This window comes from Streptomyces sp. MJM8645 (assembly GCF_001625365.1).
Classification (GTDB): domain Bacteria; phylum Actinomycetota; class Actinomycetes; order Streptomycetales; family Streptomycetaceae; genus Kitasatospora.
Genome location: NZ_LJJF01000002.1, coordinates 459,352 through 517,022, shown reverse-complemented (window position 1 = coordinate 517,022; position 57,671 = coordinate 459,352). Strand labels below are relative to the sequence as shown.

The window sequence follows — 57,671 nt, the reverse complement described above, 5'->3', positions numbered from 1 at the left end:
TGCATGACCGTTCCTGCCCCGCCCGACAGCCCGCAGTCCGCCGAGGAGCCGGCCGACACCAACGCATGGGCGGCACCGAGCCCGGGTGAGGGTCAGGGCGAGGCCACGGCGCCCGCCGCCACCGCTGCCGCGCCCCCTGTCGTGGTTCCGAACGTCCCGTACTGGCCGCCGTACGCGTACCCGATGCCGGCGCCGCAGCCCCGCAACGGCCTGGGCACCGCGGCCATGGTGCTCGGGATCGTCGGTGGCGTCCTCAGCCTGGCCGTCATCTTCTTCTGGCTGTCCTGGCTGCCGGCCCTGCTCGCCGTGGTCTTCGGCGCCATCGGGCTGGGCTACGTCCGCAAGGGCCTGGCGACCAACCGGGCGATGGCGCTCGCGGGCGTGATCCTGGGCATCACCGGCCTGCTGGTCTCGGTCGGCGCCGGGGTGTTCGTCGTGACGCGGGTGCAGGCGGCCAACGAGGAGCGGCGGGCGGATGAGAACGCCGCGCGCGCCCGTGCCGATGCCGCGACCCGGGCCGCCAACGAGCGGGTGGCGAAGGAGCGGGAGCGGATCGAGGCCGAGCGGAAGAGGGTCGAGGCCGAGCAGGAGACGGTGGCCGCGGACGAGCGGGCCCGGCGTCTGTCGTTCGGCCAGTCCTACACGTACGGGGACGGGCTGAAGGTCACGATGGCCGCGCCGACGCCGTACGTTCCGAGCGACAGCGTGTCGGACACCCCCAAGAACGCCAAGATCATCCAGGTGCGGATCACCGTCGTCAACACCGGGTCGGAGGAGGCCTCGCTCGACGGGTCGGGGCTGCCCACCATCAGGGACGCCAAGGGCAACCTCGTCTTCACGCTGATCGACGGAAGCGGACGGATGAAGATCCTCAAGGGCTCGCTGGCCCCGGGCGAGGAGGCCACCGGTCTGACGGCGTACGCCCTGCCGGGCAGCGCGGCCGACCGGTTCTCCGCCCAGTTCGACTACGGTCTCGGGCGGCTGCGCAAGGACGTCATCTGGTCCGGTTCTCCGAGCTGACGCGGGGCCGCTCCCACCGGAGACCAGGGTGGGGCGAGGCCTCTGGCCCGGATCGTCCGAGGCCGGGACGCGGCAGGTGCCGCGCCCCGGCCGGGTGTCGAGGGAGCCTCAGAGGTTGAAGCGCATGACCATTCGACTTTCCGGGAGGCTGCTGATGGTCCCGCTGTCGCAGTCCGTGATGTCGGCCCCGGGGTAGAGGGTGCCGGTGACGGTGGCGCCGGGCAGGACGGTGCTGCCGAGGGTCACCGTGCCATTCAGGCTGTTGGCGATCTGGTTCTTCGAGGGGTCGCCCTCGACGCGTTGCATGCCCGAGGTGTTGATGGTGGAGGTGCCGGCCGGGTTGCCGTTCGCGTCGACCCAGTCGACGACGATGGTGCCGGTGAGCTGGCCGACCTGCTTGCAGGAGAGGGTCGCCGACCCGGTGACGGAGACCGATCCGGCGGACAGGGCGGGGCCGCCGTTCTTCGTCAGGCACTTGTCGATGGCGCCGTTGTTCATGGACAGGTCGACCGCAGCGGGGGTGTCCGTGATCGGCTGGGTGCTGTTGACCGTACCCTCCGCGGAGCACATGAGCCGGAGCAGGGGGTTGGCCCGGGTTTCGGCGACCCCGTTGGCCCCGTCGGTCACGACCGGCGTGTCGGCGGCCGAGGCGGGGGCGGGATGCTGGAGGAGCACGGCCGAGGTGGCGGCCACCGCGGCCAGGGCGAGCGGGACGGCGGCCAGGCGCCACCGGTGGGGCCTGGACGACGCTGCTTCCCGCGTCGGCACGGGGTCGGAGTCCCAGGAGTGCGAAGGCATGGTGTTCCTGTTCTGTGAAGTCGGGCGGCTGAGGGGGTCAGAGGAGGCTGGAGAACTGGGCGTCGTGCTTCGCGGTGAGGCTGCTCAGGCCGTTGGAGCAGTGGCTGATGTCGCTGGTGGGCTCGAAGGTGGCGAGGACGCCGGCGAGCGGTAGGACCTTGCTGCCGAGGGACACCGTGCCGTCGCTCGAGTTGAGGATGTCCCCGCGCGCGGGGTCGCCTTCGACGTCCTGTGCGCCGTTGGTGGTCACGGTGGAGGTTCCGACGACGCTGCCGGTCTGGTTCAGTCCGCTGTACCAGGTGATGGTCTCGGTGCCGCTGAACGTACTGGGGGAGGAACACGAGAGCGTGCCGGTGCCGGCGAAGGTCAACGTCGCCGACAGGACGTCCGTGGGCCCGCCGTTCTCGGCGAAGCACTCGTCGAACGTGCCGACCCAGGAGAGGGACACGGTTGCGGGGGTGTTCGTGATCGGCGCGCTGCTGCTGCCGACGGCCTGCCCGGAGCAGGTGAGCTTGGTCAGGAGCGTGTCGCGGTGGCCGGCGGACTCGCTGGCGGCGGCCGGGGTGGGGGCGGCCTGCTGGAAGAGTAGGCCGGCACCGGCGGCCGTGGCGACCAGGGCGAGTGGGACGGTGGCGAGCCGCCAGCGCCGGACCGAGGGGCGCCTGGTGCGCGGTCCGGACGGTGCGCCCTGGGCAGTGGGCTGATCGCCCATAATGTCCTCCTTTGTTTAGGTGCGAACTACTGCTGTCAGAATCACCACCAGTGGGGCTCCGTGCGATCCGAGCAGGGCTGGATTCGCCTTTACGGTGCGATATTGATCCGACTGTCGCAGTGCAGCGATCGAACTCCTCTGAGCGTTGTCTTTTTGCTACTGAAGATCGTGAACAATCTTTACTATCGGGCAGTCGGGGGATACCGGCGCGTGCTTGCCGGGTCTTCCCCCGGCGTCGGGTTACGTTCTGCGGCAGACCTTTTCAGCGCTGGCCCGTCGGGCCGCCCGACGGACAAGGGGAGAACCCCATGCTGCCCAGTCGACCCCTCCTGCCCGGCTTTCCGGGTAGGGAGTACTGGCGGCGAGAGGAGGAATCCGGATTGCACTACGTCGACCACGGATCCGGCGACGTCGTGCTCATGCTGCACGGCAATCCGACGTGGGGATATCTGTGGCGGCGTCTGATCACCGCGCTGGCCGGGGATTTCCGCTGTGTCGTGCCGGACCAGCTGGGCATGGGGTTCTCCCAGCGCAGGACCGGTACCGGTCCGATTCCGCTCGCGGAGCGGCTGGAGCACCTCGACGCGCTGGCGGCCCACCTGATCGAGCAGCGCCGGGCGCCGTCGGCGGGCTGGACCCTGGCGGTGCACGACTGGGGAGGGCCGATCGGTCTGGCCTGGGCGAGGCGGCACCCCGGGTTGGTCACGAAGCTGGTCGTGCTGAACAGCGTGGGTTTCCGCTGGCCCGAGGGCTACCGGCTGCCGCGATCGCTGGCCCTGCTGCGCGACGTCCGGCCGCTCGGTGAGGCGGCGCACCTGCTGAACGTCTTCCCCCGGGCGGCGCTGCGGGCCGGGGTGGTCCGGCCGCTGCCCGCCGAAGTCCGCTCCGCCTACCTGCGGCCGTACCGCAGCGCGTGGCAGCGCAGGGCGGTGCGGGACTTCCTGCGGCAGATCCCGCGCAGCGGCGCGGACCCCGCCTGGTCCCTGGTCGATCCCGGCGGCGACAGCGCCGACCTCGCCGGGCTGCCGGCGTTCATCGGCTGGGGCCTGCGCGACCCGGTGTTCACACCGCTCGTCCTGCGGGAGTGGCGGCGCAGGCTCCCGCACGCCGAGGTGCACGCCTTCGCCGACGCGGGCCACTTCGTCCTGGAGGACGCCGGCGAGTCCCTGACCGGGCCGCTCCGGCGCTTCCTGTCCACGCGATGACGAACCATCACGGAGAGGTACCCATGCCCTCGCCCCACAGCAGGATCAGCCTCGTGCGGGTCCATGTCCCCGAGGCCCGTCAGAGTTCCCGCGAGATCGAGGAGGAGCTGCGCCGGCAGAGCCCCGGGGCCGCGCTGCCGGCGGGACTGCTGGAGCACATGTTCGGGCTGCGCGAGCGGTGCGTGGCCGCGCCGGGGGAACTGCCCTCGGACCTGGCGGCCCGGGCGGCTGCCGCCGTCCTGCGCGACGCCGGCCTCCCGCCCGAAGCGATCGACCTGCTGGTCTACACCGGGATCAACAAAGACCTCGACGAGCCGGCGACCGCGAACGTGGTGGCCGCCAAACTCGGTGTCACGGCACCGGTCTTCGACCTGATGAATGCCTGCAACGGCGTGCTCAGCGCGTTGGAGAGCGTGGACGCGCTGGTCAGGCTCGGCTCCTACCGGCGGGTGCTGGTGGTCACCGGGGAGACACCCAGCCGGATCACCCGCTGGCGCGTTCCGGACCGCGGCCGGCTCGCATCGGCACTGGCCAGTCTCACGCTGGGCGACATGGGGGCGGCCGTGCTGGTGGAGGCGAGCGAACGGCCCGGCATCCTCGGCAGCCGCTTCTTCGCCAACTCGGCCGCGTGGCCGAGTGCGGTACTGCGCAGCCCGTACGCCACCGGCCGGATGCACGAGCTGGAGGTCGACGACTCCGCGTTGACGGCCTCCTTCGCGGAGCTGCGGGAACAGGCCTTCAAGGCCGCGGGCGAACTGATCGATTCCGTGGCCGACTGCGCGCTGTTCTGCGTCCACCAGCCCTCGGTGGCCATGGCCCGCGACCTCTGCTCCGCTGCGGGCATCCCCGCCGAGGCGGTGATCTCCACCTTTCCCGACTACGGCAACGTCGCCACCGCCACCATCCCGCTGCAGCTGGCACTCGCGCAGGAGCAGGGCCGGCTGCACGAGGGCGACCTGGTGGGGATCCTCGGCCTGGCTAGCGGTACCAGCCTCGGCGTCATGGCCCTGCGGTGGTGAGCGCGGTCCCCGGGGCGACCGAGGAGCGGGACGCCTGGCCGGAGACGCTCGCCGCCCACCTGGTCGGTTGGGCCGGCCTGCAGCCGGACCGCACCGCGCTCGTCTGGCCCGCTCCGCGCGGCCGTTGGCACACCGTCGACTTCGCGACGCTGGAGGCCGCCTGCCGGGCGCGCATCCGTGAACTGCGCGAGGCGGGCGTCGGCGCCGGGCAGAAGGCCGTGGTGATGGCCCGCGACCCGTACGACCTGGTGACCACCGTGTACGGGCTGCTCGCCCTCGGTGCGGTGCCGGTGCTGATCGACCCGGCGCTGCCCCGTCCGGCGCTGCGGGCCTGTCTGGACGAGACGCGGCCCGAGGTGTTCATCGGCGACCCGCTCGCCCAGCTGGCCCGGCTGCTGCTCGGCTGGGCCCGCCCGTACGTCACCGTCTCGCTGCTCACGGGCCGTCGACCGCGCGCGCCCAGGCCGGAGCCCGACCAGCCGGAGCCGCCGTGGCCGAGCCCGCCGCCCGCGGCCTCGCTCGCGCTGATCGCCTTCACCTCCGGCTCCACCGGAGCGCCCAAGGGCGTGGAGTACGAGCACCGGCAGCTGGCCGCCCAGGTCCGCTCGATCGCCGGGCTGCTGGGTCTGGGCCCGGGGGAGGTACTGCTCGCCGGGTTCCTGCCCTTCGCCCTGTTCGGGCCCGCCACGGGCGCCACCACCGTCGTCCCGGCCGTGAACCACCTCAGACCGGCCCGCACCCGGGGCGCCGATCTGGCGCGCGCCGTCACCGAACACTTCACCTCGGTGGTGTGCGCCTCCCCGGCGGTGCTGCGGGCCCTGGCCGGGGAGTGCGAGCACGGCCGACTGTCGCTCGCCCCGGTGCGGCTGGCCTGTTCCTTCGGCGCCCCGCCGTCCGAGCGGCTGGTGCGTGCGCTGCGCCGGGCGCTGCCGGAGGAGGCGACGCTGCTCAGCGCGTACGGCGCCACCGAGTGCCTGCCGGTCAGCGTGATCGACAGCACCGAACTGGCCGCCGCGCACGCGGAACCGGGGCACGCCCACCGCGGGGTCTGCCTGGGCCGCCCGGTCCCCGGCATCGCGGCCCACATCCTGGTGCCGGTCGGCCCCGTGTCATACAACCGGCCGGTTCCACAAGGGAGTTACGGAGAGATCACGGTCGGCGGCCCGCAGGTCAGTCGGGCCTACCACGCTCGCCCGGGAGCGAACGCGGCCGCCAAGGTCGGCGCCGGCGAGGACCTGCTGCACCGCACCGGCGATCTCGGCTGGCTCGACGAGAGCGGCCGGCTGTGGTTCCTCGGGCGCTCCGCGCACCGGGTGCACGGAGCCGGGTTCGCACTCGACACCGCCGTGGTCGAGCGGATCGCCGACGCGGTGCCCGGCATCGGCCGGACCGCGCTGATCGGCCTCGGGCCCGCCGGCCGTCAACGGCCGGTGCTCTGCGTGGAGTTGGCGCCATCGGCGGCCAACTCGGCGACGGCCGTCCTCCAGGGGCTTCGGCACGCCCTGTCGGCGGTGCCGGGCGGCCACCGGATCGCCGCCGTCCTGCTCCACCGCCGGCTGCCCACCGACCCGAGGCACAACTCGCGCGTCGACCGCGACCGCCTCGCCCGCTGGGCCCGCCGCCGGCTGAGCCGACGACGCCCGGGCGGCGTGCTGGGAGGCGGGCGATGAGGGTCCTGGTCACCGGGGGCAGCGGCTTCCTCGGCCTGGAGCTGTGCCGCCGCCTCACCGGGCGCGGCGACGAGGTGGTCTCGCTGAACCGCCGCCGGAGCCCGGAGCTGGAGCGGCTCGGGGTCCGCCAGCACCTGGGCGACATCGCCGACCCGCGTACCGTCCGGCGGGCCCTCGCCGGGTGCGAGGCGGTGATCCACAACGCGGCCCTGGCCGGCGTCCGGGGCCCCGAGCGGCCGTACCGCGCGGTCAACGTGGACGGCACCCGGTACGTGCTGACCGCCTGCCGCGCCCTCGGCATCCGCCAACTGGTCTATACCTCCACCGCGAGCGTGGCCTTCACCCCCGAGGGCGTCACGGGAGCGGACGAGTCCCTGCCCGGGCCCCGGCACCACTCGGCCGCCTACCCCCGCACCAAGGCCGAGGCCGAGGCGGCCGTCCTCGCCGCCAACGGCCCGGACCTGGCCACCACGGTGCTGCGGCCCCACCTGATCTGGGGGCCCGGCGACCCGCACTTCCTGCCCGCCCTGCTGCGGGCGACCGGAACCGGGCGACTGCTGATGCCGGGCCGCGGCACCAACCTCGTCGACACCTGCCACCTCTCCACGGCGGCCCACGCCCACCTGCTCGCGCTGGACCGGCTGCGACCGGGCCACCCGGCGGCCGGGCGGGCCTACTTCATCGCCCAGGGTGAACCGCGACCCCTGCGCGAGGTGGTGGCCAGGCTCCTCACCGCAGCCGGACGCCGCGCGAGCTGGCGCCCGGTGCCCTACCCCGTCGCCCTGGCCGCCGCCGTACTGGCCGACGCCACCACGACGGTGCTCCGCCACCACACCCACCACGGCCTCAGCCGGTTCCTGCTCCACCAGCTCACCCGGCCGCACTGGTTCGACCTCACGGCGGCCCGGCGCGACCTCGGCTTCGAGCCGCCCACCACGTTCGACCACGCCATGGCCGAGCTGACCCGCCACCACCGCACCACCGGCGGCTGAGCCCGCCCCCTCACACTCCGGAAAGGAACGACCATGGACACGACGCTCTCCGTGGACGACGTCTGCGACACCGCCCAGACCCTGCTCGTCGAGCGGTTCGGCGTATCCGCCGACGCCATCAGCCCCGACGCCACGTTCGAGGAGATGGACGTCGACTCGCTCGCGCTGGCCGAGTTCGCCTTCGTGCTCCAGGACGAGTTCGGCATCCTGATCAGCCAGGAGGACGCCGACCGACAGAGCACGCTCATCGACGTCGCCCGGATCGTCCAGGCCCGACTCGGCGACGCGACCGAACCCGTCGCGTGAACCGCCCCGAGATCGCCGTCACCGGCCTGGGGCTCGTCACCCCGGCCGGGGTCGGCACCGAGGAGACCTGGCAGCGGGTCTGCGCCGGCACACCCACCGCGTCACCGGACCCGGACCTCGACGCCGCCCCGGTGACGTTCTCCTGCCGCGTCCCCGCCATGGACCTGGACACGGCGGTCGGACGCAAGAAGGCCTGGCGGATCGGACGGTTCAGCAAGCTCGCGCTGCTCGCGGCCCGGGAGGCCGTCCAGAACGCGGGGCTGGACACCGGCGGGTGGGACGGCGCCAGGGTCGCCGTCGTGCTCGGGGTGGGCTTCGGCGGCGCGCCGCACTGGGAGGACCAGCTGCGCCGGCTCCACCAGCGCGGGCCGGCCCACGTCTCGCCGACGGTGATCCCGATGGTCATCGGCAACATGGCCGTCGGCGAGGTGGCCCAGGAGTTCGGCGCGCGCGGCCCCACGCTCGCCTGCGCCACCGCCTGCGCCTCCGGTGCCACGGCGCTGGCCATCGCCCACGACCTGCTGGTCGCCGGGTCCTGCGACATCGTCCTGGCCGGTGGCGCCGAAGCCGCCCTCAGCCCGCTGGTGGCGACCGGGTTCCACCGGATGGGCACCCTGTCGGCGCGCGGGCACGACGTACCGGGCGCCTCCCGGCCGTTCGCCGCCGACCGGGACGGCTTCGTCCTGGCCGAGGGCGCCGCCGTGCTCGTCCTGGAGCGCGCCGCGGACGCGAAGGCGCGCGGCGCCCGGGCGCGCGCCGTGCTCGCCGGACACGGCGCCAGCAACGACGCCCACCACCCGACCGCGCCGCCCCAGGGCGCCGCCGGTGCGGAACAGGCGCTGCGGACGGCGCTGCGCAGCGCGGGCCTGGACGCCGGCGACATCGGCCACGTCAACGCCCACGGCACCTCCACCCCGCTCAACGACGCCGCCGAAGCCGGCCTGATCGCCCGAGCCCTGCCGCACCAGCCCAGCGTCACCGCCCCCAAGGGCGTGCTCGGCCACAGCCTCGGCGCGGCCGGCGCGATCGAGGCGGCGCTCACCGTGCTGACCATCGAGCGCGGGCTGGTACCGCCGGTCGCCAACCTCACCCCCGACATCGCCGAGTTCGACATCGACTGCGTCACCGGGACGGCGCGCCGGCAGCGCATCGACGCGGCGGTCAGCCACTCCTTCGGCTTTGGAGGCCACAATGTCGTCCTCGCCCTGCGCCGGGACTGACCCCCGGACGGGCGTGGTCCGAGCCGCCCCGGCGCCGCCCGACGGCACCGGGGCCCGGCTCGGCGCACTCGTCGCCCGCCACCGCTGGGCGGTGCTGTGGACCACGGCCCTGCTGCTGGCCGTCGCCGCGGTCGTCGGGGCCGGGCTGCCCGCGCGGCTGTCCCACGGCGGCTTCACCAACCCCGGGGCCGAGTCCGGCCGGGCGATCGAAGCCATCGAGCACCACTACACCGCGGGTGGCGCCGGCACGGTCGTGGTCTTCCGCAGCGAGACCCTCGCCGTGGACGACCTGGAGTTCGGCGAAGCCGTGCGCACCGCGCTCGCCGACGTGCCCAGATCCGTGCTGACGGGTGCCCAGCACTACTGGAACACCGGCAAGCGGGAACTCCTCTCCGACGACGGGCACGCGGCCTGCGTGGTCGTCGGACTGGCCGGCACCGGCGACCAGGCCAAGACCGCCTCCTACGAGCGGCTGCGCCGGCTGCTGCACGCCGACGGACTCACCGTCTCCTACGCCGGGCAGGTACCGCTCCAGGCCGACGTGGACCGCACCGTCGACGACGACCTCACCCGCGCCGAGCTCTACGTCTTCCCCCTGCTGTTCCTGCTGCTGCTGCTCTTCTTCGGAAGCCTCGCCGCAGCCCTGCTGCCGCTGGCCGTGGCCGGGGCGAGCCTCACGCTGTCCTTCGCGGTGTTGCGCATGCTCGCCCCACTCGTGCCGGTCAGCTACGTCACCCGCAACGTCGTCGTCATGATCGCTCTCGGGCTGTCCGTCGACTACGCCCTGTTCGTCGTCGTCCGCTTCCGGCGCGAGCTGCGCCACCGGGGCGACCCGCACCGGGCCGTGGCCGCCACCATGGCCACCGCCGGGCACACCGTGCTCTACTCCGCGACGGCCATCTCGCTCGCCGTCCTGGGCCTGACCCTGCTCCCCTTCCCCATCACCCGCTCCCTCGGCATCGGCGCCGCCGTCACCGTCGCACTGGCCGGCGCCGCCAGCCTCACCATGCTGCCCGCCGTGCTGGCCGTGCTCGGCCCGCGCGTCGAGGCCGGGTGCGTGCGGCTGCCGGGCTTCGGGCGGGCCGGTCTCGGACGCGCCTGGGCGGAGGGCGAGGAGACGGGATTCTGGTACCGGCTCGGCCGGAGCGCCGTCACGCACCCGTGGGCCTGGCTCACCGCCGCCGTCGCGGTGATCGCCGTGCTGAGCGTCCCGGTCGTCGGCCTGCACCTCGCCGCGAGCGACCAGCGGACCCTGCCCGCCGGGGCGGCCAGCCGCAGAGCACATGAGCTGCTGCACGAGGACTTCCCGGCGGCCGGGCTCGACCAACTCCAGGTCGTCGCCCTCCTGCGGGACGACATCGGCGGCGAGCCGGGCAAGGCCGCACTGGCTCACTGGCAGCAGCGGCTCGCCGCACTTCCGGGCGCCCAGGACGTCCGGCTGCGCGTCAGCACCGCGCACAGCGCGCTGCTGACCGTCGCCACCGACGAGGCTCCGGACGCCTCCGCCGCCGAGCAGCTGGTGCGCGCTGTGCGGGCGCTCGACCCGCCCGACGGCGGTCGCGTCCTGGTCGGCGGACCGGCCGCGGCCAACGCCGACGTCCTGGACACGCTGAAGGCCAGGCTCCCGGCGCTGGTCGGATACCTGCTGGTGGTCACGCTCGGCCTGCTCTTCCTGGCCTTCCGGTCGCTGCTGGTCCCGCTCAAGGCGGTCATCACCACGACGATGTCCCTTGGCATCGCCTTCGCGGCCGTCACCTGGACCGTCCAGGAAGGCCACGGCGCCCGGCTGCTGGGCCTTCAACCCACCGGGTACGTCGGCGCGTTGGAGGCCGCCATCATGCTGATGTTCGTCTTCGCGCTCTCCGTCGACTACGAACTCTTCCTGATCGCGCAGATCCGCGAGCTCCACCGCGGCGGCATGGACAACGCGAGCGCCGTGGTGACCGGCCTCGGGCGCACCGGCGGGCTGATCTCGGCCGCGGCGGCCCTGATCGTGCTGGTCGCCGCGGCCTTCGCGACCAGCCCCGTCGTCACCGTGAAGGAGATCGCCCTCGGTGTCCTGGTGGCCGTGGCCGTCGACGCCACCGTGGTGCGCATGCTGCTCGTCCCCGCCACCATGCGCCTGCTCGGCGAACTCAACTGGTGGACACCGCGCTTGCGGCGGCCGGCGGCGCAGCTCCTCGACGTCCGTCCGGCCGGCGGTGGCGGTGGGCTCTGAGCGCCGGTGTCCTGCGCCGGAGATCCGGCGCAGGACACCAGGAGCAGTGCCGGTGGTCCGACCGGGCTACACGGCGGTGTTGATGACGGAGACCATGCCGAAGTGGTGGTGGGCGATGGTGAGGTCGCCCTGGGTGTCGCTGCCGGTGGGGGTGATCATGGCGGAGGAGACGGTGTACTCCCTCGGGCCGCCGCTCTGCATCAGGTAGGGGATGCCGATGCTGGCCGGGGTCTGCGGCCCGAGGGAGCCGAGCCCCGGCGGGACGGAGAGCCGGTAGACGGAGGGGATGGCGGGGTCGTTGTTCTCGTACAGCGCGGTGAGGCCGGGCGGGCGGCCCGCGGTGGGGACCTGGGTGTAGAAGGGGGTGGAGAAGGTGAAGTTCGCGGGGCTCTGGGTGCCGTCGAACAGGGTGCCGGCGCCGTTGTAGAAGTGGAACGGGATCTCGGCCGACGGACCTCCGGCGATCAGGGGGAGCTGGGGGGAGGTGAAGTAGAGGTTGGCGTTGCCGGGGGGCGGGGCGGCCAGGCTGGAGCGGACGAAGCCGAACTCCCACACGTTGCGGGTCAGATCGCTGTCCATGTCGGTGGTGTTGCTCGCGTCGGTGGTGAAGATCGCCCGGCCGATCGGGGGGATGTTGGGGGCGCCGGACAGCAGGGTGAAGGTGACGGGCACGGTCACGGCCGTGTTCGCCGGGAAGCCGTTGAACGAGACCTGGATGACGGAGGGCACGTCGGGCGCGCTGTTCTGGTACAGCCAGCGGGAGGTGCCACCGCTGACGGACGGCAGCGCCGCGACGTTGGCGTAGAACGGGGTGATGACCTTCAGCGACACCGGTCCGGTGGCCGCGGTGCTGCTGAAGTTGCCGACCGTGACCTGCACGGTGGCCGTCCCGCCGCCCATGTAGGTGCCCGCGTCCGCAGAGCAGTACAGGTTCACGCTGTTCAGCGCGTCCGGCCGACGGGTGGCACCTGCGGGGGCCGCGGACCGGTCCGCGGCTGCGGCCGTTGCGGGCGCGGCTGCGCCGCCCAGGCCCACCACGGCGGCACCCAGTCCTGCGGCCCTGAGGAGGCTTCGGCGTGCCACCGGTGCTGCCCCCGGCCCGCCGGACTCGTCCTCTTCGCGGATTCCATCGACCATGTCTGCGCCTCCAACGGAACGTAGCGGTGAAGCGGGCTTCCAGCCCGACGGTTCGCACCCTGACATGTGGTCATGTCACAGTGCGGCCAACGCGCTTGACGGCATCCTTCCCTTCACCGTGCCGGAGTCAACGCGGCAACGGCGCACGCCTTCCGGGCAGTGGCCACAGGAATGGCGCGCCCTCGGGCGTCGGACGTTGCCCGGGGGCGCGGGAGCGAGTGCTGTGTGCTCAGAGCGAGGCGAGGCTGAAGTCCACCTCGTGGTTCCCGGTCAGGGCCGTCACCCCGGTGTCGCAGGAGCCGGTGATGCCGGACAGGTCGAAGCTGCCCTGGTAGCTGTTGAGGGGCAGGAGGGTGCTGGTCACGTCCGTGATGCCGGTCTCGTCGTTGGTCACCTCGTTGCTGCCCGAGTTGCCCTTCTCCCCGCCCTTGAAGGAGACGGTGGTGTGGCCGAGGGGCATGTTGTTGACGTCGAACCAGGTGAAGGTCGTCACTCCGGAGAAGGGATGGTAGGACACGCAGGAGAACGTCCCGGTGCCGACCGAGGAGATCGTGCCGTGGTCGACGTTCGAGTGGGTTCCGGCGGCGCTGTAACAGTCGTTGAGAGTGCCTTCGACCGTGTACGAGTTCGATGCCGCCGCGTCGGTCACCGGGTTCTTGAACGTCAGCGTCACCGGCCCTGTGCAGGTCAGGTTGTCCAGTACCTCCGTCGCGTGCGCGGACCCGGCCGCCCCCGGGATCGCCACGGCCAGCAACCCGCCCGCGGCCGCCGCCAGCATCAGACGCCTCATCGTGTGCCTTTCTTCCTGTTCATCGGTGTCGTGCCTTGGCGCCAAGAATCTCCGGTACTCGATCAACCGGTACGTGCGTGCTGCCGGCGCACTCCGTGTCTCACCTGGACAGGCGTACCCTGCCGGCCGAGAAGCCTTGCTGCCGTTCGGCTGTTCGTCTACGTGCGCGCGCTCGGGGCGCAGCGGGGCGGACGGACCCGGTGGCCGCGGCCGGCGCGTCGCTGCGGACGGGCCGGGTCACCCGATCTCCCCTCCGGCGTCGCGGGAGAACCGCGGCCACAGCACTGTTTGAGCATGAGCTACGACCATGGGGTGACGGCCGGAGCCCGTGTGAGGCCTGCCCGCCCCCGGAGGGTGCGCGCCGCCCTCGGTTCCGGATGCCTCGCGGGGGCGCTGGTGCTGCCCGTCGGCGCAACCGCGCCCGCCCGGGACGCGACCACCCGGGCCTTCACCACCGACGCCACGTTCACCGTCCCGGACGGTGTCACCGGCATCACCGTCACCCTCGTCGCGGCGGGTGCCGGGGGAGGCGGCGGGGGTGGCGGAGGTGGCACCGGCCTCTTCAAGAGCGGTGGCGGGGGCGGGGCGGGAGGCGGCGGCGGAGGAGGCGCCCGGGTCACCTGCACCCTGGCCGTCACCCCCGGCGACGTGCTGACCCTCACGGTCGGCAGCGGCGGAGCCGGCGGAGCGGGAGGCGCCAGCGGTGAGGAGGCCGACCCGGGCGTCGACGGCGCCGACGGGGGCGCCGGCGGCCGGTCCACCCTCACTGGCGGCGCAGTCGTCCTGGCAGCCGTGGACGGCGGGTCACGTCCCGGGGGTAGGGGCGGGGGCGCGGGCAGCGTGCTCGGCGGCGCCGGGGGCGAGGGAGGCCACGGCGGAGGCATCGTCCCCGCCTCCGCCTGCGAGGGCGGAGGGCCCAGCGGCACAGGCGGATCCGACGGTGACCTCGGCGCCGGTGGTGAGGAAGGCGTCGACGTGACACCGGCCACCGTCGGTCAGACCGTCCCCGGCAGCACGGGCGGCGTGGGCGGCGAAGGCGGTGCAGCGGGGGCCCATGTGCCGGCCGCCTGCCCTGTGGGCACCGGCGACGGCGGGGACGGCGGGGACGGTGGCGACGGCCAGGACTACGTCGGCAACTTCGACGACCCCCAGACCCCCGGCGAGGACGGCACCGCGGGCACCGCGGGCGGCAGCGGCTGCATCACGCTCGTCTACTAGACCAGCGGGCTGGGCCCCGGCGCCGGGTTGATCGGCGTCGGGGCCCAGTGCTTCGTCAGGCCGCCGTGTCCGGGAGGCTCGTCCTGCCCGGCCCGAGCCTGCCGGGCACCGCCCGCTCCGCAGCGAGGGGCGGGGCTTGCGGCAGTGTGGCGGTGGGGCGCCCGTTCGGGATCAGGCGTCCTGCGCGGGGACGAAGGGGACGGGCATGGGCCTGGCCGTGGGGGTGGCCGTAGGCGTGGGGGTGCCCGTAGGTGTGGCAGTGGGCGTGGGGGTGGGCGTGGCGGTGGCGGTCGGGCTGGAGGTGGAGGTGGAGGTCGGTGTCGGCGTGGGGGACTGCGTGCCGGTGGGCAGCGTGATGGTGACCGTCCCGTCCAGCGTCATCGACTTCAGACCGGTCGGGGTGCTGCAGGCCGTGAGGTCGATGTTGGACTTGACCGGGTCGAGGACCACCGTCCAGGTGGCGCCCTTGTAGCGGCCCGCGGTGATGCCGCCGCTGAGGGGGTTGCTCGACTTGAGCAGGTCCTGGATCGGCTGCATGTCCCAGGTGAAGTCGGTGGTGCCCGGGTCCTCCGTGGTGGGCTGGCCGTTCGCGGTCTCCCAGGTGACGCGCTGCAGGGTGCCGGGCGCGTTCTGGTAGCTGCCGGCCGCGCAGGTCACGCCGTTGCCGAGGCCGGTCCCCACGTAGTCGGCCTGGGTGATGGGGGCGTCACCGGTGCAGTTGAGCAGTTTGGGGTTGCCGAGGGTGGCTGTGATGTTGTCCTGGGGGACGAGGGTGAGGCCGGAGCTGAAGGTCATCGTGAAGTTGTCCTCACAGGTGATGACTTGGGGCACTCCGGCGGCGGAGGTGTCGTACACGAGCAGTCCGCCGACCAGGGTGCCGGCCGCGAGGGCGGCGGCCGCGATACCGATGGGGTGCTTCATGGGGTCGTGCCTTTCTTGGGGTGGGGGAACCCGGTGGTGCTGCGGGCCGGCTCACCCGGGGAGTCCGGGGGCCGGGGCTGTGGGACGGCTCGACGGGGTGGGGAACCCGGAGCCCGAGGGCCCGGCCGCTGCGGGGGAGCCGTCGTCCTCGCCGTGGCGCGCGAGGGTGAGGAGCGCCGTACCGCTGACCACCAGGACGGCGAGGACGTAGAGCGGGGTCACGGCCGGGGACTTGAACCAGTCGGTGGCCTCGGCGGTCAGGTAGGTGGCGAGGGTGCCGCCGAGGAGTCCGCCCAGTTGGTAGCCGACGGCGGTTCCGCTGAGGCGCACGCGGCTCGGGAAGAGCTCGGAGACCAGGGCCGCCTGGGGGGCGTACATCGCGGCGAAGCCCACCAGCGACAGCAGGTAGGCGAACACCAGGACCGGAGGAGAGCCGAAGCGCAGCAGGGGCGCGAACGCGGCGGCCCAGACCGCCATGGTGATCGTCCCGGCCAGACAGACCCGTCGTCTCCCGTAGCGGTCGGACAGCGCGCCGAAGAACGGGATCAGGGCGATCAGCGCGAGCGGGGCGAGGAGCGAGAGCGCGATCAGGGCGTTGAGCGACAGGCCGGCGACGCGCAGCAGGGTGAGGACGTAGTTGAACGAGAAGCCGAAGAGCACGACGTCGGCTCCGGCGGTGATCGCCGTGGTGATGAGCAGCTGCCTGCGGTGCCGGGCGATCAGTTCGACGACCGGCCGCCTGCTGCGGGCCCCGGTGAGGGCCAGCGCCCGGAAGGCGGGGGTCTCCTCGATCCGCGCCCGGGCCCACAGCCCCACCACCACCAGCACGGCGGAGAGCAGGAAGGGCAGTCGCCAGCCCCAGGTCATGAACTGGGCGGGGGTCAGCGCACCGGAGACCGCCGTCATGGCCCCGAACGCCAGCAGGTTGCCCGCCGGCGCGCCGATCTGGGCCCAGCTCGACACCAGCCCCCGGCGCCCCGGTTCGGCGCACTCGTGCGCGACGACGGTGGCGGCCCCCCATGCACCGCCCAGGCCGAGCCCCTGGAGCAGGCGCAGCGTGACCAGCAGGAGGGGGGAGGCGAAGCCGATCTGGCCGTAGCCGGGCAGCAGCCCGACCAGGCCGGTGGAGGCCCCGGTCAGCAGCAGCGCGCCGACCAGGGCGGGGCGCCTGCCGTGGCGGTCGCCGAGATGCCCGAAGAGCGCCCCGCCGACCGGCCGTGCCACCAGCGCTGCCCCGTAGAGGCCGATGCCGGTGAGCGTCGCCGCGAAGGGCGAGAGGTAGGGGAAGAACTGGTGCTTGAAGACCAGCACCGAAGCGTTGACGTAGAGGAAGAAGTCGTACCAGACGAGGGTGGTACCCATGAGGCTGACGATGACCGAGCGGCGGACATCGCGCGTCGCGAAGCGCACATCGAACTCCATTGCGTGTGACTGCCGTCACTTCTAGCAATATTCCAGCGCCGGTGGCATCGCGCCACGCAGGCCGTCGCGGGCTGGACTATTCGCGTGCGCACCGCACCTGTGCCCCGAACTCGGGAGGTCCGCCCGGGTGTCCGGCGCGGCCGGTCGGCGGTTGGTTCAACTCGGCGCCACCGCAAGGGGATTCGCGGTTCTTGTGGTCGACTCGACCTCTTGTCCGAATGTGGCGTTCAGGTTAATCCTGTCGCTGGTGAACCATTGTGGCGTGGAGTGGATTTCGACTGTCCGGCCGCCAGGACAATGCGACTTCCATTCGTATACGGCGAACCCGCGGGGTCGGATTCAGGGAGAATCCGACTTTCACATCCGGCCCGTCGACCGCTCCGGCCCCCGCCGCCCCCGCCGCCCCCGCCGAAGCGCTGCCGGCTGCGCCTGCCGGACACCCGTCGGCGACACCTCCGTTCACGGCTCCGTCCACAGCCCGCCGACGCGGCTTCACCGGGCACACTCGGAAGATCACCAACGGCATCCGCGATCTTCGATCTTCGATCCTCGCCGGAGCCGAACGACGTGGCCAGCCACCCTTGGGAGGAGCCGGCATGAACCGGTCCCGGTTGACGGAGCAGTCCGACGTGGCATCGGGCCCTGACGGTCCGATCACCGTCTTGTCCGGCTACGTCCATCCGACGCGCGGACCGGTGACCTGCCCGGCGGCCTCGCTCGTGGCCGGGTGGCTCCACGAGCGCGGGTTCGCCTCCCGGATCGGTGCCGGCGGGATCCTGCCGGCGGGCCGGGGCGGGCGGCTGTTCGCCACGACCTACATCGACCTGGACGGGGCCGTGGTGGGGATCGCCGTGATCGCTCCGGCCCGCCAGGAGGCGGTGGCGGCGGAGGCCGTCCGCGTCTGGTCGGCCACGGTGCGGACCAGGCGGCTGATCGTCTGCGCGTCGGAGCCCGCGTGCGGGCCGACCCCGGTCGTCCCGTCCCAGCCCCTGAACCGGCTCGCCTCGTCCGCAGGGGGCGCGGGGCAGGCCGAGTGTCCGCGGGCGGCCGCGACGTGGGCCGCCGTCCGGCAGTACGAGGCTCGCGGGGACACCGTCCTCGTGCTCGGCGGCGGCGGTTTCGCCCCGGCTGGTCCCGCCGTGCAGCAGGCGGGCGCGCAGCAGGCGGGGCGGGTCCGGGTGGCCGACGCGGCCGGGGCGCAGGCCCTGCGGTCCGTCGATCCCGAGCGGCTGTCCTTCGTCCAGCACCCGTGCTCACCGGTCGAGGAGGTCGCGGAGATCCTCGGGGTGCTGCGCGCACGGTTCCCGCTGCTTCGGGGCCAGCACCCCGATCAGTGGTGCTACCGCTCCTCCGACCGGCGGCGCGCCGTCCGTGCGGTGGCGGAGTCCAGCGACCTGGTGCTGGTCTCCGCCGGCAGTGCCGTGGCGGCGTCGATCCGCTCCGGCACGTTCGTGGCGTTCAACGGCCTGAACGCCCTGCGGCCCGAGGAGATCGCGGCGGCGGTGACCGTCGGCGTGATCGCCCCGCTGCGGGCCGCCGAGGGCGCCGGAGACGCGACGGACGCCGTGGTCGGGGCGATCGGCGGCCTGGGGCCGGTGAGCGTGGCCTACCACCGGACGGTCACGGAGGTCGCGACCGACGTCCTCGCGCGGACTCCGCGCCGGCCCTGACGGGGGGAAGGCTCGGCCGGTACCGCGGGCGCGAATCGTCAGGCGCGCCCCAGGGCGGTGGCCCGCTGGATGAGGTGGTCCGCGGCCGGTCGTCGGCGGTGGGGGAGCAGGAGTCCGGGCATCCGCGCCCTGGCCAGGTGGGCTCGGCGGGAGGCCAGCAGCGGGTAGACGTCGAGGAACTCGTGCCAGGTGGCACAGGCGGCTTCGATGTGCCCGGCCGCCAGCTGGCGCTCGGCCAGCCTGCTGAGGACGACGGCACGGGAGCGGGACTCGCCCCGCGGCCTGCGGGCGGCGGACACCTCCAGGAGCTTGATCGCCCCGGCAAGGTCGCCGAGTTCGACTCCGACGAGGGCCCGCTGGTGGTCCCACGAGGCGCGGTGGTAGTCGCCGATCGGCGGTGGCGGGCCCGTGGCGTTCGTGAGGAGGTCGCGGGCGTCGCCGATGTGGCGCAGCGCGGCCGTCCGATCGCCGACGGCGGCCTCGGACAGGGCGAGTTGCCCCAGGACGGAGGCGCGCAGCCGCGGCGCCGAGGAGCTGATGTGGCAGTCGGCGGCGGCTTGCGCCAGGCGCAGGCTCTGGCGCCGGTGGCCGAGTTCGTAGGCCTGGGTGGCCATGGCGCGCAGGGTCATCGCCTGGGCGGCCGTGTCGCCGGCGTGCCGGGCCAGGTCGAGGGCGAGGCGGTAGTACTGGCCGGCGAGGCCGTTGAGGTCGTCGTCGATGTGCATGAAGGCGCACAGGTAGCACAGCCGGGCGGTCGCCCCGAGGATGCCGAAGTGCCGGACGGGCGGGGCGGGTGCGGCGAGCATGGGCGCCGCCGTGGTCGAGAGGAACGCGGCGAGTGCGGTGCGGGCCTGGCCTCCGCCGTGGACGCGGTCGATCGCGGAGAAGACGGGCAGCAGCAGGGCGAGCGCGTCCGGCTGGGGCGGGGGCGCCTTTGCGCCCGCGGGTACCGGCGGGCCGGTCAGGGCTTCGGCCAGGCCTCCGGTCGCGGCTTCGGTCGGGCCTTCGGTCAGGCCGGTCGGGCTGCCGGACGGGGCGGGCGGCGGCTGGTAGGAGAGGAGGTTCCCGTGGCGATCGGGTGCGGCGGCCGCCGCCGCGAGCCGCGCGAGCACCGCCGGGGAATCCGGCGTCGAGGCGTCCGGCGACGGGGCGTCCGGCGGCGGGCCGCCGAATCCGGCGTCGGCCAGGGTGACGGGCCGTCGGAGCCGACGACCCAGCGCCGCGCAGACAAGGTGGGGGGCGGGCTTGCGGGGAACAGCTCCGGTGAGCCACTGGTGCACCGAGGCGCGCCCGTAGGCCCGGGCCCATCCGGATTCGGCGCCGATCTGATTGACGGCCCGGGCCAGTTGCTCTCCGGTCCATCGGGCTTCTTTGAGGAGTTCGCGAAGGCGGGCGTTCGGCACACGGCGGACGGCCATGTCTCTCCCGGCGGGTCGTCGACGCCGCGCTCACGGCGGCCCGGTCCGGCCTCCGCGGTACGCGGTCGCGCTGCGCACATCCCGCCATGCTATCCGCTCGCGGTGCCGCCGGGATACCCGAATGGGATTCCCAACTCGTTGTAATTCCTTGAAAGTTGACGCCCGGAAAAGCTTGACGGGCCGGCCGTCGAAAAGCGCCCGCGAGGGCGGCCGCAGACTCCACCATCGGTGATGTCGGGGCGTTTCCTTCGAACGTGCCCCAGGGTGGAGGCGGAATCCGTGATGTCCGGCCCGCAGCGTCCGCAGAGTCCCACGGCCACCGGAAAGTTCGTTCACATGTTCCCCGGGCAGGGGGATTTCAGTCTGACTCCGCTGTTGCGGACGCTTCCCCGCGTCGGGTCGCTGGCGCGCGCGGTCGCCGAGGTCTTCGAGGAGGCCGACGTGGTCGCCGCCGAGTTCGGGGTGGCGCCGATCGGCCCCCGCCTGGCAGGCGGCTCCCGTTCGGGTGTCGGCTCCCAATTGACAGGCGGCTCCTGTTCGGGTGACGGCTCCCGACTGACAGGTGGCTCCCCGCTCAGCGTCGGCGCGCTGGCCGCCGAGCCGCCCGGGACCGTACAACTCGCGCTGTTCGGTGTGTCCCTGGCGGTGCACCGCGCACTCGAAGCCGACGGTTGCCGGGCGCACCGCCTCCTGGCGGTCAGCTTCGGCGAGATCCCCGCGCTGACCGCGGCCGGATGCTGCTCGGTCGCCGACGGGGCCCGGCTGGCCTGCCGGCTCGGGCAGTTGCTGACCGGCCACGGCGGCGGCATGACACTGCTGGGCGCGGGCCCGGCCACAGCCCGCCGGCTGCTCGCGGCGGCCGGGCCGGGCACGGGCGTGGTGGTGGCCTGTGTCAACCACGGCGGGGAGACGGTGGTCTCCGGCCCGCTCGACGGGCTCGCCGTCGTCGAACGGTCGGCGACGGCGCACGGCGTGGGGGCGCAGCGGCTGCGGCTCCCGTTCATGAGCCACCACCCGGCTCTCGTCCACGAGGCCGGCGCGTTCGCGCACTTCGCCCGACGGCTGCGCCTGTCCCCGCCGCGCCGACCGGTGTACTCGGCGGTGGCCGGCCGGCTCTACCGCGCGGACAGCGACCTGCCGAGCGCGCTGTCCGCCTGCCTGGTCAGGCCCTTCGACCTGCCCGCGGTGTTCGGCGCGGCCCTGGCGGACGCCTCGCTGGTCGTCGAGGCGGGCACCGGCAGCACGCTGACGAACAGCGTGCGCAGGATCGACCCGCGGCAGGACGCGCTCGCGCCGGTCGCCGACGGCCCGTGGCCGACCGGCCCCCAGGCGCCGCTTCCGCCCCTGGCGCCGCTGGAGCCCCCGCGCTCCTGCCCGCCTCCCGCCGCGCCGGGGGAGGGCACGTCGCACGACCACCACCCGACCACGACGGCCGCACGGGGGGACGCGTGAACACCGAACGGAGGCCCGGCGAGGAGACCGACGCGATCGACGTCCTGACCCGCCTCTCGGCGCTGCTCCCTCCCCGGCGGGCCGCGGAGTTCGGGCAGCTCCTCGCGGACCACCGGGCCGAACACGGGACGGCAGCCCTGCGCACGGACGTCAGCGCGCACCGGCGGCTGGCCCGCCTGGCGGCCTCGCTGCCGCCGGCGGCCGAGGTGGTCGCCGACGCGGACCTGCTGGCCGCGCTCAGTGAGGCGACGGCACTGGCGGATCCATCGCTCTATCAGACCTTCCTCTCCCACTACACCCTGTGCGTCGGCTCGCTGGTCCTCCTGGGCGGCAAGGCCGCGGACCCGGACGGCGCCCTCGCGCACGCACGCACCAAGGGCTCCTTCCTGGTCACCGAGATCGGCGACGCCGGCAGCCACCTCGGGATCCGCACCGAGGCCCGGTTCGACCCGGCCCGCCGCGCGTTCACGCTGCACACCCCGGACCACCGGGCCGCGAAGTTCTCCTCCGTCGCGGCGCTCGGCCTGCCCCAGCAGGCGGTGGTCTGCGCACGGCTGCTGACGGGCGCCCAGGACGGGGGAGTGTTCTCCTTCCTCGTCGACATCACCGGGGCCGACGGCCGCCCGGCACCGGGAGTGTCCGTCTCCGGCCCGCTCCCGGTGGGCGCACTCCCGCTGCCCTACGGCCTCGTCCGGTTCCACGGCGCCCGAATCCCGTACGACCGCTGGCTGGCGGACGGGGCCGGGATCGACGCCACGGGCGTGCTGCACGACCCGCAGCCCAGCGCCGACGCCCGCCTCCAGCGGACCCTGAGCTGCGGCCAGGGGCTGTGGGCCACCCTGCCGTCCGCGATGGCGGGCCTGGCGGGCCGCAGCGCGGCGATGGCCTGGCGGTTCAGCGCGGGCCGCCGCTCGCACGGCCGGCTGGCGCCCGGGAGCCCGGTCCTGGAGTACCGCACCCAGCAGCACGCCGTCGTCGGAGCGCTGGCCGCCGCCTTCTCCCTGCGCTGCACCGCCCGGGCGGCCCTGTCCACGTGGGCGGGCCTGCGCGCCGCAAGGCCCTCCGACGGGCCGGGCACGGCGATGACCTTCTCCCCCTGGGCCGCGGTCGACCGCTCGCTCGCCCTCCACAAGGCGCACAGCACCCGGGCCGTGGCGGACCTCGTCGACTCCCTCCAGCACCGCTGCGGGGTGTCGGGCCTCTTCGACCACAACCGGCTGCCGGGCTACCTCGGCTTCGCCCGCGCCTTCGACAACGCCGGCGGCGACAACACCCTCATCCTGCTCGACGCCGGCCGCGCCCTCGCCGAGGAGCGGGCACGCCCCGATCGGCGGCCGTCCGGGCCGGGCCGGTTCCCGTCAGACCAGGGCCGGTTCCCGTCCGATCCGACCGACGCGGCGTGGTGGCCCGAGGTCGTCACCGCGCTGCAGGACCGGCTCGCCGACGACCTCGCCGCCGCGGCGTCGGCCCGTACCGAGGCGCTGCGCCGCTCGCCCCACCGTTCGCTCCACCGCGACCTGGACCTGTGGAACCCGCTGCTGGAGGACGCCCTGGAGCTGGGGGACGTCCAGGCCCGCCGGCTCGCGGCCGAGGCCGCGGTGGAGGGGAGTACCGCGCACGGGCACGGGTGGTCCGTTCCCCGGGCGGCCGACCTCGCCGCGCTCGACGGCCTGCGCCAGGCCCGGTGCCTGGCCGGTCCCCTGTTGGCGACCGGCGTGCTCACCCCCTCGGCCGTCCGCGCCCTGCCCGCCGCCATGGACGCCCTGTGCGACCGACTGCGTCAGGCCCTGCCGGACATCGTGGCCGCCCTCGACCCCGGGGCCGGCCTCGCCCGCACGGCCCTCGACGAGCCCGACTACGCCGCCGCGCTCCTGGCCGCCCACGGTGCCTCCGCCGGCGCCCCCGCCAATTCCTCCACCGGCTCCTCCACCGGCTCCTCCGATCGCACCGGGAGCACGTCGTGAACCGAAGGAAGCCCCCCATGACCGGCGTCCTGGGCATGGGTACGTACCTGCCCGCCGAGGTCCGCGGCAACCACGAGGTCGGCCCTCCCGCCGGTGTCTCGGACACCTGGATCACCGAGCGCACCGGCGTGCTCGAACGGCATCGGGCCGCACCCGACGAGGCCGCCTCGGACCTGGCAGCGGCCGCCGTACTGGCCGCCTGCGAGGCCGCCGGCATCCCGCCGGACCGGCTCGACCTCGTCGTCGCGGCGACCTCCACGCCCGACGAACTCGGGCCGGCCACCGCCTGCCGCGTCCAGGCCCTCGCCGGCGCCGCCAACGCCGTCGCACTCGACGTCAGCGCGGCGTGCTCCGGCTGGCTGTTCGCGGCCAAGGTCGCGCACGCCTGGCTGGCCACGACCCCCGGCGCCCGGTACGCGGCGGTCGTCGGCGTCGAGGCCTACTCGAAGTTCGTCGACCCCGCCCACCGAGCCACCGCCGTCCTCTTCGCCGACGGCGCCGCCGCAGCCGTCCTGGGCCCCGTCGACGACGACGCCGGCTTCCACAGCTTCCGCCTCGGCTCGGACGGCCGCGGCGCGCACCACGTGCTGATCCCCGCCGGCGGCAGCCGGATACCCGCCGGCCCCGAGAGCCTGACCGCCGGGCTGCACCACATCCACATGGACGGCCGGGTCGTGCGCGACTTCATCACCGAGATCTTCCCCCGCCTCGTCGACCAGGCCCTCACCGACCACGGCCTCGACCTCAAGGACATCGACGCCTTCATCACCCACCAGCCCAACCCGGTGCTCCTGCGCGCCGTCGCGGACCGGATCGGCATCCCGGCCGAACGCCTGCACATCACCGGGGACCTGACGGGCAACATCGGCGCGGCCTCCGCCCCCTTCGCGCTGGCCGACGCCGCCGCCCGCGGCCTGCTGGCCGACCGGGTCCGTGTGCTCGTCTGCGTCTTCGGCGCCGGCCTGACCTGGGGCAGCGCCCTGCTCACCTGGACGGGCGCCCGCTCCCTGCGCGCGCCCGTCCGGTCCAGCAGCGCCCAGGACATCCCCTCCTGAACTCCCCCGCCCGGGACACCGCCGTCCAGGACGGCACCGCCCGGAACACCACCGACTGACGCCCCGCCGGAACCGGAGGAACCCCTCATGACCATCCTCAACCGCTTCCGCCTCGACGGCCGCCGCGCACTGGTGACCGGCTCCTCGCGCGGCATCGGCCAGGCCGTCGCCGTCGCGCTCGCCCAGGCCGGGGCCCGGCTCGCCCTCTCCGCCCGCACCGGGCCCGCGCTGAAGCACACCGCCGACCAGGTGGCCCGCTACGGGGGCACTCCCGTCCTGGTCCCCGGCGACCTCGCCGACACCGGGCAGGCTGCCATCGTCGACCAGGCCGCCCACGCCCTGGGCGGCCTCGACATCGTCGTCCACAACGCCGGCATCCTGCCCACCAACCCCGACGGCAGCACCCTCCTCGCACCGCTGCAGCACCTCCCGCAGCACGTCTGGGACGAGGTGGTCGCGGTCAACCTCAACGCCACCGCCGCGATCTGCCGGCACGCCCACCCGTACCTGGCGCAGTCGGACGGTGCCAGCCTGGTGCTGATGTCCTCGGTCGCGGGTCTGGTCGGCACGCCCATGATGGAGGTCTACGCCGCGACCAAGGCCGCCCAGGTCTCCCTCGCCCGCAGCCTCGCGGCCGGCTGGGCCCGCAGCGGGATCCGGGTCAACGCGCTGTGCCCCGGCTGGGTGCGCACCGACATGACGGCCGCCGTCCACACCAACGCCGCGCTCACCGACTGGCTGCTGGCCCACGTGCCCATGGGGCGCTGGGCCGAACTGGAGGAGGTCGCCGCGGCGGCGCTGTTCCTGGCCTCGCCCGCCTCCGCCTTCCTCACCGGGCAGGCGATCGCCCTGGACGGCGGCCTCTCGGTCCCCGACGGCGGTCTGGCGGGCACGCCCAAGCCGCCCTCCCCGTTCGCCGCGGTATGACCTCGCCACCCTCCGCCCCCTTCCCCGGCCGCCGTGCCACGGCGGTGATCGCCGGCCTCGGCTCCAGCCTCCCGCCCCGGGAGGTGACCAACACCCAGGTCATCGCCCGGGGCGGCCTGGACACCACCGACGAGTGGATCACCGGCCGGACGGGCATCCACCGCCGGCGGCTGGCCGGACCCGGCGTCAGCACCGGGGACCTGGCCACGGCCGCCGCGCGCGCCGCGATCGACTCCACCGGCTCCCCGGGCCTGCGCCCGGACCTGCTCCTGCTGGCCACCACCACGCCGGACCGCCCCTGCCCGGCCACCGCACCGGAGGTGGCCCACCGCCTCGGCCTCGGACCGGTCCCCGCGTTCGACCTCGCAGCCGTCTGCTCGGGCTTCCTCTACGGCCTGGCCACGGCCTCCGCCCTGCTCCGCAGCGGCGCCTGCCGCACCCCCCTGGTGGTCGCGGCCGAGAAGTACTCGGCCATCGTCGACCCCTTCGACCGGGACACCGCACCGCTCTTCGGCGACGCCGCCGCCGCGGTGGTACTCCGCCCCGGGGACACCACCGAACCCGGGGCCCTGCTGGAGACCGACTGGGGCAGCGACGGCGGCGAGAGCGACCTGATCACCGTGGCCGCAGGCGGCTCTCGACTCCCCGCCACCGAAGCCCCCGGGCGCGGCGACCGCTACTTCCGGATGCGCGGGCGCCAGGTCTACGCCCACGCCGTACGCCGCATGGCCGCCTCCGCCGGGGCCGCCCTGGCCGCGACCGGCTGGCAGGCCCGCGAGGTCCAGGCCTTCATCGGGCACCAGGCCAACCAGCGGATCCTGGACGCCGTCGCCGACCGCCTCGGCATCCCGCCGCGGCACCGCTTCGGCAACATCCGCGACGTCGGCAACACGGCGGGCGCCTCCGTACCGCTCGCCCTCGCCGACGCCGCCGCCCGAGGGGCCTGCCGCCCGGGCGCCCCGACCCTGCTCACCGCCTTCGGCGGCGGTCTCACCTGGGCCTCCGTCACCCTGCTGTGGCCGGACGCACCCGTACGGACGGCCGCCCCGGAACCCCGGCCCCGGCGCCACGACCATGACCGCGACCACGACCCCGCCCCCGACTCCGACCACGACCACGAGGAGGTCAGCCCACCGTGAATCCCGTCCGCGAGCACCTGGTCACCCTGCTCACCGAGAAGTTCGACACCCCCTCCGACACGATCGGCGACGACGCCGCCCTCGACGAGCTCGACCTCGACTCCCTCGCCCGGATCGAACTCGTCGTCACCCTCCAGGAACACTGGGGCGTCGCCCTGGACGACGACCTCGACTCCGCCGCCGACGTGACGGTGGGCCAACTCGTCGACCGCATCCACGCCCTGCTCGCGCAGCCCGTCCAGCCCGTCGCGTCCGTCGCGCCTGATCCGTCCGTCCACCCCGTTCACCCCGAGCAGCCGCCCGGCCCAGCCGCATGAGTGCAGCCCGCCCACCGCTCGCCGTCACCGGGATCGGCCTGGTCACCCCGGCCGGTCACGGGGCGGAGCCGACCTGGCGAGGCGTCCTCGACGCCCGCAGCACGGCCGCACCCGACCCGGCGCTCGCCGGGCTCCCCGTCGTCCTCTCCTGCCGGGTCCCAGGCGACTCCGCCGCGCTGGTCGGCGGCCGCCAGCCCTGGCGGCTGGACCGCGCCACCCGCTTCGCCATCGCCGCCGCGCGGGAGGCCGTCGCCGACGCGGGCCTCGAACCCGCGCGCTGGGACGGCGCCCGGGTCGCCCTGGTCCTCGGCTCCGCCGCCGGAGGAGTGGGCAGTTACGAACACGCGGCGGAACGACTCCGCACCCTGGGCCCCTCCGCCGTGTCCGCACTGGCGCTCCCCGCCTTCCTGCCGAACATGGCAGCAGCTCAACTCGCCATCGAGCTCGGCGCGACGGGCCCGGTGCTGCACACCGCCACCGCTTGCGCCTCCGGGGCCGCCGCCATCCACACCGCGGCTCTGCTGCTCCACGCCGGAGCCTGCGACATCGCCCTGGCCGGCGGCACCGACGCCATGATCACTCCGGTCTGCGTCGCCGGATTCGCCCGGATGAAGGCGCTCTCCCGCAACACGGACCCCGCCCGCGCCTCCCGCCCGTTCGACGCGGACCGCGACGGCTTCGTCATCGGCGAGGGCTCGGGCTTCCTCGTCCTGGAACGCCGGTCGGACGCGGCGTCGCGGCAGGCCACGCCCAGAGCCCTGCTGGTCGGCACCGGAACCGCCACCGACGCCTACCACCCCGTCGCACCGCACCCGGAAGCCCGCGGGCTCGAAGCGGCCGCCCGGCTGGCCCTCGCCGAGGCCGGGGCCGGCCCCGACGACGTCGACCACGTCAACGCCCACGGCACGAGCACTCCGCTCAACGATTCCGCGGAAGCCCGCCTGGTCGGCCGGCTCTTCGCCCGGCGCCCCCCGTCCGTCACCTCCGCCAAGGGCGTGCTCGGCCACACGATGGGCGCCGCCGGCGCCATCGAAGCCGCCCTGACGGTGCTCACCGTGCAGCACCAACTCGTCCCCGCCACCGCGGGGTTCGCCGTCCCCGACCGGGAAACCGGCGCGATCGACCTGGTCCACGGCGGCCCCCGCCGCCAGCGCCTCCACCTCGCACTGAGCACCTCGGCCGGATTCGGCGGCCACAACACCGCCCTCGCCTTCGCCCCCGCCGCCTCCGCCTCCGCCTCCGCCTCCGCCTCCGGGAGTTGACACCGGGACGAGGACGCCATGCGCATCAGCCGTTCAGGAAAGGGCTGGATCGTTCGGTGCATCCCGCCTTACGGTGGCGCCATGAGCGATCACCCCGAAGCACCTGTCGCGCCCGTCGAGGCCTATGAACCCCCCTACTACCTGGCCGTCTTCACGACAGTGCGAACCCAGGACCAGAGCGGTTACAGCGAGACCAACGCACGCATGGAAGACCTGGTGAAGGACATCCCCGGATACCTGGGGATGGACCACGCCCAGACTCCCGGCGGCCTGGGCATCACTGTCGGATACTTCCGCGACGCCGACGCCCTCACGCAGTGGCGGAGCAACGTCGAGCACCGCGCGGCGCAGAAGCGCGGGCAGGCCGAGTGGTACCAGAACTACACGCTGCACGTGGCGAAGGTGGAGCGCAGCCACGGCTTCAGCCGCGTGTAGGGGTCTGCGGAGCCCGATAGCGGGCTGACCGGCTCCCGTCGTCCAGGCGGGCCGCGGTGGTCAGGGGCCGGACCGGACCGTGTCGCGGGTCTGGACAGCGGTGCCGGGGTCGGTCAGTCTTCACCACCATGACCCTCCCGCTCCCCGAGCACGTCCCCGGTGCCGCGCGCACCGCGCTTTTCGAGGCCGTCACCGCCGTCGGCGACGAGGCCGTCGCCCTGCTCGCCGGCGGCCGCGGCGACACCCCGATACCCGGCGCCGAGTGGACGGTCGGCGAGGCCGCCGCCCACCTGGCGATGGCCAACGAGCTGATGGCCGCACTGGCCGCCGGCGAGGAACGGCCGTACGGGGACGGCACTCCGGGGTCGCTGGCCGCCGCGAACGCGGCCTCGCTGGCCAGGCGGCCGGAGCGGGGCCTGACCGTGCTCGCCGGGGTGATCGCCCGGCAGGCAAGGGAGTTCACGGCGGCGGCCGGTGTGCGCGGCGGCACCGAGCCGGTGCTGACCCCGCTTGGCCCGATGGACCTGGACACCCTCGGCGCCTACCTGCTGACCCACATGCTGGGCCACCTCTACGACATCGCCGTCGCGCTCGGGCGGCCGCACCCGCTCGACCGGCACCGCGTCGAGTTGACGATGCCCTTCCTGCAGATGGCGATGCCCCGGGTGCTGGACGCGCGCGCCGCGGCTGGCCACAGCGCCTGCTACCGGCTGCGGGTGCGCGGCCTGGGCGGGTTCGCGGTGACCTTCACGGACGGTGCCGCCGTGGTGAGCCAGGAGCCGCCGCGCCGCCCGGACTGCACGATCCTCACCGGCCCGGTGGCGTTCTTCCTCATCGCGCTGGGCCGCTACACCGCCACCGGCGCCCTCGCCCGGGGCAAGGTGCTCGCCTGGGGCCGCCGGCCGTGGCTGGCCCCGGGCTTCCCCCGGCTGTTCGCGGCCCCCTGAACCCGCCCGCCCGCCCGCCGGCCGGGCGTCGGCCGCCGCCCGTGTCACACCGACGCATCGTGACGTCATGTGGTGGCGCCCAGGGGCGGACACGTCAGACTGTCACTGGTCCGTTCTGCGGGTTGAGATCCCGGACAGGAGAGCAGCACGTGAGTACAGCGCACGCCGGCCCAGGTGACTACAGCCAGGTGCCGAATCCGGAGCAGGCCCTGAAGTATGCAATTCGGCATATTGCGGGTGACCGTGTCGAGATCGTAGAGGGAGTCATCACCCCGGTGTCACCGTCCTGGGCCCACGAGAGCGCTGTCGACCTGATCCGTGAGCAGATCGGCCCTCGTATGCGCGAGCTCGACCTCCGTGCCGGCTCCGGGAACCTCGACCTGCCCGGCACGGAGAACTTCTACGTGCCGGACCTGGCCGTCGTGCCCGCCGAGCTGGCGAAGACGGAGGGAGCGCTCCTCCCGGACCAGACCGTGCTCGTCGTCGAAGTGACATCACCGTCGAACGGTGAAACCGACAGGACCGCCAAGCGCCGGCGCTACTCGCAGTTCGGCGCGCCCGTGTACCTCCTGGTCGACCGGCAGGAACGCACCTGCACGCTGCTCTCCCAGCCGGGCCGGCTCGGCTACACCCGGGTGGAAGGACCGCACCCCTTCGGCACCCCCCTGCAGCTACCGCCTCCGCTGAGCCTCGAACTCGACACGGCGGGTTTCTGAGTCGGGGAGTTAGGGGTTGGGGAGTCGGCCAGGCGGCGGGTCGGCTCCGTGGCCTGACTGGGGGTTCGGTGAGCCGATTGCCCTGCGGTGGCGGCCCGGCAATCCTGGGTGAATTGGGTGAAATATTATCGAGTTTTACGATTTAACCGCCCTGCCGTGCGGTGGTGGCATGCGTGGATTCCGCAGCATGAAGCGAAGTCACCAACCAAGAGGTGGAGAGATGATCAAGAAATTCGCTGTCGTTGCAGCTGCTGCCAGTGCTCTCGTTCTTGCCGACGCGAGCTGGGCCGTCGCCGACTCGGGCGGCCATGGCGGCACGGACAGGCGCGGCGGAGACGTCGGCATCGCCTGCGTGGTCGGCCAGGACGCGGGCTTCTCGAACAACTGCGGCAACACGTACATCTACAAGCCCAACATTCTGGGCGACCTGCTCAACCTGCTCTCGCCGCCTCCCACCACCGGCGGTGGCGGCAACAACGGGGGTGGCGGTAACAACGGCGGCGGTGGCGGTAACAACGGCGGTGGCAACAACGGCGGCGGTACCGGCAACAACGGCGGCGGTGGCAGCGGCAGCGGCGGCAACAGCTGATCCGTTCGACACCGGCGTGTTCTCCTCCTTGACCACGCCGGCGGGGCCGGGGACGCACCGGGCACAGCACGGGTGCGTACCCCGGCCGTTGCGTGCCCTTTGGAGCACAGATCGGTGCCCGATCGTCCGTTGTGCTGCGCGGCGACAGTCCGGCCGGATATGCCAGAGGGAACACCTGTCGCGCCTCCGGAGGGGTTCCCCATGCACGCGAAAGACCCCGGCAAGCCGTCGGAGCCGCAGCGGCGCCGCGACCTGCCGCGCAAGGCCGATCCGGCGGCCGACGGACTGGGGTTGAGCCTCGGGGGCGTGTCTGCGCAGACGGTCCTCGCCTTGCAGCGCGGCATCGGCAACGCCGCGGTCTCGCGGGTGATCGAGCGGTCCAGGCACCAGCACGGTGCGGGGTGCGGTCACCCGCAGGCCGCCGTCGGGGCGGGCGCACCGGTACAGCGGTCCACCGCCCAACGGAGGACGGGGGACGCGCCGGCCGCCCGCCCCGGTGAGCCGGTCGTGCAGCGCGCCATCACCTACGCCAAGGCCGACTGGTCACGGCAGCACCTCTCGCCGGACCGTTTCGCGGAACTGCTCCAACAGGCGTCCGGCGAGCAGGACGGTGACGGATTCAGCGTCCCCTACCGGGAGTTGTTCAAGGCCCTGGAGGAGTCCGCGATCACCATCGAGATCGACGAGCAGACGGACATCAAGGGTGCACGCGCATTGTTCGCGCTCAGCAACGAAGGAGAGGGCGGCGCGCTGCGGATCACCCCGCCCAAGGACCAGGCCTCACCGCTCGAACTGCGGGAATTCGCCGCGACCGTGACCCATGAGATGCAGCACGCGCTCGACTCGGTCACCGGTCGTTTCAAGTCCCAGGAGAAGCCGCAGACGATGGCGCAGCGGAAGATCTCCACCGAGTTGCGCGCGTTCGGCGAAGAGGCGGCCGCGGCGCTCAAACTCGCCATGGGCGACAGCTACAGCAAGAGCCAGGGGAAACTCTCCGCGATCCTGAAGACGATCCCCCCGGACCGGCTCACGCCCGAGCGCAGTCGACTCGCCGGCGAGTTCCACACGATGGACAGCTACCGGGCCGCCGGCCGGGATCCCCTCGACGCCTTCGGGGCGGCGATCCCGATCCCCAACAGCGTGCTCCTGGAACGCGTGGCGGGCTACCTGTCCTTCTACAAGCTGGTCGCCGACACCCCGACGAGTGCGGAGGCACTCCAGTGGCTGCGCGCCACCCCGGCGGTGGTGGAGAAGGGCCTGGTGGAGGGGACCGTCCTGTTCCACAACCACCGCCCGCAGCCGGAGTGAGGGCGCGGGCGGTCGGGAGGGCGCGGGCGGTCGGGAGGGCGACAAGCGCGAGATCACGTCCAGCCGTTGAGGGTGGAAGCCCGGATCTGCGCGTTCACTGCGCAGCCGGCGTCGACTCCGGCGTCGTCCGCAGCTTCAGGGCTTGGTGGGAGGGCAGAGGGGACCGTCGGGTACGCGGACCGGCAGGGTGCGTCGTTCATCGGTGGTGAAGGAGCGGTAGTTGATGATGCGGCACAGGCTCCGCTGCCAAGCGTCGGGGTCGAGGACGATCCGGTGGACGTAGTCGTTCTCGGTGCGGATGAGGAAGGTCTTTCCGTCGTTGGTGGCGTCCAGGAACGTGAGCGGCTCCTGCAGACTGTTGTCGGTCACGTTGCGGAAGTCGTAGGAGTCCACGGAAGGTTGGCCGCCGACCTGGTAGATCCGGATGGAGTTGTTGGCCGCGATCATGAAATGGCCTTGGGTGTCGACGAATCGGGTGATGGCCGCGTTCTGGCCCGGTGTGCTGGTGGTGGGGAGGGGGCCGATCTCCCTTTGCAGGGGGTCGAGCCGCCACAGTTCGATGACGCTGTTGCGGCGGAGAACGGCCAGGTAGCGGCCGCTCTCGTCGAACCGGGCCGCGATCAGGTCGGTGATGCCCGGGTTCAGCGACGTGACGGTGTGGCCGGTGCCGATGTCGACGACACGGATCACGGGGTCGTCGTGGACGACCACGGTCAGCTTTCCCTCCTGCCAGTACGGGCCGACGTACATCTGTGGCGTGCCGGGCTTGTCGGCCCGGGGATGGAACGCCGCCGCGTCGTACTGTGCCAACCGGACGCCGGTTCTGGCCTCCCACTGCTGGATCTGGGTGCCGGAGACCGTCACCAGGCGGTCGGCCCCGTCGAAGAAGTAGCTGAAGTCCTCGGCTGCCGAGTCGACCGGGGGTGGTGGCGCCACTGTGATGCGGGCGACCGCTCGTAGCGTGGAGGCATCACGGACGGAGACGGTGTTCGGGCCGTCCCGGAGCGCGATGAGCGTGTCGTCCCGGTTGGACAGGAGGCGGTCGCCTTTGCCCTTCCAGGCGGGCTGTGGCAGGGCTGTTCTGGTCAGGAGCCTTCCGAGGTCGAGCCCGGGCTCGCGGAGTTCGAGGTCGGTGCCGCCCGTCAGGCGGATGGTGATCTTTCTGCCGTCCCGACTGAGGTGGACGGTGTCGGCCGCGGCCGCGTCCTCCTCGCCCGCGGGGATCTCGGTGTAGGAGATGGAGCTCCGTCCCTGACCGGCGAGATACTCCTTCCCGCCGGTGGAGAGGAGAACGGATGCGTGCTCGTACAGGCGGCCCGGTTCGTCCACCAACGCGACGGCTTTTCCTCGGTCGAGGTCCAGGAGCGTCAGTTTGGTGGCTTCGTTGATCACGATCCGGTGGCCGTCGGCGTTCGCCGCGATCAGTTCGGTCGCCGGGGCGATCGTCTCCGTGGTTTCGTACGGTTTCCCCACCACGGATCCGTCGGACACCCGGATCAGTCGTACGGTGCTCTTCGTGCCACTGCCCTGTCCGGATTCGTGGGTCTGGACGACGGCGACGGTGGTCCGGTCCCCGGAGGGCAGGATCCCTTGGTGATCAGCAGGCACCACCACGGTCCGCGCGGCGCCGCCGGCCATGTCCACGGAGGCCAGTCCGGTACTGCCGTTGCTGGTCCTCACGAGCAGGGAATGCCCGTCGGAGCCGAACCACAGCCCGCTTCCCATGTTCTGAGGTGCGGGAACGCGGCCGGCGATCGTCCCCGCGTCCAGATCCCACCAGACCAGGCTGTCGCGGGTCGGAACCGCGATGTAGCGCCCGTCGGGTGACATCGCGGTCGCGTCGGCAGGAGCCGAGGAGATCTGCAGAACCCCGTCCACCCGGGGGAGTTGGTGCACCTGGCCGATGGGCGCGGTGCTCTCCTTGTCGACGTCGAACCAGCCTCCCGTCCCGTCGTCGGCCACGAATCCGGCTCGGCGTCCGTCCGGGGAGACCATCAGGTAGAAGGCGTACTGGGCCGGGACCGGCCGGCTGTGGACGGTGCCGTCCCGGCCGCGGACGAACAGGACGACGTGGGCCATGGCGTCACGGGAGAGGACGACGTCACCGTCTCGGCTGGTGCTGAACGTCCCGCCGGTTCCGGACATGCCCGAGAACAGGGAGTCCGCGCCGGCCCGGAGGAGGTACTGCCGCATCAACTGGTTCCGGGCCTCCGGCGTGGGCTTCGTCCGGTACGCGGCGAGGGCCATCATCACGGCCCGTACCGGGTCGTAGGCCATGTCGTCCTGGGAGGCCTGGACGAGGGCGCGGGAGTCGGAGTCGGCCTGGCGCTCCGCGGCGTCGCGGCGGGCCGTGGCGAACAGTACGCCCAGGGCGAGGGAGACGGTGATCACTGCGACGAGGACGGTCCGGAAGGTGCGGCGCCGGCGGCCGCGGGCCCGGTGGTGCCTCCTCGCGAGTTCGAGGTAGCTGCGTTCGGCTTCGGACAGCTCGGCACCGCGCTCGCGCTGCCAGGTGCGGGCGGTGTCGAGGGTGGGCCCGGTGGGGAGCAGGTCGGCGGGTTGACCGGCGTGGTCCCAGCGCCGGCGGTCGTGCCGGACGGATTCCCGCCACTCCAGGAACGCACGGTCCTCGCCGACCCAGTCGCGCAGCCGGGACCAGGCGGTGATCAGGGCCTCGTGGGCCAGTTCAACGGTCTCGACGCCCTCGGCACTGTGATCGATGACCAGGAGCCGGGTGCCGGCCAGACGTTGGGCGATGTGCCATTCGTCCTCGGCGAGCTCCTGGCGGGGAACCGTCCGGCGGGTGGCACCGGGTGCGCCGAGGGGGACGCGGACGAGGCGGGTGAAGAGCCGGCGGGCGGCCGGCTCCTCCCCGGCGGAGACATGTCTGTCCCAGGCCTGCTCGGCGTACTCCCCGAGGGCTCCGCTGACGTGACCGATCTCCTCGTACGCACGGTGGCTGAGAACCCCGGCCGCCTGACGCTTCCACAGCAGGTCGAGGGTGAAGCCGAGGAGCGGCAGGGCACCCGCCTCACCGCCCGCATCGGTCAGGATGCGGTCCACCAGGTGGGCCTCGTAGCGAACCGACGGAATCGCCGCCACCGGTGCGGTGACGACCTCCCGGAGCTGGTCACCGGTCATCGGCCCCAGAGCGTAGACCTGCCGGCTGCAGGCCCGGCCAAGACTCGGATGGGCCAGCGCGGCCTCCAAGTAGTCGGCCCGGAGGGTGGTGAGCACGTGCACGGTCCCAGGGAGCGACGGGCCGAACAGCACGGCCGCCAACTCATCGACAGCCGCCGGGTCGGCGCCGGTGAGCATCTCCTCGAACTGGTCGACCACGACGATCAGTTGATCGGTGCCGAGGCGGGCCAGCAGGAGAGCCGCGAGATCTCCGAGCCCCTGGGCGCGCAGCAGGCCGACCAGCGCCGGAAGGCGTTCGAGGCGTCCGAGTTCGGTCAGATCCGGTTCCAGCAGCGGAGACAGCGCGGCGGCGAGCGCGGACAGCGGGGTGGTGCCGGCGTTGGGCCGGATCACCACGGCGGTCATGCCCTGGGCGTGCAGGCGGGGTATGACGCCGGCCATCGCGAGGGAGGACTTGCCCGAACCGGAGGGGCCGACGAGGGTGGTCCACCGTTCCCGGGCGACCAGGGCGGTGACTTCGGCCGTCTCCGCCCGACGGCCGTGGAAGACCGGGGCGTCGGATTCCTGAAGCGGGCGCAGACTCCGGAACGGTGACGGCGGCAGCGCCAGTTCGCGAAGCTCCGGCCATACGGAGGCGAGGCCCTCGGCAGGGATGAGGTAACCGGATGGAGGGTCGCCGGTCTCCGCGACCGCCATCATGCCGACGACACCGTCGAGTTGTTCGTCCCACACCGGGCCGCCGCTGAACCCGGGGGAGACCCGGTAGCCGTTGGCGGCCAGGTCGGCCTGGATCCACCCGTTGGCCTGCCGGGCCCTCAGGACACCGGAGTGCCAGACACCGCCCGGGCGGCCGCTCGGCAGGCCGTACGCCCGCACGGTGTGTCCCCAGACGTCGGAGGACTCCACGATGCGGATCGGCCGGGCGCCCGGAAGTGGAGCGGACAGGTGCAGCACGGCCACGTCCCCGGCGCCGTGCGGGTGGGCGGGCGCCCACCGTTCGACAGTCGTGGGAACGCGCGTACCGCCTGTGCCGCCTGTACCGCCTGTGCCGTCGGCTGCGGCGAGCGGGTCGGTGAGCAGCGGGTTGGCGAGCAGCGGGAGGTCGACGTCGACGCGGGCGTCGGCATCCGGCTCGGTTTCCGGAGGGAGGCCGAGCGCGGCGGACACCACGTGCGCACACGTCAGTATCCGATCGGCGGTCACCAGGAAGCCGAGGCCGACCGGGACGCCTCGACGGTCATGGATGCGGACGACGGCGGAGGCCAGCGCATCGGGCCCGGCCCCGTCGACGGCGTCGGCGCGGGACGTGGACACTAGGCCGGGTCCGAAGCCGCCGGAGGCGCCGATGCCTCGGTGGCCTGTCGGTTCCAGGTGAGCGAGACCTTGAAGTTGGCCTCTGCGGCGGTGCTGGAGATCACCACGTCGGCCTCGGCCGACAAGGACAGGCCGAACTCGATGCTGATCTCGTCCGGGGCGTGCGCCAGGCCCCGGAACCCCTCGATGAAGTCCTGTGCGACCGGACGCACCCCGGCCAGCATGTCCCCGAGCGAGCGGGTCGCCCGAGCCACCACCTGTCCGGGCCGGGCGACCTGCACCAGCCCTTCCCCGACCTGCTCGATCTCCACCCGGACCACGTCCTCGCCCTCGCTCACCGAGCCGATGGGCAGTTCCACGAAGTACGCCATGATCCCCCCGGATCTGGTCAAAGCCCCCGAACAGAGCACCACTTGTGAGGTGCCGCCTGCTCACCGTAAAGGCCTGCCGGCCTCCGCGTCCCGGAATCATGACTGCCGGTCAGCTCGGGCCTCCCGCCGTTGGCGGTCCGCGCGGTGGTCCCGCTGGTGAAGGGCGACGGCGGCTGAGCCGGTCCTGATCGCGACGGGAATCCGTGAACGGGCCCGGAACGGTTCCATCGCCGTTCCGGGCCCGCTCGTTGGCGCGTAGGTGCTACATGTTCCACATGGCCGTCGTGGGGCGAGGCGTGGGGGGAACGGACGTGGGCGGGGCCCAGACGCCGTTCTCGAAGAAGTCCTTGATGGTGGCGTACCAGGGCTTGTAGACGATCTTCTGATCCGCCGGCCAGGCGTCGTTGTAGTACTCGTTCGTGTAGCGGTCGCCCGGGTCGCACATCACGGTGGCGACGCTTCCGAGTTGGTGGCCGTCGTTCATGCCGAGCAGGATCCGGATCGCGCTGAACACGCCGGTTCCGGTCGAGGGCCCGGCGTGGATGCCCCACTCCGTCCGGTCGGAGAGGTAGCGCATGGTGGCGACCGACGCCGCGTCGGCGACGCGGATCATGCGGTTGACCGTGGTGGGTACGAACGAGGCTTCGACCCTGGGTCGGCCGATGCCCTCGATGTGCGAGCCCTGGTCGGTCACCGTGGGGTCCTGCCAGTACCAGCCGTCGAAGTACGCGGAGTGCTCCGGGTCGGGCACGCACACCCGGAGCTTCTTGGCGGTGTACCGGGCGTACCGGTACCGGGCGGCCCTTCGCCAGCCGACCGCTGGCCAGGGTGGGGGTGAGCAACGCCGCCGCGAGCCGGTGCTTGTGGCTGCGGGCGATCTTTGATCGGGGATGCTGAGGAAGGTGCACAGGAAGTCGGCCCGGCCGACTTCGTGTGCACCTGGGGCACGCCTTTCGGATCACGGCGGGTGGTCGCCACCGGGGCGGTCGCAGGTGCCCGAGACCGCCCGGCGCGTCCACCACCGGTATCGGCCTCTCGCGCCGAAGTGCCCCTGCGGATCTGCCACTTCAGGACCCTCCGCAGCCGGGAGCGATGCGGGGTGTACCGCCGGGCGGAGGTGGTTTTTAGACGAACGGAGTAGCCGCAGGTGCGGTTCTTCAGGGAGCGGGACGTACTGGTGAGAGGGCAGCGCCCAGGGGGTCCCGTCGAACGGAAGGACACAGGACATGGAGTCGCAGAACATCAAGGAGTTCAAGAAGAAGGTCGAGGCGCTCTACGACGACGAGAAAAGCGATTTCAGGCGCAAGTTCGATGCGGCGATCAGGGGTTTGACGCCGCCCACGGTGTACCCGGACTCGGACGTCTACAAGGACTGGCGAGGGGCGACCGGAAAGACCCTGGCAGAATTCTTCGTCGAATGGTACGACTGGGGTTGGAAGCAGCCCATCTCCGACGGGCTGAAATACATCCGCAAATTCAGCTGGATCAGCTACGAGAACGCCGCGGGACTCGCATTCGTGACCAGCGAATCAGGGCGCGATGTGCTGGCGGACTTCACGCAGCTGCAGGGCCGGCAGATGGACTCCGAGGATTCCGAGAAACTGGTTCAGCAGTGGATCGACGAACTCGGCGAGAAGCGGATGGAGGACTTCAAGAAGGGGGACTGGTCGACCCTCAACAAGTTCTTCATCAGGGAACTGAAGCCCGGCAAGCGGCCGATCGACCACCCCGACGACCCCAGCGTCGTGACCGCCCCGACCGACTGCGTCATCAACATGATCGTCGACAATCTGGCGCCCGACACGCCGCTCCCGATCAAGGCGGCCGTGACCATGAGTGTCAGCAGGCTGCTCGACGGCTCCGAGTACGCCGAGAAGTTCATCGGCGGCACGGCCGTGTCGTGCATCCTCATGCCTGACACCTACCACCGCTACCACGCCCCGGTCGGCGGCGAGGTGGTCGAAGCCCGCGACGACGTCGGCGGCGTCTACTACGGGATTCGGGACTTCCCCGACCTGCTCAACAAGGGGAACGTCGGCTACGGGTACGACTACAGCCTGTTCGAGGACTTCCGCCGCGGATACGCCATCATCAAGACGCCCTACGTGGACCACCTCGGGGAACCGGACGGCGAAGGCTATGTCGCCCTGGTGCCCGTCGGCCTCAACTCGATCGGCTCCGTGAGGTTCCTCGATCCGTTCCGCAACATCACGGCGGAGTCGGACCCGGTCGACGTGAAGAAGGGCGACGAGATCGGCTACTTCCAGTACGGCGGTTCACTGAACATCCTGCTGTTCGAGGAGAAGCGGTTCCCCGCGCTCCAGCTCCTCATGGGCCAGCGGATCGGGGTCCTCCAAGAGGTCGCGCACACCGAGCGCCACTTCGAGCGCTACGTCCGCCCGCTGCCCGGGCGCGTCACGCCGACGTCCTGACCTCCCTCCCGAAACGGAAAGTGAACCATGCTTCGTCAGCCCGTTTACTCGATCCCGGCGAACGCCTTCGACACCCAGACGATCCACTTCTATCCCGACCCCGAGAAGAAGGAGGACGAAGGAGTCCCGAAGACGGTCCGCTCCTACGCCGGGTACGCGGACGTCGACGGCCCCGGCAACGAAAGCAGCCGCTTGTTCTACTGGTTCTTCGAGAGCCAGACCTGCGATCCCCACGTCGACGCCGACAAGCAGAAGGACCTGATCGAGAAGGCCCCTCTGCTGATCTGGCTCAACGGCGGTCCCGGCGCCTCGTCGCTCCTGGGGCTGTTCCTGGAGAACGGGCCGCTGCGCATCGGTGACGACGCTGTCGGGACCATTTCGATCAGTCCCGACTCCTGGAACCAGGAAGCCCACGTCATCTACTGGGACCAGCCGGTCGGCGCGGGATACAGCTACTGCAAGAAGTCGGGAACGTACGTCAAGGACGAGGACGAACTCAGCGAGATGTTCCACCGGGCGCTGGTTCAGTTCCTCGAAACGTACCCGGAGTACCAGCAGTGCCCCCTCTACGTGTGCGGTGAGAGCTACGCGGGCAAGTACGTGCCGTACATCGCCCAGAAGATCCAGCAGAAGAACCTCGCGAAGACCGGAACGCACGTCAATCTGAAGGGGATCTCCGTAGGCAACGGCTGGATCACCCCGGAACTCTCGATCCGCGTCATGATCGACTACGCCTACGCGTCCGGATTCCTCGGCAAGGGCCAGAAAGACATCCTGGAATCCTCGTACAAGCACTTCCAGGAGGCCATCAGCAGCGGCAGGATGAAGGAGGCCACTGACCTCGGAAACGGCCTGGTCGATGCGGTCCTGGCCTACGGAGGCGACTTCGACGTCTACGACGTACGGCGCTGGGAGGACCTGTCCGCAGGTGCACTGCGCTCCTACCTCAACAACGCCGCCGTCAAGGAGGCCCTGCACGTCGACCACGAGTGGAAGTCCGAGGACAACTCCGGTCCGGTGGCCATCGCGCTGAAGGCCGACAACATGGCGGACGCCTCGCCGCTGTACACCGAACTCATCCACGCGAAGGAGAACTACAAGGTCCTGCTCTACACCGGGGACTTCGACACCGCCTGCGGGTACCAGAGCACCGAGGAGATCCTCGACGAGATCATGAAGGACGGCTGGCAGAAGGCCCCGCGGCTGATCTGGAAGCAGGCGCAGGGCCACCCGAAGGGCTTCGTCCGCACCCTGAACAACGTCACCCAGGTCGCGGTGCCCGACTCCGGGCACGAAGTGCCGGCCTACCAGCCGCAGATCTGCCGGGAGATGCTCTACAACTGGCTGTTCGACCGCCCCTTCCACGGCCAGGACCCCGAGAGCGCAGCCCAGGCCATCCTGGCCAAGGCCCAGGAGGACGCCGAGAAGGAGACCGGATGAGCGGTCACCTCAAGCGGACGAAGGAGACGGCCGACCTGGCGGCGGCCACAGCCGTCCTCAAGCAGGCCTACGTCTGCACCCTCGCCCACGTCGACCCCGAAACGGGCGGGCCGAGGTGCGTGCCCATGGTCTACGCCTACCACGAGGAGGGGGACGAGCGGCGCCTCTACCTGCACGGCTCCGTCTACTGGCCGCCGCAGACCGGGCTGGCGCCCTCACTTCGGCAGCTGTGGAACGACGCCGGGGTCCACGTCTGCCTGGCCGTCACCGTGCTCGACGGCCTGCTCGTCGGACGGGCGGCGATCAGCACCTCCCTCAACTACCGCTCCGTGGTGGTGGACGGCATCGCCCGGACGGTCGATCCGGCGGACCGGGCGAAGGCGTTCGAGGCGCTCAGCGATCAGGTCATCCCGGGCCGGTGGCCCGAGCTGCGCCCGATCAAGGACGGCAAGGGCGGCAAGGTCAGCGAACTGGACTCGGACAAGCAGCACACCCCCACCGTCGGGGTCCTCTCCATCAGCCTGACGGAGAACACGACGGTGGTGCGCCTCAAGCGGCACAACGCCGCCGAGCCGGAGCACGAGACCCAGGAGGACTGGGACTGGGACCACGGCAATGCCTGGGGCGGTGTGCTCCCGATGCGCCAGGTCTACGGGCCGGCGATCCCCGACTCCCATGTCAAGGACAAGGAGGCCGCCCCGCCGGACTCCGTCCAGCGGCTCATCGGCAGGACCACCTAGAGGTCGGCGGGCCCGGTCCTGGGCGACCGGGGGGCGGTGATCCCCGACCAGGCGGACACGGTGCACTGACCCCGTCGGCACGGCCGATCGGTCCCCTCTCCGGCTGTCCGGGAGGGGACCGATCCCCGAAGGTCGGTCCAGCTCGGTGCACCGGGACCAGAGGTTTCGCGGCGGGCCCATGGCGATGCTCTCCTTGCCGTCCTCCAGATGCCCGGCGAGGCGGTGACTGTAGGAGGGCACGCCGTCGACGGTGAGGGTGAGGTCGTACCAGCCGTGGGCGGCGTCGGTGTCGTGCTGGAGAGTGAGTGTCCTGCCCACGTCCACGGTGTGGGTTTCCCCGCGGGTGGGGTCGAGTCGGTCGTCGATGTCGGCGGTCACGGGGGTGTCTGCGTGGTTGGTCAGGATGATGCCGAGGGTGTGCGTGGACTCGGCGATGGCCGTGGTGACGACGAGGGCGGCACCCGGCCCGTGGCGCGGTCCGGAGAACTCACGGCGGAAGCCGTTGGGCCCGGACCTTGAGGAAGACGAGCTCCCTGCCGCTGACACGAGGCTTGGGCGTCTCTGACCGGCGCTCCGGCCAGAGACGCCCCGCGCTCGGTTCCAAGCCGTAGTGCCGAAGTCGTTCGACGCGTGGCTACGCCGCCCGCTGGAAGACTTCGCCAGGCCCGGGGGCCGGGCTCCGCCCGACGGCGGCCCGGTCGAGAGCTTGGGCCAACGCGAGCACGGCCTGGTCGGCGGAGTCCTTGAGGAGGTGGCCGTAGAGGTTGATCGTGGTCGCCAGGGTGGCGTGGCGCAGGGTCTTGGAGATGACGGCGATGGGGATGCCCTCGGCGATCATGATGCTGGCCGCGGTGTGGCGCAGGTCGTGCAGGCCGATCCGGGGCAAGCCGAGTTCGGCGGTGCGTTTGCGGAGCTGGTCGAGGACCCACTGGGGCCGCAGGGGCGATCCATCCGAGTTGGCGAAGACCAGGCCCTCCAGCCGGCCCGCTGGATGGGCGGCCATCTGGATCGCGGCCTGGCGGTGGAGGGCGGTCATGACTCTGGGGGAGAGGCTGATCCAGGCGCGGCTGGCCTCGGTCTTCGGCTGGTTGAAGTGGAGGTCTCCGTTGTCCACGGCGGACAGGGTCCAGCGGACGAACAGCTTGCGGCCCATGAGGGAAATCGGCAGGTGAATCGCCGCTGCCCGAGCCAAGGGTTGTCCCGCAACGGCGGGACGCAAGTGAGATGACCTCTCATGCCATCAGTGTGCTCGCGACCACTGGCAACGCCCCCGTGGCCCAGCAACGCCCATCTGTGACACGGCGGGCGGCGACGACCGGCGGGTGCTGGCGGGTGTGCTGGCGGTGTGGGGATTCCGAAGGAACCGGCCGGCCCCGGGCGCTCGCCGAAGGCCCGGCCGACGCGGGGGCGGCGAAAAGGTTGGTGTGCAGGGCCGACGGAACCAGGTAACGTCTTTGCCATGTTCTTCCAGACCCCGATTTACGAGTGAGCGCGTGATGGGCCCCTGCTGACGTCCTTCGACGTCGCCGCCCGTCCCCCACCGATGAATCCGTAGATCACTTCACTTCACTTCACTTCACCACCGGGAGAACCCACGACCGTGAGCAAGAACATCAACAACCCCGTGGGCATGGGCGGCGGCCAGCGCAAGAGGCAGTCCCGCGCCGAACGGCAGAACAACGGTCCGCACCGCAACCTCGACCGCCAGGGTGCAGCCGACCAGAAGGCGGAGCTGGTGCGCAAGATGCGCGAGAAGGCAGGAACGGCTGAGGGCGCCGGGCAGGCGGGCGGTGACACCGTACAGGGCTGACGCACCGCCGCCGCAGCGCGGCACCGCACGGGGCAGGGCTCGGACCGCGACGCGCGGTCCGAGCCCTGCTGCCGTACCGGGCGCGGCCGGTCCCGCTCAGCTCTCGGCCGACCACCCGCGTCTCAGCTCAGCTGACCACCCGGGGCAGCCGCAGGATCGGCAGCCCCGTCAGTGCCACCACCCCGAGCTGCACCAGCAGCTCAGCACGTCCCCGTGCCCAGCCCGGGCAACACCGCAGCCGGCGGCGGCACAGGAAGTGGACGCGGCCGCAGGACAACACTGGTGGACACCTCGGTGGGACAACCGCGAAACCCGCTGGCCAGAACGACTCCGGCGGACAGGCCGATGGCCTGGATGGCGAAGACGCTGGAGCCCGTGGGGTCGTTCAGGATGGCGACCGCGTCCACGCCGTCGTTGCGGGATCCCTGGGTGCGCCAGGTCTCGTAGCCCATGGCTTCGAAGAGTTCGCGCACCAGCCGCTCGAAGTCGTAGGGGTTCATCTGGAGCAGGTCCGGCCGACTGTCCAGTGTGGCGACCACGGCGGTGTCGGTGATGATGCGGTAGCGCGACAGGTCCGCCTCGACAATGGGTGTGACCGGTTCCAGATCGTGGGGGTGCTTGGAGACGGTGGCGCCGAGCCGGTGGAGGCATTGCTGCGGGTCCAGTCTCGGCTCGTCCAGGACCAGTTCGGCAAAGTCCTCGCGCTGGGCGACGACGCTGACGACGCACGCCCGGACGGCCTGGCCGGTTGCCGGATCCGTCGCGTTGACGCGGCCGTTGAGGATGACGCTGTCCACGAACGCGGCCGGCGTGGCGGAGAGCGCCTCGTCAAGCGCGCGGAGGGCCAGGCGGGCCACGAGCCGGGCGTAGGCCTCGTGGACCTCGGCCTGCTTGAGCGGCTGGGGGACGACCTCGGCCCGCTGCGCCACGTAGCGGTAGGAGGCCACCGTGGGAACGATCTCGTGGCTCGGGAGCTCGACCTCGACCAGGAGTTGCTGCGCCTCGGGGACGTAGACCGCGTGGGCCGCCGTTCGGCAGCCCTCGGGGACCGGAGCGTGCCTCAAGAGGTCTTCCACGACGCTGGCGACGCCTTGCGGGCCGTCGTGGGCGAAGGCCTGTTCCACGTGCGGATGCCACAGGTCGAGACCCTCGGGACGCTGAAGCAGGACCGCTTCCAACTCCTCGCGGCGCAAGCGGCATTGGAGTGTTCCCTCGTCGGCCTGGGCTTTGAGGCGGGCCGTCTCCGCTTGCCGGGCCTGTCGTTGGGCTTCCTTCTCGGCCTGGGCCTCCTCGCGTTTCTTCGCCTCCTCCGCTCGACGGCGTGCGGCCTGGCGCTTGGCCAACTCGGCCTCCACCCGAGCGGCTTCCCTCGCACGGGTGGCTTCCTCGCGCTTGAGGTGCTTCTCCCCGGCGGCCAGGAGCCGGGCGTGTTCGACCGCAGGGTCGACCGTCCGCTTCCGGGGGCGAGGTGGAGCCGGCGCGGAGGGCTTGGCGGGTGCCTGCTGCTGCGTCCCTCGCCGGGCCTCCGCGGCTTTCGCCTGCTGCTTCAGGCGGTACGCCTCCGCGAGGATCTCCGCCACCGTCTTGCGGCGTGCCACAATCCACCCCTGGTCCATTGCCGCGCACACCGGCACGGCGGCCCTCTACAGCCTCTGCGTTACCCGAGCAGCACTACCCGGTGGAGACGGCTGGGAATCCGTAGCCTCGGGCCGGGGCAGGAGAACCGGGTCAAGCGGCCTGGTGCACAACGCGCCGCTGTCAGTCGGGAGCCCAGGCCGTTGAGCGCGGGCTCACCCGCGGGCTTCGTAGCGTGCGCCGGGCCTCGGCCAGCTGGAGTCCATGAAGTCGGGGCGGTCGATCCGGTGGAAGCAGCGCACCAGGAACTCGGTGAACGTTCCGGCGGTCTCGAACCACTCGACCTCGTCGCTGCTGATGATGATCCGCCACTCGGCGGGCTCGTCCTCGACCGCGCGGAAGAAGTACCGGCTGCCGTGCTCGTCGCTTCCCCACAGCAGCAGAACGCCCGATTGGACGTCGGACTCGTCCACCTCCCAGCAGTCCTCGGCGATCTCGCCGTACCAGGCCGGACGCTCAGGTGGGGGTCCCCAGTGGCGCTCCAGTTCGGCCGGTGTGGTGTCCATCGGCCGGTCGATCGTCAGGTAGCCGTCCACCGAGCCGGGGCCGTACAGGTCGAGGAACGCCTTGAAGTCGGCCGGCAGTCGGAAACCGAGGTGCCGCTCGCTGGCGTCCCAGATCGCGGGCCTGGCCCGGCCCCAGCACGAGGGTTCCCCGAGCATCGCGCGTAGCTGCTCCAGCGCGGTTCGGCTCTCCGAGCGGGGGTGGAGGGTTGCTGCTGTCAGCATTGCCGCAGGAACACGGCGTGTGCGCAGGGCTCGCACGCGAAGGCGTAGGCCTCGCCGCGGCCGCCGAAGTTCATCGTTGTGGCGTGGTCCCGTCCTTCCTTGAGCTGGACGACGAGCATCGGTCCGTCGTAGGTGGCGCACTGCGGCCAGGTGGTCCCGGCCGGGGCCAGCGGCGCGCCGCCGGTGCGGGTGGGCGGCGCGTCGGGCACCGTGGTGCCCGCGTACGTCATCAGGGTCGTTGTCACAGGTGGCGACTGTACGACAGGCCGCTGACACCATCTCGGCGTCCCGTCCGACAGCGGCAGACGCTGTACGCCCGGGGCGACGTGAAAATTCTTGAAACTCGTGGCCCCGCAGCCGCCCGGAACGGTGCCTCAGACGCCCCTCAGGGGGCCGTGACCGGATCGCGGCGGCAGTGCGAACCCGTCCCGGCCGGGCGCTCGCGGTTGCCCCTCAGGGGCCCGTCCGTGGCCTCGCCAAACTGGCTCTGACCTGGTGTTTTCTTGGAAATCTCCTAGGCTGGGGGAGCTTTGTCGGGCACCTTCGGAGGGGACATCATGAGCGAGGAATCAAAGGCGTACGACGGCAGCAAGATCGTGGTTCTTGAGGGCCTGGAGGCCGTTCGGAAGCGGCCTGGGATGTACATCGGATCGGTCGGTGAACGCGGCCTGCACGACCTGGTGTTCGAGGCCGCCGAGTGGGCGCTGGACGAGATCCTCGGCGGTACCGCCAGCCGTGTGGAGATCACCCTCACCGCCGATGGTGGCGTCCGCGTCGCCGACGACGGCATGGGCGTCCCGGTCGAGCACGCCGGTCACAGTGACGGCCCTGCGCTGGAGACCCGGTTGACCGTGCTCTGCTGGGGGGCGCAGCCTGCCAACCGGCGCTCGCTGCTCGGCGGCTACTTCGGCGTGGGACTGGCCGTCGTCAACGCGCTGTCGGACCGTCTGACGGCCGAGGTGCGGCGCGACGGCGCCCGCTGGGTGCTGGAGTACGAGCGAGGTGTGGCTGTCGCGACGCCCGCCCACGCTGGACCGGCCGACGGCAGCGGGACCGCGATCACCTTCCGGCCCGATGCCGAGATCTTCGAGACGCTGGAGTTCTCGTTCGACGCGCTGGCCGAGCGCTTCAGGGAACTGGCCTTCCTGAACCGGGACTTGGACGTCACTCTGACCGATGACCGCGACCCCGCGGCGCCCCGGGCCGTCCGCTTCCGGTTCCCGGGCGGACCGAGGGACCGCATTGCTGAGCAGGGCGCCGCCCCCCTCCACCCGGACGTGATCGGCTTCGAGCGCGAGTACTCCGAAATGGAGGGAAGTGTCGAGGTGGCTTTCCGTTGGTGCGACTCGCGCGAGGAGCGGGTCGCAAGCTACGCCAACAGCCGGCCGACCACCTACGGCGGCACGCACGAGCTCGGCTTCCGCGACGGCCTGGCGGCCGCGCTCAACGCCCACGCCCGCGAGCAGCAGTTGCTCACCCCGTCCGACCCCGACCTCACCTCCGCCCAGCTCGGCGCGGGCCTGACGGCGGTCGTGTCGGTGAAGCTCGATCGCCCCGAGTTCGAGGGGGCCACCCGCGAACGACTGGGCAGCGAGCCCGTCCGCGCCTGCGTCGCCGAGGCCGTTCGAGAGCACCTGGCCGCCTGGCTCCGCGTCAACCCGGCGCAGGCGACCGCCGTCCTCGCCCGGATCTCGATGACCACCCGCCGCTGACAGCACACCGAAGACACCGAAGCCCAGGTCGGGATTGGTCCCCGGCCTGGGCTTTTCGGTGGGCGCAGACGATCCCGGCGACCCCGCCAGCCACAGGGCGCGGCCGATCTCAAACACCTTCGAGGGTGCGGTCGCGGATGTGCTCGCGATCCATCCCGGACAGCGCGGCCAGGGCGGTGAACACGACGGCGTGCGCGTCGTGCGTGTCCGGGGCGGATGGCGTGATCGGCCATGTTCCGTGGCCCGAAAGTATCTTGATGATCAGTCACGTCCGGTGAAAGCGTGGGCACGTTCTGTGTTGATCGCGTGGCCGTCGGTAGCCCTTCGGCCACCCGGCATGAGGTGGCAGCTTGACGGAGACGCAGCACCTGGCGAAGGTCTACAGCGACCGCGCCTACGTGCACACCACGACCGTGCGGCACCAAGGCAGTACGGTCGCGTTCGCGATGGACGACCAACGGCGGATCGTCTACAGCGTCCTGGACCTGTCGCAGCACGACGAGGCGAAGGGCGAGGCGGACGCGGCGTACTGGTCGGAGGACCCGCTGGCGTTGCGTTTCCCGATGGAGGTGGCGAGGGTCGGCTACGCGGTGGCGGGCGCGGTGCGGATGCCCGTCGTCAAGCGCGGGGGCCGGGTCGAGGCGGACGCGGCGGAGCGGCTGGAGGACCAGGAGCTGGACCGGTTCCTGTCCAGCACCGCCCGGCTCGGCGCCGCCGCCCCCTTCCAGGTCCTGTCCGACGGTACCCACGTGTACGTGCTGCGCCAGTCGGTGCGCGCCGACCACCCGGACGCGGTGTTCCGGCTCGCCGACGGCACCGGCTCCTCGGGCGACCCGGCCCGCACCGACTACCTGGCCAAGGGCGGCGAGGGCAAGGTCGCGGCGGTCGACGCCACCCTGCTGTGCGACCGGTTCGTGCTGGCCGGCGGCGAGTTGAAGCCGGTGCTGGAGGTCCGTTACCGGCGCAGCCGGCACAAGGGCCGCCCGGACTCCGCCAAGGACAGCCTCGGCACGCAGGACATGGAGGGCCGGCCGTTCGTCGAGCCGACCCAGGAGCTGTCCTTCGTCCGCAACCTCTCCGAGGGCCGGTTCACCGCCCTGCTGGTGCCCACCGCCGTGCACGGCCGGGAGCGCTGGCAGCTCTTCGCGCACAACGACGCCACGGGCCGGATCGACGGCTTCAGCGTCGAGCGCGGCCGGGACGGCCTGTTCAGCACCCAGGGCACCCAGGCCTGGACCAGCCCCGACCCGCGCCACCGGGACGCCGTCTACGAGAGCGCGCCCGGCACCTGCCCGTTCACCGGCCGTCCGCTGGTCCCCGCGGCGGGCGGGGGCGGCCGGGCGGGGACGGCCCTGCGCTTCGACGGCGTCGACGACGTGGCCGAGCTGCCGAGCAGCGCCCTCGACCTGGCCGACTCCGACTTCACGGTGGAGTTCTGGGCCCGGCGCACCGCCACCGGCGGCCGCGAGGACTTCCTGATCGGCCACGGCGCCTCCAAGGGCGTCCGGCTGCGCACCCTGCACATCGGCTTCCGCCCGGACGACACCTTCACCTTCGCCTTCTTCCACGACGACCTGGACATCCCGCAGCGCACCACGGACACCGACTGGCACCACTGGGCCTGCGTCTTCGCCCGGGACACCCGCGAGCAGATCGTCTACCGCGACGGCGTCGAAGTCGGCCGCCGCACCACGGACATGCCGTACGCCGGCCTCGGCGGACTCACCCTGGGGCGCGGTGCCCGCTCGTTCGGGCGTGGCGAGCTGGATGAGGTGCGGATCTGGCTCCGCCCTCGCAGCGGTGCGGAGATCGCCGCCGACCGCGGCCGCCGTCTGATCGGCAACGAGCCCGGGCTGGCCGTCTACTACCGCTTCGACGAGGGCTCCGGCACCACGCTGCACGACCAGACCGACCACGGCCGGCACGCCGCGTTGAGCGGCGGCCCCGCCTGGGTCACCTCCGAGGCCCCCGTCGGCGAGGACTCCGGGGTGAGCCGCAGCAGCTTCGCCTTCGCCGGGCGCCGGGTGGTCTCCGGCCTGTCGGCGCTGCTGCACCACCAGCAGGAGGCCGCGCCCGCCGGCTACGACCAGACGTCCAAGCCGGTCAAGCGCCAGGCCAGGGTGCTGCTGGCCTGCACCACCGGCGGGCCCGACCCGGTGACCGGCCAGGCCACCGACGAGGCCTACGTCGCCACTCTGGACCTCGGCGTGGGCCGGGACGGCCGGCTGGCGCAGGTCCCGGAGGAACTGGCCCTGCCGGTGCTGGCCGCGCCGGAGTCCAGCGGGAACGTGGACGCGGCCGGGGAGGTGGACGCCCAGGTGGCCCGGCTGTCCCGGGACATCGCCGCCACCGAGGCCGAGATCACCCGCCTCCAGCTGGAGACCGCCGAGACCCCGGACGTCGAGCGCCAACGCGCCGAGGCGCGCGCCGCATTGGAGAACGACGTCACGTTCTGGCGCTACCGGCTGCGGTTCAAGCTGCAGAAGGACGGCAAGGACCAGTACCTCGCCGTGCAGGGCGACCGCAAGGACAGCGTCACCCCGGTGGTGCGCACGGCCGACAAGCAAGCCGCGTCCACGATCTGGACCTTCGAGCCGACCGGCACCACGCTCAACGGCATCACCTGCTACTTCGTCAAGAACGCCAACTCCGGACTCGACATGAACGTCGACGGCCGTGAGACCGGCAACGACGTCCCCCTGATCCAGTACCGCCGGGAGGCCGACAACGCCGCCACCCACTTCGCGCTCGACAGCTGGAACGGCAACGGCCTGGTGGCCCGGCACAGCGGCAAGCTGGTCGCGGCCCGGGACAGCAAGGGCGACCGCATCGTCCAGTACGACTACTCGACGGTGAACGCCTCCGGCGAGGGCGTCCTGGTCCTGGAGCGGATCGACAACTCGCTGAAGTCGAGTCCCGCCACCGACCGGCTGAACCAGCAGATCTCCGAACTCACCCAGCGCCTGGAGCTCCTCGCCATCAAGCAGGACCGGCTCACCCAGCTGCGCCGCGACCTGACCGCCCAGCAGGCCGGCCTCGCCGCCAAGCAGGAGGAACTGGGCCGACTCACCGGCGGCGTGCGCGGCTCCGACGACATCGCCCTGCCGGTGCCGCAGCTCGCCGTCGACCGCACCGGGCTGAGCGGCTCCGGCGCGCTGCTGGGCTTCGCCCGCGCCGCTGACCGCCCGTTCCTGCTGGACAGTGCCACCGGCAACGTCGTGCTCTACTTCCGGGGCTCCAACGGCCAGTTCTTCGCCGCGTACTACGACAGCCAGGTGCTGCGCTCCTCCCGGCAGTTGGCCGCCGGCGGGCGGACGGTCTCCTTCACGGCCCGGGACGCCAACACCGACCTCACCGGGACGGCGATCACCGTCGAGGCCGGGGACGGCCCGACGCAGGTCACCCTCACCGTCCGGCACGACGGCCAGACCGAGAAGTGGTCGCACCTGCCCCGCCGGGCCGAGGACTTCGCCGCCGTGGTGAACGGCGCGGCCGAGCAGCCCGTGACGATCGCCACCGTGCTGCGGATCGACGGCGACGTCGTGCAGTTCACCGAAGGCACCCTCGCCCCGCTGTCCGGCCCCGGCTTCGTGACCGTCGGCGGCCACGGCTTCCGCTTCGAGGGCAGCCACCCCGCCGGATCGAAGTCCCTGCGCCTGGGCGCGGGCGCGGACCAGACCCTGCTGAAGCCCGGGATGAGCGTGCAGCGGGTGCGCTACGACCACCGCTGGTCCGAGTCCTCGCAGCCCGGCAGCGCTCTCGCGGAGGGCTCCCGGCTGATCACCGTCGATCCCGGGGGCCTGGCCGAACTGCCGCTGGGCAGCGCGGACGGCCTGGTGCGCGGCCACGGCGGGCGCTGGCGGGCCGACATGCCGGGCCGGGCCTACGCCTTCGACGGCAAGGGCCGCTTCCTGGCCCTGCCCGCCGGGCAGCTGCCCCGGGCGGCGACCCCGGGTGACCTCACCCTGGAGGCCTGGGTCAACCCGGAGCGGGTCGAGGGGCCGGTGCGGCTGCTGCACGCCAACGCCGGGGACACCCCGTACGGTCTCGGCCTGCTTGGCACCCAGGCAGCCTCCGGGCTGGTCTTCGACGGCACGGACGACGCCGCCGTGGTGCCCGGCGCCTTCGGCTTCGGCGACGGCGACTTCACGGTGGAGTTCTGGGCCCAGCGAACCAAGATCGACAGTCAGCCGCACATGGTGCTCGGGCACAGCGGTGCCGAGGGGCGTGCCAACGAGAGCCTGCACATCGGCTTCCGCAAGAACGGCTTCTTCACGTTCGCCTTCTACGGCGACGACCTGGACACCACCCAGCGGTTCTCCGACACCAAGTGGCACCACTGGGCCTGCGTCCTCCAGCGGGAGACCCGCCAGCAGGTGATCTACCTGGACGGCCAGGAGATCGCCCGGCGCACCGCCAACGCCCCCTACCGCGGGCAGGGCCGGCTCTCGCTGGGCACCGTGCTGTGCTGGCCCGGCGAGTTCGCCGCCGTCCGGCTGGACGAGGTCCGGCTCTGGTCCAAGGCGCGTGGCGGCGACGAGCTGCGGGCCGACCAGGGCCGGCGGCTGAGCGGCAACGAGGCGGGGCTGCTCGGCTACTGGACATACACGGCGCCCGCTCCCGGCACCCCGGCCGTCCTGACCGACCGCTCCGGGAACAACCGGCACGCCGAACTGCGCGGCATGCCGACGCCCGTCCCGGCCCGCGCGCCGATCGCCGACGCCGGCTGCCGGGCCGTCGCGGCCGTCGGCGACCGCCGGGTGGTCAGCCGGGAGACCTTCCCGCTGCGCGAGTGGAGCCACCTCGCCCTGGCCTACCAGCAGTCCTGGGCGGTCGAGTTGACCGGTGACGCCCATCTGGAGGTGCCGGACGACGACGCGCTGGACATCGCCGACGACCTGACCCTGGAGGTGTTCGCCCGCGTCGACCGCCTCGGCGAGACCCAGGGCCTGCTCTCCAAGGGCCGCACCGCCGACGGCATCGGCGGCAGCGTGCCCTACCGCCTGGCCGTCCTCCCGGACGGGCGGCTGGAGTTCGCCTTCGAGGAGCCCGACGGCCGGGCCGTGCGCTTCACCTCCACCGAGGGCGTGCGGGCCGGGCAGTTCCACCGCATCGCCGTGGTCCGCAAGGGCGGCCGCTCGATGCAGGAGCAGAAGGGCACCCGGCAGATCACCGCCACCGGCGCCGACGGCAAGCCCGTCACCCAGAGCGTCGAGCTGGTCGAGTCGCTCGCCGTGCGCGAGTGGCAGGACATCCGCTTCCACCTGGACGGCCGCGAGATCGGCGCCGGCCGCTACGAGGGCCCCGGGCCGCGCGGCAACGACGCGCCGCTGGAGCTCGGCCGGGCGCGCGAGGGCGCCACCGTCCAGCAGCTGACCGGGGTGCTCGCCGAAGTCCGGATCTGGGGCGCCGCCCGGGACGCCGCCCGGCTCGGCACCGCCGTCACCGCCCGCGACCGCGGCCTGGTCGCGCAGTGGCGCTTCGAGGAGAACACGGGCAGCACCACGGCCGACGCCACCGGCTCGCACCCGGCACGGCTGCGCGGCGCCCGCTGGGTCCGCAACCCCGACCCGCGCGGCAGCGTCTTCCGGCTGTACCGCAACGGCGTCGCCGTGGCCTGCGACCCGGCCGGCACCCCGGACCTGCCCGACACCGCGGGCCTGCCCGACACCGCGGGCCTGCCCGACACCCCGGGCCTGCCCGACACCGCCGCCTTCGCCGAGAACGGCGACGCGCAGCTCACCCTGGGCGCGGTACTCAAGCGCGGCAAGCCCATCCAGGCGTTCGAGGGCGTGCTGGAGGAAGTGCGGATCTGGCGCACCGCCCGCACCCACGAGCAGCTGCTGGACAACCTGTTCACCCGGCTCAAGGGCGAGAAGGAGGAGCTGGTCGCCTACTGGCCGTTCGATCGGGACTCCACCGAGGCCCGCACCGCCCAGGTCCGCGACGAGGGCCTGCGCGGCAACCACCTGGAGTTCGGCCCGGAAGCCAGCCGCCCGCGCACGGTGCTGTCCAGCGCACCGGTCTCCAACGACGCCGCCCAGGTCCGATCGGCCCTGGCCGGCCTGCGCACCCCGTTCCACCAGAGCATCTCGGCCGCCCCGGCGGTCGCCGAGTACGCCGACATGCAGTACGGCTCGCGCGGCGAGGCGTTCGGCGTCCTCAAGCGCGCCTACAGCTACCTCCAGGACGGCCGCTGGCACCTGATCACCGGCTACAAGGTCGGCGAGCTGGTCAGCGAGTGGGTCAGCCAGATCCAGTTCGACCCGCAGCTGATCGGCTACGTCGAGGGCGCCCCGCCGATCCCCTCGGAGAACCTCACCGCCGGCCTGACCGACCCGGGCAGCGACACCTTCGAGGGCGCCTCCACGGTCAAACTCACCGAGGCCGAACAGGTCGTCCGCTCGCTGTCCTCCGCCAAGGAGCGCAGCGTGGACGCCGCCTTCGGCTTCGCGCTCTCCAACGAGGTGGACGTCGACGTCTGGATGATCACCGCCCCGCTCGGCTTCGGCATCGCCAAGTCCATCGCCAAGGGCGGGGTCTCGGCGAGCGTGCGGGGCAACCTGGAGTTCTCCAACAGCTGGGCCGAGGACACCTCCGTCTCCCAGGGCGAGAACACCGCCCGGACCACCAAGGTCTCGCTCACCGGCCACTGGGAGGACCCGGGCCGGGTGCTCAACCCCACCGCCGGGCGGCGGTACGTCCCGGCCAACACCGGCTTCGCCGTCGTCCAGTCGCAGACCGCCGACGTCTTCGCGCTGCGCCTGGCGCACAGCGGCGCGCTGGTCGCCTACCGCATCCAGCCCAACCCGGACATCCCCAAGGACTGGAACGTCGTCCCCTTCCCGATCAACCCGCGCTACACCAAGCAGGGCACCCTGGACGGCACCGTCGGATTCGACGCCCGCGGCAAGGTCGCCGACCCCGACTACCAGGGAGCCCGCGACCGGGGCGAGTACAGCTACTTCAAGCCCCGCGAGGCGTACGCGCTCAAGCGCCGCATCCAGCGCGACCAGCAGCGCCTGCACAGCTACTACGACAGCGTCTCCACCGAGACCCACGCCCCCGACCCGCTCGCCCAGCGGGCCGGCCGGGTGCTCGGCGGCGCGATCGGCGCGGACGCCTCGCCGGCCCGCGGCCGGGACGCCACCGACAGCGCGACCGGGCAGGGCTTCTCCCGCCGCGACCTGGTCAACACCTACGTGTGGACGGCCGCCGGGGGCTTCTTCGCCGAGACCACCGAGACCACCGACGTGGTCAGCGAGACCACGGCCGGCTCGTACTCGCTCTCCGGCTCGGTGGGCACCTCGATCGGCACCTCCTTCCAGATCGCCGGCATCGGCATCGGCGCCCAGCTCGACGCCTCCGTCGGCGGCGGGATGATCACCACCCGGGCCCGCGGCAAGGAGGCCACCCGCTCCTTCGGCCTGGAGGTCGAGGTCGCGCCCAGCAGTAACCTCCAGAGCTACGACGGCGACCGCAACCCGGTCTTCGACCGCGACGGACAGCCCGTCAAGGTGCCCGGCAAGGTCGACGCCTACCGCTTCCTCAGCTTCTACCTCGGGGAGGACAGCGAGCACTTCGACAGCTTCTTCCACAAGGTCGTCGACCCCCTCTGGCTGGAGAACGGGCACGACCCCAACGCGGCGGCGCTGCGCCAGGCCCGCCAGTCGGACCGCAAGCCGCCGTGCTGGCGGGTCCTGCACCGGGTCACCTTCGTCAGCCGGGTCCTGCCCGACATCCCGCCGGCCGACGCGCCCCCGCTGGAGAAGGCGATGCGGCAACTGGACGTGGAGAGCAACTACGAACTCGTCCGCCGCCTCGACCCGTACGTGAAGGGCGCGGCCACCGGCCTGCCCGAACTGGCCGAGGCCACCCGCACCACGCTGGCCCGGGAACTGCCGGAGCTGCTCCCGCACGCCGACGACGTGATCGGCTTCCTCGCCCAGTACTACGGCGTGGAGGCCTGAGCCCCGGGCCCTGGGACCTGCACAAGACCTGCCCGCTGATCGCCGCCCCGGGGACGCGCCCGTCCCCGGGGCCTGGCCCGTCCCCGGGGCTGGGACTTGATGGTTGTTCAGCCTCATGGGTGAGGCGGCCGGTCGGTCTGGTCGACGACGCCTGTCAGGTGCGTTCGTTCGGCTGTCTCCTGCTCGGTGTGCTGCTCGTCCCCGGATCCGGCGGGGCCGGGGACGTCGAGGCGTCTGCGGATGCGCCGGATGCGCAGGGTGTTGCGGACCGCGTCGACGTCCTCGTCGGGGTGGCCAGGAGGATCGTGGCCAGGGTGAGGGCGGCGGCCAGCCAGGTGGTGGAGTGGAAGGCGTCGGTGAAGGCCTGGGCGGTTTCCGGGGAGGCGCCCGCGTCCAGCGGGGACGATGACGTGCCCGGGGGGAGGAGTAGCCGGTAGGCCACCGTGGTGACCGTGCCGAAGACGGCGATGCCCAGGCCGGCGCCGGCCTCGTAGGCGACGGACTCGATGCCCGCCGCCGCGCCCGCCTGGGAGGACGGCGCGGTGGTCATGATCAGGTTCGAGGCGACCATCTGGACCAGGCCGTGGCCGAACCCGATCAGGGCCAGTCCGAGCGGGACCACCGTGCCGGAGGCGGCCAGGACGTATCCGGTCGCCGCGAGCAGCAGGCCGGCGGGCACGCCCGCGCGCGGTTGTCCCAGGCGGGAGAGGAGCAGTCCGCCCACCGGCCCCGCCACCGTCGCGGCCAACGGCATCGGGATCAGGTACAGCGCGGCGGCCTCTGCCGACAGGCCCTTGGCGATCTGCAGGTACTGCACCAGTTGGAGTTCGAAGCCGACCATCACCAGCACCGGCAGCACCGAGGCCACCACTCCGGCGCGCAGTCCGGGCAGCCGGAACAGGGATAGATCCAGCATCGGGTGCGGCATCCGCTGCTGCCGTCGCACGAACAGCACCAGCGCGGTCAGGCCCGCCGCTGCCGGCAGCACCACCTCCGGGATGCCGACGCCGTCGTGGGTGAAGGCGATGATGGCGTAGGCGCAGCCCAGGAACCCCACCATCGAGAGCAGGGGCGAGGTGGCCTCCCACGGTTGCCGTTCGGACTCGACCTCGTTGCGCAGCAGCAGTGCCACGGCGGGCACGGCCAGTGCCACGATCGGCAGGTTGACCAGGAAGATCGAGCCCCACCAGAAGTGCTGGAGCAGGAAGCCGCCGGCCACCGGTCCCAGCGCCGAGGCGCCGGCGGCGACCGCGCTCCACGCTCCGATGGCCACCGCGTGGTCTCGGCCGTCGCCGAAGGTCTGCCGGATCAGCGCCAGCGTGGCCGGGATGATCATCGACGCGCCGATCGCCAGCAGTGCCCGGGCGCCGATCAGGGCCGGCGGACCGGGTGCCACCGCGCACAGCGCCGAGGCCGCGCTGAAGACGCCCAGTCCGGCCAGCAGCAGCCGCTTGTGCCCGATCCGGTCGCCCAACGGCCCACTGACCAGCACCAGTCCGACCATCAGGAGCGAGTACACGTCGACCGCCCACAGCAGTTCGGTCGGGGAGGCCTGCAGTTCGTGGGCGAGGGTCGGGACGGTGATGGTGAGGATGGTGACGTCCACGGCGGCGGGCAGGAAGCACAGCAGCACCACGGTCAGCACCAGCCAGCGCCGGGCCGTCCCGACCACGGGCAGCGTACTGCTCACCGGCCGAGGTCCAGAGCCGTCCTGGCTCGGTCGATCAGGTCGTGCAGTTCGGCGAGGCTGGGGGCGTAGAACATGCAGCTCAGTCTGCCAGTTTGAAGGTCCGTCAGCTCGGTCGGGACCACGCCCCGGTCGGCGTGTCGGGGCGAGGCCACGAGCGGTCCGAGCAGGCGCAGCACTTCCGGCAGGTACAGCCCGGTCGGCAGGCCGTAGAAGTCGTAGTTGCCGACCGCGTGGGTGTCGAGGTAGCCGGGGCCGATGAGGTGCTCGCCGAATTCGTGCACGTGACTCGACCCGGTACGGCGGGCGTTGAGGTCGTGCAGGTAGACGACGCCGTCGCGGGCGATCGCGTCGATGCCGAATCGCCCGCGGTAGCCGCGCCGTTGCATCTCCTCGGCCAGCCGGAGTCCGCCCTCGGTCAGCGGGCGGTACCACCATGCGCGGCGCAGTTCGCGCGCGGTGACGTTGCCGCGCAGGTGCGTGGCGCCCTCGAACAGCATGTCGGTCGTGTAGCAGAGGTGGGGCGGGGCGTCCGCCGGCACCATGTACTCCACGGACGGGAAGGTGATGTCGCCGTGGAGGAACTCCTCGACGACCACCGGGTCCTCGTCGTAGAACGTGCTTCCGGCCAGGCGTTCGGCGATGTCGTCGTCGCCGGGCCGGAAGATCAGCAGGCCGAGGCTCGCCTCGCCGCGATCCGCCTTGACGATGCACGGCGTGCCGGTCGCGAGCATGTCCCGGACGGCGGCCGGCACGTCCTGCTTCCCGGCGCAGTGCGTGCCGGGCGGGATGCGGCAGGGTCCGTCGGCCATGCCGAGGTCGGTGGCCAGGTCGCGCAGGCCGG

The 57,671-nt window shown here is 72.4% G+C and carries 44 protein-coding genes (1 of these 44 running past the window's edge); 28 read left to right on the top strand and 16 right to left on the bottom strand.

Annotated elements, in window-relative coordinates; all coding sequences use genetic code 11:
* Positions 1 to 3: 3 nt before the first annotated feature.
* On the top strand, positions 4 to 1,020 hold the full coding sequence (locus A6F73_RS32985; protein WP_063352039.1) for a DUF4190 domain-containing protein: 1,017 nt from the start codon (positions 4 to 6) through the stop codon (positions 1,018 to 1,020).
* Positions 1,021 to 1,128: 108 nt separating this feature from the next.
* On the opposite strand, the gene A6F73_RS32980 is transcribed toward A6F73_RS32985, so the two are convergent.
* Complete coding sequence (locus tag A6F73_RS32980; RefSeq protein WP_063352038.1) at positions 1,129 to 1,818, bottom strand: hypothetical protein; 690 nt, start codon at positions 1,816 to 1,818, stop codon at positions 1,129 to 1,131.
* A 37-nt stretch (positions 1,819 to 1,855) separates the two neighbouring features.
* Positions 1,856 to 2,530: a hypothetical protein gene (locus A6F73_RS32975; protein WP_063352037.1), complete on the bottom strand. Its 675-nt coding sequence runs from the start codon at positions 2,528 to 2,530 to the stop codon at positions 1,856 to 1,858.
* Between the two features lie 380 nt (positions 2,531 to 2,910).
* Between A6F73_RS32975 and A6F73_RS32970 the strand changes: the two genes are divergently transcribed.
* Genes A6F73_RS32970 through A6F73_RS32940 form a run of 7 tightly spaced genes read left to right on the top strand, consistent with a single transcriptional unit; the run spans position 2,911 to position 11,160 of the window.
* Complete coding sequence (locus A6F73_RS32970; protein WP_244293791.1) at positions 2,911 to 3,735, top strand: alpha/beta fold hydrolase; 825 nt, start codon at positions 2,911 to 2,913, stop codon at positions 3,733 to 3,735.
* 23 nt (positions 3,736 to 3,758) lie between these two features.
* A complete protein-coding gene (locus A6F73_RS32965; protein ID WP_063352035.1) occupies positions 3,759 to 4,754 on the top strand; it encodes a 3-oxoacyl-[acyl-carrier-protein] synthase III C-terminal domain-containing protein in 996 nt (331 codons plus the stop codon).
* Complete coding sequence (locus tag A6F73_RS32960) at positions 4,751 to 6,424, top strand: AMP-binding protein (protein ID WP_063352716.1); 1,674 nt, start codon at positions 4,751 to 4,753, stop codon at positions 6,422 to 6,424. The genes A6F73_RS32965 and A6F73_RS32960 overlap by 4 nt, the downstream gene beginning before the upstream one ends.
* The gene (locus tag A6F73_RS32955; protein WP_063352034.1) at positions 6,421 to 7,416 is read left to right on the top strand and encodes an NAD-dependent epimerase/dehydratase family protein; all 996 of its coding nucleotides are present in this window, start codon (positions 6,421 to 6,423) and stop codon (positions 7,414 to 7,416) included. The genes A6F73_RS32960 and A6F73_RS32955 overlap by 4 nt, the downstream gene beginning before the upstream one ends.
* 33 nt (positions 7,417 to 7,449) lie before the next feature.
* On the top strand, positions 7,450 to 7,722 hold the full coding sequence (locus A6F73_RS32950) for a phosphopantetheine-binding protein (protein ID WP_079136475.1): 273 nt from the start codon (positions 7,450 to 7,452) through the stop codon (positions 7,720 to 7,722).
* Positions 7,719 to 8,942, top strand: coding sequence for a beta-ketoacyl-[acyl-carrier-protein] synthase family protein (locus A6F73_RS32945; RefSeq protein WP_063352033.1), 1,224 nt, complete (start codon positions 7,719 to 7,721; stop codon positions 8,940 to 8,942). The genes A6F73_RS32950 and A6F73_RS32945 overlap by 4 nt, the downstream gene beginning before the upstream one ends.
* A gap of 13 nt (positions 8,943 to 8,955) precedes the next feature.
* Complete coding sequence (locus A6F73_RS32940; RefSeq protein ID WP_159398662.1) at positions 8,956 to 11,160, top strand: MMPL family transporter; 2,205 nt, start codon at positions 8,956 to 8,958, stop codon at positions 11,158 to 11,160.
* A gap of 66 nt (positions 11,161 to 11,226) precedes the next feature.
* Here A6F73_RS32940 and A6F73_RS32935 read toward each other — a convergent pair whose 3' ends face one another.
* Positions 11,227 to 12,297: a hypothetical protein gene (locus A6F73_RS32935; RefSeq protein ID WP_159398661.1), complete on the bottom strand. Its 1,071-nt coding sequence runs from the start codon at positions 12,295 to 12,297 to the stop codon at positions 11,227 to 11,229.
* A 229-nt stretch (positions 12,298 to 12,526) separates the two neighbouring features.
* The gene (locus A6F73_RS32930) at positions 12,527 to 13,087 is read right to left on the bottom strand and encodes a hypothetical protein (RefSeq protein WP_159398660.1); all 561 of its coding nucleotides are present in this window, start codon (positions 13,085 to 13,087) and stop codon (positions 12,527 to 12,529) included.
* 294 nt (positions 13,088 to 13,381) lie between these two features.
* Between A6F73_RS32930 and A6F73_RS44225 the strand changes: the two genes are divergently transcribed.
* Positions 13,382 to 14,305: a hypothetical protein gene (locus tag A6F73_RS44225; protein ID WP_079136474.1), complete on the top strand. Its 924-nt coding sequence runs from the start codon at positions 13,382 to 13,384 to the stop codon at positions 14,303 to 14,305.
* 171 nt (positions 14,306 to 14,476) lie between these two features.
* Here A6F73_RS44225 and A6F73_RS42360 read toward each other — a convergent pair whose 3' ends face one another.
* Together A6F73_RS42360 and A6F73_RS32915 are read right to left on the bottom strand one after the other, a co-directional pair.
* Positions 14,477 to 15,226 (bottom strand): hypothetical protein, encoded by a 750-nt coding sequence (locus tag A6F73_RS42360; RefSeq protein ID WP_063352028.1) that lies wholly within the window; start codon positions 15,224 to 15,226, stop codon positions 14,477 to 14,479.
* Positions 15,227 to 15,277: 51 nt separating this feature from the next.
* On the bottom strand, positions 15,278 to 16,588 hold the full coding sequence (locus A6F73_RS32915) for an MFS transporter (RefSeq protein WP_159398659.1): 1,311 nt from the start codon (positions 16,586 to 16,588) through the stop codon (positions 15,278 to 15,280).
* Positions 16,589 to 17,244: 656 nt separating this feature from the next.
* On the opposite strand from A6F73_RS32915, the gene A6F73_RS32910 reads away from it, so the two are divergent.
* Positions 17,245 to 18,318, top strand: a complete 1,074-nt coding sequence (locus A6F73_RS32910; protein ID WP_063352026.1) for a hypothetical protein — start codon at positions 17,245 to 17,247, stop codon at positions 18,316 to 18,318.
* Positions 18,319 to 18,356: 38 nt separating this feature from the next.
* Here the strand turns inward: A6F73_RS32910 and A6F73_RS32905 are convergent, their stop codons facing one another.
* Positions 18,357 to 19,736 carry a hypothetical protein gene (locus A6F73_RS32905; RefSeq protein WP_063352025.1) on the bottom strand — a complete coding sequence of 460 codons (1,380 nt, stop codon included), beginning with the start codon at positions 19,734 to 19,736 and terminating at the stop codon, positions 18,357 to 18,359.
* Between the two features lie 375 nt (positions 19,737 to 20,111).
* Between A6F73_RS32905 and A6F73_RS32900 the strand changes: the two genes are divergently transcribed.
* From A6F73_RS32900 to A6F73_RS43630, 12 genes are all read left to right on the top strand, one after another.
* Complete coding sequence (locus tag A6F73_RS32900; protein WP_063352024.1) at positions 20,112 to 21,188, top strand: acyltransferase domain-containing protein; 1,077 nt, start codon at positions 20,112 to 20,114, stop codon at positions 21,186 to 21,188.
* The gene (locus tag A6F73_RS32895; RefSeq protein WP_063352023.1) at positions 21,185 to 23,152 is read left to right on the top strand and encodes a hypothetical protein; all 1,968 of its coding nucleotides are present in this window, start codon (positions 21,185 to 21,187) and stop codon (positions 23,150 to 23,152) included. The genes A6F73_RS32900 and A6F73_RS32895 overlap by 4 nt, the downstream gene beginning before the upstream one ends.
* 17 nt (positions 23,153 to 23,169) lie before the next feature.
* The gene (locus A6F73_RS32890) at positions 23,170 to 24,207 is read left to right on the top strand and encodes a ketoacyl-ACP synthase III (RefSeq protein ID WP_063352022.1); all 1,038 of its coding nucleotides are present in this window, start codon (positions 23,170 to 23,172) and stop codon (positions 24,205 to 24,207) included.
* An 87-nt stretch (positions 24,208 to 24,294) separates the two neighbouring features.
* On the top strand, positions 24,295 to 25,134 hold the full coding sequence (locus tag A6F73_RS32885) for an SDR family NAD(P)-dependent oxidoreductase (protein WP_063352021.1): 840 nt from the start codon (positions 24,295 to 24,297) through the stop codon (positions 25,132 to 25,134).
* Positions 25,131 to 26,273 carry a beta-ketoacyl-ACP synthase 3 gene (locus A6F73_RS32880; RefSeq protein ID WP_063352020.1) on the top strand — a complete coding sequence of 381 codons (1,143 nt, stop codon included), beginning with the start codon at positions 25,131 to 25,133 and terminating at the stop codon, positions 26,271 to 26,273. The genes A6F73_RS32885 and A6F73_RS32880 overlap by 4 nt, the downstream gene beginning before the upstream one ends.
* A complete protein-coding gene (locus A6F73_RS32875; protein WP_063352019.1) occupies positions 26,270 to 26,590 on the top strand; it encodes an acyl carrier protein in 321 nt (106 codons plus the stop codon). The genes A6F73_RS32880 and A6F73_RS32875 overlap by 4 nt, the downstream gene beginning before the upstream one ends.
* On the top strand, positions 26,587 to 27,852 hold the full coding sequence (locus A6F73_RS32870) for a beta-ketoacyl-[acyl-carrier-protein] synthase family protein (protein WP_063352018.1): 1,266 nt from the start codon (positions 26,587 to 26,589) through the stop codon (positions 27,850 to 27,852). Before A6F73_RS32875 ends, A6F73_RS32870 begins: the two co-directional genes overlap by 4 nt.
* An 81-nt stretch (positions 27,853 to 27,933) precedes the next feature.
* Entirely contained in the window at positions 27,934 to 28,287 is a 354-nt protein-coding gene (locus tag A6F73_RS32865; RefSeq protein WP_063352017.1) for an antibiotic biosynthesis monooxygenase, read from the top strand.
* Between the two features lie 128 nt (positions 28,288 to 28,415).
* Positions 28,416 to 29,234, top strand: a complete 819-nt coding sequence (locus A6F73_RS32860; protein ID WP_063352016.1) for a maleylpyruvate isomerase family mycothiol-dependent enzyme — start codon at positions 28,416 to 28,418, stop codon at positions 29,232 to 29,234.
* Between the two features lie 149 nt (positions 29,235 to 29,383).
* Positions 29,384 to 29,950, top strand: coding sequence for a Uma2 family endonuclease (locus A6F73_RS32855; RefSeq protein WP_063352015.1), 567 nt, complete (start codon positions 29,384 to 29,386; stop codon positions 29,948 to 29,950).
* Positions 29,951 to 30,170: 220 nt separating this feature from the next.
* Positions 30,171 to 30,539, top strand: a complete 369-nt coding sequence (locus tag A6F73_RS41890) for a hypothetical protein (RefSeq protein ID WP_159398658.1) — start codon at positions 30,171 to 30,173, stop codon at positions 30,537 to 30,539.
* A gap of 201 nt (positions 30,540 to 30,740) precedes the next feature.
* On the top strand, positions 30,741 to 31,847 hold the full coding sequence (locus A6F73_RS43630) for a hypothetical protein (protein ID WP_063352013.1): 1,107 nt from the start codon (positions 30,741 to 30,743) through the stop codon (positions 31,845 to 31,847).
* A gap of 135 nt (positions 31,848 to 31,982) precedes the next feature.
* On the opposite strand, the gene A6F73_RS32840 is transcribed toward A6F73_RS43630, so the two are convergent.
* The 3 genes from A6F73_RS32840 to A6F73_RS32830 form a co-directional block, all read right to left on the bottom strand.
* Entirely contained in the window at positions 31,983 to 36,302 is a 4,320-nt protein-coding gene (locus A6F73_RS32840) for a trypsin-like peptidase domain-containing protein (protein ID WP_063352012.1), read from the bottom strand.
* Positions 36,302 to 36,673 carry a CU044_2847 family protein gene (locus tag A6F73_RS41880; RefSeq protein ID WP_063352011.1) on the bottom strand — a complete coding sequence of 124 codons (372 nt, stop codon included), beginning with the start codon at positions 36,671 to 36,673 and terminating at the stop codon, positions 36,302 to 36,304. Before A6F73_RS41880 ends, A6F73_RS32840 begins: the two co-directional genes overlap by 1 nt.
* Positions 36,674 to 36,935: 262 nt before the next feature.
* Positions 36,936 to 37,430, bottom strand: coding sequence for a hypothetical protein (locus tag A6F73_RS32830; RefSeq protein ID WP_063352010.1), 495 nt, complete (start codon positions 37,428 to 37,430; stop codon positions 36,936 to 36,938).
* Positions 37,431 to 37,899: 469 nt separating this feature from the next.
* On the opposite strand from A6F73_RS32830, the gene A6F73_RS32825 reads away from it, so the two are divergent.
* From A6F73_RS32825 to A6F73_RS32815, 3 genes are read left to right on the top strand one after another with little or no spacing between them, the layout of a single operon-like run.
* Positions 37,900 to 39,105 (top strand): phosphatidylserine decarboxylase, encoded by a 1,206-nt coding sequence (locus tag A6F73_RS32825; protein ID WP_063352009.1) that lies wholly within the window; start codon positions 37,900 to 37,902, stop codon positions 39,103 to 39,105.
* 27 nt (positions 39,106 to 39,132) lie between these two features.
* Positions 39,133 to 40,545 (top strand): hypothetical protein, encoded by a 1,413-nt coding sequence (locus A6F73_RS32820; protein WP_063352008.1) that lies wholly within the window; start codon positions 39,133 to 39,135, stop codon positions 40,543 to 40,545.
* A complete protein-coding gene (locus tag A6F73_RS32815; RefSeq protein ID WP_063352007.1) occupies positions 40,542 to 41,285 on the top strand; it encodes a pyridoxamine 5'-phosphate oxidase family protein in 744 nt (247 codons plus the stop codon). Before A6F73_RS32820 ends, A6F73_RS32815 begins: the two co-directional genes overlap by 4 nt.
* 634 nt (positions 41,286 to 41,919) lie before the next feature.
* Here the strand turns inward: A6F73_RS32815 and A6F73_RS32805 are convergent.
* Complete coding sequence (locus A6F73_RS32805) at positions 41,920 to 42,438, bottom strand: tyrosine-type recombinase/integrase (protein ID WP_063352005.1); 519 nt, start codon at positions 42,436 to 42,438, stop codon at positions 41,920 to 41,922.
* Positions 42,439 to 42,885: 447 nt separating this feature from the next.
* Between A6F73_RS32805 and A6F73_RS32800 the strand changes: the two genes are divergently transcribed.
* A complete protein-coding gene (locus A6F73_RS32800; protein ID WP_063352004.1) occupies positions 42,886 to 43,095 on the top strand; it encodes a DUF6243 family protein in 210 nt (69 codons plus the stop codon).
* A 200-nt stretch (positions 43,096 to 43,295) separates the two neighbouring features.
* Here the strand turns inward: A6F73_RS32800 and A6F73_RS32795 are convergent, their stop codons facing one another.
* The 3 genes from A6F73_RS32795 to A6F73_RS32785 form a co-directional block, all read right to left on the bottom strand.
* Positions 43,296 to 44,693, bottom strand: a complete 1,398-nt coding sequence (locus tag A6F73_RS32795) for a restriction endonuclease (RefSeq protein ID WP_159398657.1) — start codon at positions 44,691 to 44,693, stop codon at positions 43,296 to 43,298.
* 192 nt (positions 44,694 to 44,885) lie between these two features.
* Positions 44,886 to 45,458, bottom strand: a complete 573-nt coding sequence (locus A6F73_RS32790; protein ID WP_159398656.1) for an SMI1/KNR4 family protein — start codon at positions 45,456 to 45,458, stop codon at positions 44,886 to 44,888.
* Positions 45,452 to 45,703: a hypothetical protein gene (locus A6F73_RS32785; protein ID WP_208869232.1), complete on the bottom strand. Its 252-nt coding sequence runs from the start codon at positions 45,701 to 45,703 to the stop codon at positions 45,452 to 45,454. Before A6F73_RS32785 ends, A6F73_RS32790 begins: the two co-directional genes overlap by 7 nt.
* A gap of 312 nt (positions 45,704 to 46,015) precedes the next feature.
* Here A6F73_RS32785 and A6F73_RS32780 point away from each other — a divergent pair, with 312 nt between their 5' ends.
* Positions 46,016 to 47,170 carry an ATP-binding protein gene (locus A6F73_RS32780; RefSeq protein ID WP_063352000.1) on the top strand — a complete coding sequence of 385 codons (1,155 nt, stop codon included), beginning with the start codon at positions 46,016 to 46,018 and terminating at the stop codon, positions 47,168 to 47,170.
* Positions 47,171 to 47,520: 350 nt separating this feature from the next.
* Positions 47,521 to 55,140, top strand: coding sequence for a LamG-like jellyroll fold domain-containing protein (locus A6F73_RS32775; RefSeq protein ID WP_063351999.1), 7,620 nt, complete (start codon positions 47,521 to 47,523; stop codon positions 55,138 to 55,140).
* A gap of 154 nt (positions 55,141 to 55,294) precedes the next feature.
* On the opposite strand, the gene A6F73_RS32770 is transcribed toward A6F73_RS32775, so the two are convergent.
* Positions 55,295 to 56,830: an MFS transporter gene (locus A6F73_RS32770; protein WP_079136471.1), complete on the bottom strand. Its 1,536-nt coding sequence runs from the start codon at positions 56,828 to 56,830 to the stop codon at positions 55,295 to 55,297.
* On the bottom strand, positions 56,827 to 57,671 hold the 3' portion of the coding sequence (locus A6F73_RS32765; protein ID WP_063351998.1) for a hypothetical protein. 451 nt of this gene lie beyond the right edge of the window; 845 of the gene's 1,296 nt are visible here — the last part of the coding sequence; its start codon lies off the right edge, out of view — the gene reads right to left on this strand; the stop codon is at positions 56,827 to 56,829. The genes A6F73_RS32770 and A6F73_RS32765 overlap by 4 nt, the downstream gene beginning before the upstream one ends.

Coding starts and splice junctions, on each gene's coding strand:
- A6F73_RS32805 (WP_063352005.1), bottom strand. CDS start 42,438: ATGGGCCGCAAGCTGTTCGTCCGCTGGACCCTGTCCGCCGTGGACAAC.
- A6F73_RS32820 (WP_063352008.1), top strand. CDS start 39,133: ATGCTTCGTCAGCCCGTTTACTCGATCCCGGCGAACGCCTTCGACACC.
- A6F73_RS41890 (WP_159398658.1), top strand. CDS start 30,171: ATGATCAAGAAATTCGCTGTCGTTGCAGCTGCTGCCAGTGCTCTCGTT.
- A6F73_RS32885 (WP_063352021.1), top strand. CDS start 24,295: ATGACCATCCTCAACCGCTTCCGCCTCGACGGCCGCCGCGCACTGGTG.
- A6F73_RS42360 (WP_063352028.1), bottom strand. CDS start 15,226: ATGAAGCACCCCATCGGTATCGCGGCCGCCGCCCTCGCGGCCGGCACC.
- A6F73_RS32955 (WP_063352034.1), top strand. CDS start 6,421: ATGAGGGTCCTGGTCACCGGGGGCAGCGGCTTCCTCGGCCTGGAGCTG.
- A6F73_RS32790 (WP_159398656.1), bottom strand. CDS start 45,458: ATGCTGACAGCAGCAACCCTCCACCCCCGCTCGGAGAGCCGAACCGCG.
- A6F73_RS32865 (WP_063352017.1), top strand. CDS start 27,934: ATGAGCGATCACCCCGAAGCACCTGTCGCGCCCGTCGAGGCCTATGAA.
- A6F73_RS32860 (WP_063352016.1), top strand. CDS start 28,416: ATGACCCTCCCGCTCCCCGAGCACGTCCCCGGTGCCGCGCGCACCGCG.
- A6F73_RS41880 (WP_063352011.1), bottom strand. CDS start 36,673: ATGGCGTACTTCGTGGAACTGCCCATCGGCTCGGTGAGCGAGGGCGAG.
- A6F73_RS32815 (WP_063352007.1), top strand. CDS start 40,542: ATGAGCGGTCACCTCAAGCGGACGAAGGAGACGGCCGACCTGGCGGCG.
- A6F73_RS32870 (WP_063352018.1), top strand. CDS start 26,587: ATGAGTGCAGCCCGCCCACCGCTCGCCGTCACCGGGATCGGCCTGGTC.
- A6F73_RS32905 (WP_063352025.1), bottom strand. CDS start 19,736: ATGGCCGTCCGCCGTGTGCCGAACGCCCGCCTTCGCGAACTCCTCAAA.
- A6F73_RS32980 (WP_063352038.1), bottom strand. CDS start 1,818: ATGCCTTCGCACTCCTGGGACTCCGACCCCGTGCCGACGCGGGAAGCA.
- A6F73_RS32910 (WP_063352026.1), top strand. CDS start 17,245: ATGAACCGGTCCCGGTTGACGGAGCAGTCCGACGTGGCATCGGGCCCT.
- A6F73_RS32950 (WP_079136475.1), top strand. CDS start 7,450: ATGGACACGACGCTCTCCGTGGACGACGTCTGCGACACCGCCCAGACC.
- A6F73_RS32935 (WP_159398661.1), bottom strand. CDS start 12,297: ATGGTCGATGGAATCCGCGAAGAGGACGAGTCCGGCGGGCCGGGGGCA.
- A6F73_RS32890 (WP_063352022.1), top strand. CDS start 23,170: ATGACCGGCGTCCTGGGCATGGGTACGTACCTGCCCGCCGAGGTCCGC.
- A6F73_RS32915 (WP_159398659.1), bottom strand. CDS start 16,588: ATGGGTACCACCCTCGTCTGGTACGACTTCTTCCTCTACGTCAACGCT.
- A6F73_RS44225 (WP_079136474.1), top strand. CDS start 13,382: ATGAGCTACGACCATGGGGTGACGGCCGGAGCCCGTGTGAGGCCTGCC.
- A6F73_RS32930 (WP_159398660.1), bottom strand. CDS start 13,087: ATGAGGCGTCTGATGCTGGCGGCGGCCGCGGGCGGGTTGCTGGCCGTG.
- A6F73_RS32965 (WP_063352035.1), top strand. CDS start 3,759: ATGCCCTCGCCCCACAGCAGGATCAGCCTCGTGCGGGTCCATGTCCCC.
- A6F73_RS43630 (WP_063352013.1), top strand. CDS start 30,741: ATGCACGCGAAAGACCCCGGCAAGCCGTCGGAGCCGCAGCGGCGCCGC.
- A6F73_RS32975 (WP_063352037.1), bottom strand. CDS start 2,530: ATGGGCGATCAGCCCACTGCCCAGGGCGCACCGTCCGGACCGCGCACC.
- A6F73_RS32880 (WP_063352020.1), top strand. CDS start 25,131: ATGACCTCGCCACCCTCCGCCCCCTTCCCCGGCCGCCGTGCCACGGCG.
- A6F73_RS32985 (WP_063352039.1), top strand. CDS start 4: ATGACCGTTCCTGCCCCGCCCGACAGCCCGCAGTCCGCCGAGGAGCCG.
- A6F73_RS32780 (WP_063352000.1), top strand. CDS start 46,016: ATGAGCGAGGAATCAAAGGCGTACGACGGCAGCAAGATCGTGGTTCTT.
- A6F73_RS32825 (WP_063352009.1), top strand. CDS start 37,900: ATGGAGTCGCAGAACATCAAGGAGTTCAAGAAGAAGGTCGAGGCGCTC.